The organism is Nocardioides sp. Root151, assembly GCF_001427925.1.
Classification (GTDB): domain Bacteria; phylum Actinomycetota; class Actinomycetes; order Propionibacteriales; family Nocardioidaceae; genus Nocardioides.
In genome coordinates this window covers 1-57038 of the sequence record NZ_LMGG01000007.1, presented here as the reverse complement: position 1 = coordinate 57038, position 57038 = coordinate 1, and the positions used below count along the sequence as shown (strand labels likewise).

Here is a 57038-nt window from a genome sequence, read left to right as displayed (position 1 = left end):
CTTGTCGTCTGCGGTCCGGAACTCGGCAGCGAGGACGTCGCCGGGCCGGGACAGCGCGTCGAGGCTCGACAGCAGGGCGTCCTGCGTCTCCTCCTCGAGGGAGTGCAGGAAGAACCGCAGGTAGAACATGACAGGTTCGTCGCCCGCCTCGGCGCGCGCCCTCCCCACGACGGATGCCAGCGCCTCGGTGTCGGCGACGTCGCACTCGTGGAAGCTCAGTCGGTCCTCGAGTCCGAGCTCGGCCGCCTTCGCCTCGGCACGACGGATGCCGCGCTGCGAGCGGTCGATCCCGAACACGCGACGACCGGCTTCGGCGTGCGCGACCGAGTCGCGCCCTTCACCACAGCCGAGGTCCACCACGATCCGGGGCACGTCGCCTCGTGCACTGACCGCCTCGAAGAAGGGCGACGGCGTCAAGAAGCCGGTGTGCTCGTAGAAGTCGGCCCAGTAGATCTGCTGGGTCCATGCGCGGGGCATGAGGGCGTCCGCGGCGCGGGTCCGGCGGTCCCGGTCCCAGTTGAAACCGGGCTGTGGTTCCCGCCAGCCCGTCCCGTAGAGCGCCTCGGCCACCCGCTCCGCACAGTTGGGCAAGAGGCCCGTGCTGCCGGCGAAGTCGATCTCGTGCACGCCCGTCCAGTCCGACGCGCGTACGTCGACCACACCCGAGACCCCGTAGGGAAAGCCGAGGACGTCGTGCTCGTCGAAGTAGGTGTGGAAGAGATCGACGTGGGCGTCCTTGTCACCTTCGATCTCGTTGGCGATCCGCAGGTGCGTGCCGTAGGCGAGCACCCGGAAGCCGGAGTCGATCAGGGCGAACGCGATGTCGTGGAGCTCGCGGGCAGCATCGGCGCCGTTCCGGTGCCCGGAGACGTAGGCGAGGTCGATGTCGGAGTCGTGGCCGATCACACCGTTCTCGCGGACCGCCCCGAGCAGGGTCCCGTAGATGAAGAAGGCGTCGAGCCCGAACCTCTCGGAGACGAAGTCGCGCACTCGCCCGGCCTGCGTCATGGTGCGTCGCTGCCAGGCCGTGTCGAGGTTCTTCGCGACCTGGAGTGCTCCGGAACGTGAGAAGACGTGGTCTCCCGCCAGCTTGTCCTTGAGCTCCTGCAGTCGGTGGGGCCCGTTGCTGCGCGGCCGGTAGACCGTGCCGTGAGCGGCGATGGGCAGCGGGCGGCCGTCCACGACGACGGCGAGCCGGTCGTGGGTGCCGATGTAGTCCCAGAGCTCCTTGACCCGGAAGCGGAACCGCCGCACCTCGGCCCCCGGGACGCGGCGCTTCGCCGGGTCGGCCACCAGCGTGGTGACGAGGTCGGTCCTGTTCACGCGCAGGGTCACGGTCACCGCCGGCGTGCCCGGGGACACGGCGATCCAGCCCTCGATCCAGCGCGGCTCGAAGGCCTCCACCATGCCGGTACGGACCACGGGCGCGGGTGGCGCCGGCTGCACGCGCTGGACGCGCTGGACGCCGAGGCGGCGGGCCGCACTCCCCAGCCGTCGACGGACCTGCCTGCGGATGCCGAGGTCACGCGAACGACGAGGTGATGCGGTCATGGATCTCCCAAGGACGGTGGTGGAGCGGACGCACGACAGGATAGGTGACGGCTCCGGTCCCTCGTTCGGCTCACGCGGGGCGCGCCGCGAACCTGGTGGCCACCGCGGCCACCCGCTCCCGCAGCTCGTCGGGCCCCTCGACCTCGAACGGAGCGTCGACCGAGGCGAGCACGGCCAGCGGCCAGAACAGGTCGTCGGCGTGCATGCGCATCAGGGTGGTCTCGCCGTCGTCGGACAGCTCGGCCCACCGACCCACGACCTGCTCGACCTCCTCGCGCGTGGCCGCGAACCGCACACGCACGTCGTACCTCCTGGGCACCTGCTTGAACCCGGCCTGCACGAACGCGAGCTCATCGGCGGCGGGGAGCTCGCGGGACAGGAAGCGGGCGCCGGTCAGCTCGACCGCGCCGATGCGGTCGACGCGGAAGCTGCGCCAGTCGTCACGGCCGCGGTCCCACGCGACGAGGTACCACCGCCGTCCGATCGAGACGAGGCGGCGCGGCTCGACGTGGCGCTGGGTCAGGTCGGCGTCCTTGGCGGTGTAGGCGAACCGCACCGTCTCGGAGTCTCGACACCCCTGCGCGAGCGAGGTGAGGGTCGTGGCATCGATGCTCGGGCCGTACGACGGGGCAGGCACGGTCTGGGTCTTGAGCGCATCCATGCGCCGACGCAGCCGTGGCGGCATCAGCGAGATGACCTTGGTCAGGGCCTGGAGGGACGTCTCCTCCAGCCCACCGACGGCACCGGCGGCCGCGGTGCGCAGCCCGACCGCGATGGCGACCGCCTCCTCGTCCTCGAGCAGGAGGGGCGGCAGCGTCGTCCCGACCTGGAGCTGGTAGCCGCCGGCCACCCCTCGGGACGCGTCGACCGGGTAGCCGAGCTCGCGCAGCCGGTCGATGTCGCGGCGCAGCGTCCTGGCGCTGACCTCGAGCCGGCCGGCCAGCTCGCCGCCGGGCCAGTAGCGGTGGGTCTGCAGGAGCGAGAGGAGGCGCAGCATCCGGGCACTGGTGTTCATGTCCTCCAGACTAATTCTGATAGCGGTCAGGAAGTGGCCTGAATGGTCGGAAGAGTGCTCCTCATGACGACAACAGACGCAGCACCCGTGATCGTGACCCGAGGCCTGACCCGGCACTTCACGGCACGCAAGCAGACGGTCGAGGCGGTTCGTGGCCTCGATCTGGAGATCGGCCAGGGCGAGCTGGTCGCCTTCCTCGGACCCAACGGCGCCGGCAAGTCCACGACCCTGCGCATGCTCACCACACTGATCCCGCCGACGTCGGGCACCGCCTCCGTCGCCGGGCACGACGTGGTCACCGAGCAGCGCGAGGTGCGCCGCGCGATCGGCTTCGTCGGCCAGGGCAACGGCGCCGGCCACGTCCAGCGCGGTCGTGACGAGCTGGTCAGCCAAGGACGCGCCCACGGCCTGTCGCGGGCGCAGGCCCGCTCCCGCGCCGACGAGCTGGTCGAGGACCTCGACCTCTCCGCCGTCGCGGACCGCAAGGTCTCCACGCTCTCCGGCGGGCAGCGGCGACGCCTCGACATCGCGATGGGCCTCGTGCACCTGCCCCGGGTGCTGTTCCTCGACGAGCCCTCGACCGGGCTCGACCCGCAGAACCGGGCGAACCTGCAGGGGCTGGTCGAGAGGCTGCACGCCTCGACCGGTTCGACGATCGTGCTGACCACGCACTACCTCGAGGAGGCCGACGCGCTGGCCGAGCGGGTGATCGTGATCGACCACGGCACCGTGATCGCCGACGACACGGCGCACTCGCTCAAGTCCGGGCTGGGTGACCTCGTGACCCTCGGCCTGGTCGACGAGATCGACGCGACGGTGGCCGCCGAGCACGCAGCGCTCCTCGACGGCGCGGTCGTCGAGCGCACCGGCCGCATGGTCACGGTGCGCGTGGCCGGCGGCCACGAGCTGGCGCCCGGGCTGCTCGCCTCGCTCGAACGGCGCGGCATGGCGCCGCGCAGCATCGAGGTCACCCGCCCCACCCTCGACGACGTCTTCCTGGACCTGACCGGGCGCAGCCTCCGCGAGGCCCAGGAGAACGCCGATGCATCGACCCCGACCGACCACTCGCACGAGAAGGTGGAAGCAGCATGAGCACCGCAGTCCTGAACCCCACCCGCGTCCGGCAGGCGACGCCGGACAGTCCCGCCAACGGGTTCCTCGCCGACACGTGGAACGTGATGACCCGCGAGCTGAAGCCGGTGCTGCGGGAGCCGGCGTCCGTGCTCTTCGCGATGGTGCAGCCGCTGGTCTTCCTCGGCCTCTTCGCCCCGTTGCTGCCCGACACGCCCGACGGCTCGGCGCTGCAGTGGTTCGTGCCCGGCATCGTGGCGATGACCTGCCTGATGGGCGCCTCGTTCACCGGCGCGAACCTGACCAACGAGATGCTCACCGGCTCGCACGAGCGACTGCTGGTCTCGCCGCTGAGCCGGTCGTCACTGCTGGTCGGGCGAGCCCTGAAGGAGGTCGTGCCGATGCTGATGCAGACCGCGATCATCCTGCTGGTCGTGACGCCGTTCAGCTTCGACCTGCACCTGGGCGGCGTACTCATCGGAGTGGCGATCCTGTCGCTGTTCAGCGTCGGGGTCGGCGCGTTGTCCTTCGCGCTGGCGCTGGCCTCGAAGGACAACGAGTGGATCTTCTGGACCGTGCAGCAGACGCTGATCTTCCCGGTGCTGCTGCTGGCCGGCATCCTGCTGCCCCTTGACGGCGCACCGCGCTGGCTGGAGATCGCCTCGAACCTCAACCCGCTGACGTACGTCGTGGAGGCGGTGCGGGAGCTGTTCGCCGGCAGCTACCCGGTCGACTCGATCGCCGCCGGGTTCGCCGGCTCCGCGTTGATGGCCGCCTTCGGAATCGCGATCGGCCTGAAGGCGATGGGCAACTCGTCCTGAGCCCGGGCCGGTCAGCGAGAGACGAACAGGAGCTCGCGCTGCTGCAGGGCCTGGTAGAGGAAGCTCGTCCGGCCCTGCTCAGCGGGAGTGACTGTCACCGTCACCACGGGGCCGTCGGCGTCGACGTCCTCGACGTCGAGGTAGTCGCTGTACGGCGTCCGTGACACCGAGCTGGTCCCCTCGCGGTAGGTCTTCTCCAGCACCTCGGCACCGTCTCGCGCGGCGTCGGTCGAGTCGAAGTGGTAGGCCACGTGCACCTCGGCCTCACCGTCGTCGACCGACCAGCCGATGCCGACCGCGTCGAACGGGTCCTCCGGCACGGAACCCTCGAGCTGCTCGTTCAGCGCCTCCAGCTGTTCCGGTGAGGCCTGCGACCCGAGGACGGCGGAAGCGGGGTCCGCCCCACCCTCGACGCGGGTCAGCACCGCCGAGATCGCGCCCTCGTCGTCGAGGGCGTCGGCGACCGCAGCAAGGGAGTCGTCGTCGGCCAGGCTGTCGCCGCCCTCGAGCCAGGACTCGACCGCAGGGGTCGACGGGCTGAGCGCGATGCGGTCTTCCTGCCTGGCCAGCCGGGTCGGGACGCCGAGCCGGTTCGCGGCGTTGACCGCATCGAGGTGGTTCTCGAAGTCCTCCCCCTCGACGTCGGTCACGACGCCGTCGCCGACCTCGGTCAGGTCGCTGGAGAGAGTGTCGTCGTCGAAGTCACCGGTGACCACGGCGAAGCGGCCGGGCGGCACGCTGAGCTCCACGAAGCTGTCGACGTCGAGCACCGACCACCCGAGCAGCTCGGCGAACTCCTCCGGCGCGGCCGCCTGGAGGTTGAACGACTCCCCGAACGGCACGAACACCGGCGTGGGCGACTCGGAGGAGGCATCGGTGAGCCCGCTCAGCCACGGCGACGTCGCCTCACGGCTGCCGTCGGTGGGGACGTCGAGCCCGGCCGCCTCGGTGGCAGCCCGCAGGTCCGCGGTCTGCACCAGGACGTCGTCGTCCACGGCAGAGGCAGGGATCTCGGCCAACGCACCGCGGACGCTGTAGCCCTCGCTGAGGGACTGCGGCGACCGGCGCTTCTCGTCGCCGTCGTTGCTGCCGTCATCGTCGGAGCAGCCAGCGACGAGCACCGTCGCGGCCACTGCCAGGACGGCCAGTCGCGCCGTCGTACGCCGGTTTCCCACGTGCTGCACCTCCGTGTCGGGTCCCGTTCGGGGTGTGCCCGGAACCGGACCGCTGGAAACCTCTCAGCCCAGGGCAGCAGGCAGGGTGGCGGCCCAGGCGGTGCGGATCTCGTCGACAGGCACCTCGAAACGTGCTTCCGGGTTCGGACCCTCGACCGAGAGCGTGGCGCCGCCGGTGCGACCGATCGGGGTCACCGGCACACCGTGCTTCTCGGCCAGGGCGACCAACGCGTCGGCGGACGCCTCGGGCACCGTGACGATCGCGCGGGCCGCGGACTCGGCGTACAGGTTGACGAACGCGTCACCCTGCACGGCGACCGCGGCTCCGATGCCGTTGCGCAGTGCCGACTCGGCCAACGCGATCGCGAGGCCGCCGTCGGAGAGGTCATGGGCACTGGTGACCACGCCCACTGCCTCGACCAGGAGCGCACCGAGCGCCTTCTCTGCGGCGAGGTCGACGACCGGCGGGCGACCGCCGAGGTGGTCGTGCACGACGTGGGCCCACTCGGAACCGGAGAGCTCCTCACGGGTGACGCCGAGCTGGAAGATGCGCTCGCCCTCGGCCACGAAGCCGGTCGGCGTACGACGGGTGACGTCCTCGATCACGCCGAGCACGGCGACCACCGGGGTCGGCAGGATCGCGGTCTCGCCGGTCTGGTTGTAGAGGCTGACGTTGCCGCCGGTGACCGGGATGCCGAGCTCGAGGCAGGCGTCCTTGAGGCCGCGGCAGGCCTCGGCGAACTGCCACATGACGTCGGGGTCCTCGGGCGAGCCGAAGTTGAGGCAGTCGCTGATCGCCATCGGCGTCGCGCCACCCGTGGACACGTTGCGGTAGGACTCGACCAGCGCCAGCTGCGCGCCGAAGTACGGGTCGAGCTTGGCGAAACGGCCGTTGCAGTCGGTGGAGACCGCGACGCCGAGGTTGGTCGCGTCGTCGACGCGGATCATGCCGGAGTCGGACGGCTGCGCGAGCACGGTGTTGCCCTGCACGTAGCGGTCGTACTGGTCGGTGACCCAGGACTTGTCGCACAGGTTCGGCGAGGCGATCAGCTGCAGCAGAGTCGCCCTGAGCTCGTCGCCGGTCGTCGGACGGGCCAGCTTCTCGGCGCCGTCGGCCTGGAGGGCGTCCTGCCACTCGGGGCGGGCGAACGGCCGGTTGTACGTCGGGCCGTCGTGCGCCACCGACCGCGGCGGCACGTCGACGACGCGCTCGCCGTGCCAGTCGATCTCGAGGCGACCGGTGTCGGTGACCTCGCCGATCGCCACGGCCTCGACGTCCCACTTCTCGCAGATCGCCATGAACGCCTCGACGTCGCCGGGCTCGACGACCGCCATCATGCGCTCCTGCGACTCGCTCATCAGGATCTCTTCGGGCGAGAGCGTGGAGTCGCGCAGCGGCACCCGGTCCAGCGAGCAGCGCATGCCGCCGTCACCGGCGGAGGCCAGCTCGGAGGTGGCGCACGAGAGTCCGGCGCCGCCGAGGTCCTGGATGCCGGCGACCACGCGGGCCTGGAACAGTTCGAGGGTGCACTCGATGAGCAGCTTCTCCATGAAGGGGTCGCCCACCTGGACGCTGGGCCGCTTGGCCGGGCCGGTCGACTCGAAGGTCTCGGAGGCCAGGATCGAGACGCCACCGATGCCGTCGCCCCCAGTGCGGGCGCCGTAGAGGATCACCTGGTTGCCGGCGCCCGAAGCCTTGGCGAGGTGGAGGTCCTCGTGGCGGAGCACGCCGATGGAGAGCGCGTTGACCAGCGGGTTGCCGGCGTACGTCGCGTCGAAGACGACCTCACCGCCGATGTTGGGCAGGCCCAGGCAGTTGCCGTAGCCGCCGACGCCGGCCACGATGCCGGGCAGCACCCGGTGGGTGTCATCGGCGTCGAGCGGGCCGAAGCGAAGCGGGTCCATCACGGCGACCGGACGGGCGCCCATGGCGAGGATGTCGCGGACGATGCCACCGACGCCGGTCGCGGCGCCCTGGTAGGGCTCGACGTACGACGGGTGGTTGTGCGACTCGACCTTGAAGGTCACCGCGTAGCCCTGGCCGATGTCGATGACGCCGGCGTTCTCCCCGATGCCGGCGAGCATCTTGCCGACCGGCGTCTCCTGGGGAATCTCGGAGAACTGCTTGAGGTGCACCTTGCTCGACTTGTAGGAGCAGTGCTCGGACCACATCACCGAGTACATCGCCAGCTCGGAGCTGGTCGGACGGCGGCCGAGGATCTCGCGGATCCGGGCGTACTCGTCGGCCTTCAGACCGAGATCGGCCCACGGCTGTTCGCGGGTGGGGTCGGCGGCGGCTACGTCGACGGTGTCGAGGACAGGGCGGGGAGTCTCAGGCACGAGGCACATCCTAGGGCGCGTGGTTCGCGCGTCACGCCCCGCACTCCGCGATGGTCGCCGCGACTCGCCCACACCCCGTCTGACCTGCATGAATTACAGATTTGTAGTTCAACCGAACCACTGTTACTGGTGTTACTTGTGTGGTTAGGGTGACGCAGTTCCTTCCCCATTGGAGACCAAGATGAGCCCCCTTTCCCAGCCTCGCAAGCGACTGCGGACCCTCTTCGTCAGTGGCCTCGTCGCGACCCTCGCCGGCTTCGGCCTGACCTCCGTCGCCGCGCCCGCACATGCCGACAACCGGGTCACCCCCGGCGACTTCACCGGCTACGGGTTCGACCAGTGCCTCACCCCGACGCAGTCCAAGATGGACGCCTGGATGGAGCACTCGCCCTTCTCGGCGGTCGGCATCTACATCTCTGGTGACTCACGCGCCTGCCGCTCCCAGCCCAACCTGACCCCGAGCTGGGTCACGCGCCAGCTGGCCAACCGATGGGTGCTGCTGCCGATCACACTCGGACCACAGGCCGACTGCCTCGACCGCTTCCCGCGGTACGGCGACGACGAGACCATCAAGCCGAGCAGCTACCGGAGCTACCAGGCGGCGCGTGGCCAGGGCCGCCGCGAGGCGGACAAGGCGGTCGCCGCGGCGAAGCGCCTGGGCATCGTGCCGGGCAGCACGCTCTGGTACGACCTCGAGGGCTTCAACCACAACATCACGTCGTGCCGCGAGTCGGCGATCTACTTCCTGCACGCCTGGACCGGACGCCTGCACACGCTCGGCTACGTCTCGGGCGTCTACTCCAGCGCCGGCTCGGGCATCAAGATGCTCGACGACGCGCGGGTGAACCGGCCCGGCCGCTTCACCCTCCCGGACCGCATCTGGATCGCCCGCTGGGACGGCGTGGCCAACACCTCGACCGACTACATCCGCGAGGACGGCTGGCAGCCGCACCGCCGCGTCAAGCAGTACCGCGGCGGCCACAACGAGACGTGGGGCGGCACGACCATCAACATCGACAGCAACTTCCTCGACGTGGGCAAGGGCTCCTGGGCCAGTCGCCAGGGCCTGAGCTGCGGGGGCAAGGCAAACATCAACCTGTCGTCGTTCCCGGCGCTCAACAAGCGCCTCGCACCGTCGAACGTGGCTGCGGTGAAGGCGCTGCAGTGCCAGCTGACGCACGTGAAGCTGTACGCCGGGGCGATCAACGGAAGGTATGACACGCCGACCATCAAGGCGATCAACGCCTTCCAGCGCCAGCGTGGACTTCGCGTCGCGGTGACCTGGACCAAGCGCAGCTGGGTGATGCTGAACAGCACCGGCGCCTACCGCACGGTCAAGCGCGGCCACACCGGCCCTCCGGTGCGGCTGGCCCAGCGCGCACTGACCGCGGCCACCGGTCGCTACGTGCCCGTCACCGGCGTCTTCGACGCCCGGACCGAGGCGGTCACCAAGCTGTGGCAGCGCAACCTGGGCGGCGCCGACACCGGCGTGATGAACCGGACGGCCTGGTCCCGGCTGCGCGACGGACGCTACTGAGCACCGCTCCGCTGAAGGACCGGGCACGCTCGGACGTCGGCTGCGGGCAGTCAGCGAACAACGTGTCGGCCACCCGGACCAGGACGCTCATTTCAACCTGCAGTTCGCTCGCCGCGACGCTCCGGTCACGCTCAACGGACGCACCCGAGGCGTGAACTGTAGGTCGAAATGAGCAGACGGCGCGTCACTCGGTGTCGTCCGGCGGCAATCACGGGATTGTTCGTCTCAGAGGTTCAGCTCGCGGGGGGTCCGACGGTGAGGGCCACGGCGGTGAGTACGCCGACGGCGGCGACACCGGCCACGGCCCCGGCGAGCGGGTTGCGCAGCAGCCAGGCGGTGGGCTTCTCGAGGACCCCCGAGGGTCGTTCGCCACGCAGGCGCCACGTCGAGTCGAGGGCACCGGCCTTCTCGGCGTGACGGTCGAACCACACCGTCATGAAGGGCGGCACCGCACTCAACAGGCCGAGCACCAGCCGACCGAACGACCACTTCTGGTCGATCCAGACGACGACGGTGGTCAGGCAGTACGCAACGAAGACGATGCCGTGGACCATGCCGAAGATGCGGACGCCGAGTTCGGTGGTCTCCGTGACGTACTTGAGGAACATCCCGGTGAGCAGCAGCGCCCAGGTGATCGCCTCGGCGATCGCGACCCGGCGGAACAGGGTCAACGGGCTCACGCGAAGGCCCTCTCGACCAGGCCGGTGAAGAAGCCGAGCCCCTCGGTGCCGGGTCCGCACAGGTCCTCGACAGCGTGCTCGGGGTGCGGCATCAGGCCGACCACGTTGCCCGCCTCGTTGGTGATGCCGGCGATGTCGCGCAGCGAGCCGTTCGGGTTGCCGTCGAGGTAGCGGGCGACGACGCGCCCCTCACCCTCGAGACGGTCGAGCGTCTCGGCGTCGGCGACGTAGGAGCCCTCGCCGTTCTTGAGCACGACGGTGACCTCCGCACCCTGGGCGTAGGACGAGGTCCAGGGGGTGCGGTTGTTCTCGATGCGCAGCCGCTGGTCCCTGCAGACGAACTTGCGGTGGTCGTTGCGGATCAGGGCGCCCGGCAGCAGGTGGGACTCGCACAGGATCTGGAAGCCGTTGCAGATGCCGAGCACGGGCAGGCCCTTGCCGGCAGCGGCGACGACCTCGGTCATCACCGGGGAGAAGCGTGAGATCGCGCCACAGCGCAGGTAGTCGCCGTACGAGAAGCCGCCGGGGAGCACGACCGCGTCGACGCCCTGGAGGTCGTGGTCGCGGTGCCACAGCGCGACGGCCTCATTGCCACCGAGGCGTACGGCGCGGCGCGCGTCGACGTCGTCGAGGGAACCGGGGAAGGTGACCACTCCGACCTTCATCAGGCGCGGCGCTTCCCGGGAGCGGCGTCACCCTCGATGTGGATGGCGTAGTCCTCGATCACGGGGTTGGAGAGCAGCGTCTCGGCGAGCTTGTGCACCTCGGCGAGCCTCTCCTCGGTGAGCTCACCCTCGAGCTCGAGCTCGAAGCGCTTGCCCTGGCGGACGTCGGCAACGCCGTCGAAGCCGAGACGGGGCAGGGCACCGTGCACGGCCTTGCCCTGGGGATCGAGGATTTCAGGCTTGAGCATGACGTCGACGACGACACGGGCCACGGGAGGCTCCTTGGTGCAAGGGTGCGGGGAACGCGCCCAGTCTAAGGCCGCCGCCTCGGGCTCCGGACAACGACCGCTGTCGTGATCACCGCCCGGGAATGTGCGGGGGTCCGGCGGCCTGAGGACGTCACATCGCGCCCTCGAGCAGCCGGACGAGTGCCGGACGGTCGACCGGTCGTGGATTGGCATAGGGGTTGGCGAGGACCTCGTCGACGACCGCGGCGAGGTCGGACTCCCGGACCCCGAGGTCTGACAGCCGCCGGGGAGCACCCACCTGGTCGGCCAGCGACCCGATGGCTCCGGCCGGGTCCTCGTCGCCGAGTGCGCGCGCCAGCGCGGACCGGGCGCCCGGCGCCTGCGCCAGGTTGAACGCAGCGACGTGGGGCAGCACCACCGAGTGGGTGTCGGCGTGCGGCAGGTCGAGCATTCCTCCCAGCACGTGGCAGAGCTTGTGGTGCAGGCCCATGGTGGTGGCGCCCAGGCAGGCGCCGCACAGCCAGGCACCTTCGAGCGCGTTCGCCCGCGCGGAGGCGTCGGCGGGGTCCTTCACGAGCACCGGCAGGGCGAGGGCGAGTGCGCGGACCCCTTGCTCGGCCATGGCGGCGACGACCGGCGACCCGTCCGGTGCGTAGAGCGCCTCCATGGCGTGTGCCATCGCGTTGAGCCCACTGGTCGCGGAGACAGCGGGCGGCAGCGACGTCGTGAGGTCCGGGTCGTAGACGACCGTGCGTGGCAGGACTGCCGGGTCACGGCCGGTCTGCTTGCGCGAGTTCTCCGTCAGCCCCCAGATCGGGGTCATCTCCGAGCCGGCGTACGTCGTGGGCACGGCAACCACGGGCAGGGCACGGCGCAATGCCAGGGCCTTGCCCAGTCCGATCGTGGAGCCTCCTCCGATCGACACGCAACCGTCGGCCTCGAGCTCGGCGACCACCCGAAGGGCACCGGCCACCGTCTCCACGGGGACATGCATGCGGGCCTGGTCGAAGATGCCCACCGCGGTGTCACCGAGTAGCTCCTCGACCTTCTCCGCCAGGGCTCGCTGGCCGGGTGTGGACAGCACGAGAACGCGACGCAGCCCGAGCCGGGCCACCTCGTCGGCGACTGCAGCCAGGCGGCCGCGACCGAAGACCACGCGCATCGGCAGGGCCTCGTACACGAAGCTGCGGACCGGTTCGGCCATGTCAGTCCTCTCCTCGGGCAAGGCGGATGTCGAAGTGTGCGTGACGGAAGGGCACAGGGACGTCGAAGCGCTCTGCCTGCTCCGGGTCGTCGACCTCGGCGAAGTCGATCACCAGGCTCTGCTTGACGGCGAACACCGCGTCGCTGTCGATGTAGGGACTGCCGGCGACGAAGGCGTGGGTCGTGACCTCGCGGAAGCCGGGTGCTTCGGCGATGAAATGGATGTGAGCCGGCCGGTAGGGGTGGCGGAGGGAGGCCTCGAGCATCCGGCCGACGGGGCCGTCCGTGGGGATCGGGTAGTGGCTCGGCACGACGGTGCGGAACCAGAACCGGCCGGCTTCGTCCGTCGTGAAGAGACCGCGTCCGTTGCCGGGTGGTTGGGTGTCCGGCTGCTGCACGTCGTAGAAGCCGTTCTCGTCGCACTGCCAGATGTCGACGGACGCCCCGGGGATCGGCGTGCCGTCCTCGGTGTTGACGCTTCCGGTCACCACGCACGGCGTACCGGTGCCGAGCAGGTCGACGGAGTCCCCCAGGGCGCGCTGCGGCGACTCGGTCATGTGGAAGGGTCCGAGCACGGTCCCCTCGGTGCCGTGCGGGTCGCCGTTGATCGTCTCGACGAGCATCGACACACCGAGGACGTCCGAGAGCAGGACGAACTCCTGCCGGGTCGCATCGGAGGTGTGGCCGACCTCGGTCAGGAAGGCGATCGCCTGCTCCCACTCGGCCATCGTGGGGCGGAGCTCCTCGACCAGGGCGTGCACGTGACGTGTGACGGCTTCGAGGACCTGGCGGGTCCTCGGGTCGGGCGTCTGGGCGAAGCTCGCCAGGACCTCACCCAGGACCGTGTCGTCGTGATCGCTCATCGTTGTCACCTCTCCAGTTCTGCGAAGCGGCCGACGAACCAGTCGGCGACGTAGGCCGACCGTTCCTCGGAGTGGTTGTAGATCGTGTGCTCCCCGTCCTCCCACACCTTCAACAACGTATCGGCGGTGCCGGAGTCGAGGAAGGGCTGCTGGTCGGGCAGGCTGGTGATCGGATCGGCACCTCCGTGCAGCACCAGCAGCGCACCCGAGATGCGGTCGGTCGGCTGCAGCGCGATGCGCTCGAAGTTGCGCTCGATGGTGGCCTGGTCCCGGGTGCCCAGCATCGCGGCGGCCTGGTCCTCGAAGGTGCGGAAGCCCAGGAGCCGAGGACGCGCCGGCGCGCCGTTCACACAGACGGCCGTGACCCGGGAGTCCGAGGCCGCGGTGGTCGCCGCGAAGAGGCCGCCGAGGCTGTTGCCCCACAGGCCGATCCCGGGACCGAGCTCGGGACGAGAGGCCACCGAGTCGACGAAACGGCTGTACGCCGCCCGGACGTCCACGTCGAGCAGGAGACCGCCCTCGAGCCGGGTCTCTCCCTGGCCCGGCCCCTCGGCCAGGAGGGCGGCGATCCCGCGACGGTTGAGGGCCTCGGCCTGGCGGAGGTACGCCGTGCCCCACCCGCTCTGCCCGCCGAACAGGACGACGGTGCCGAGCACCGGCGTCACCGGCGGGACCAGCCAGCCGAAGAGCCGTCCGCCCTCGAAGGGCAGTGCGATCCGTTCCCAGCGGGGGGCCCTCAGGTGGCCCGCCCTCTCGGCGGCGGAGGTCAGGCGCCGGTAGAGGCCGCGCTTGCGCTGGTTGTCGAAGTTGTGGGCCATCTGTGCGGTGAGGAAGCAGACCATGGCTGCGCGGTAGCCGTCGAGCGCGGTGGCGATGCGGTCCTCGGACTCGGCCGAGCCGGCGCGGGCCAGGTGGGCCTCGGCGAGCTCTTCGGCCGCGTCGTCCCACGGCTGGCCGAGCCCGGTGCGCTGCTCGAGGGCGAGCACGTCGGCGTACTGCATGCCGTAGTCCAGGAGGCGCGTCACGGACATCGCCCGCCACAGGGCATCGGCCGGCGGGATCTCCACGGACCCGAGGCTCATGCCGGCACCACGGCAGCGGCCTCGACCCACGAGAGCCGCGAGCGCAGGCCCTCCACCGCGGCCGGCAGGTCGGCCAGGACCCCGGCCCAGAAGAGGTGGAAGTCCGGACGGCCGATGAATGCCTCGACTCCGTGGGCCCCGAAGAACTCGCGGTACGTCCCGTCCACGTCCTCCACCGCGTGGGAGTTCCCGGGAGCAAGGGTTGCCGTCGAGACACCGAGATCGGCCAGGAAGGCCAGCTGCGCGTCGTCGAGCACGGCATCCGGGTCGGTCGAGCTCACCAGTGAGAATCCGCGTCCGACCACGTCGTCGAAGAGCCCCTCGACGCCATTCCTGCGGACCACGCCCTGTGGCGTCAACGTGCCGGCCAGTTCGGAGGGCACTCCCTCCGCGGTGTGATGCACGACCCCGTGGCGGATGGTCGGGAACGGCGGGGGCGGCGGCGCGGTGCCGTCGCGGAACGCCTGGTCCCGCGCGGCGGCGGCCGCCGGGTCGTGCGTGTTGGCGACCTTGCCGAGCGCAACGGAGATCTCCGTGATCGCGGTGGCATGCGGCCTGCGTTCGCTCTCGTAGGTGTCGAGGAGGGTCTCGTCGGCAAGACCCCTCAGGACCAGGTCGAGCTTCCAGCCCAGCGTGGCACCGTCGCGCATGCCGGAACAGGCGCCCTGCCCCATGTACGGCGGAGTGGTGTGCGCGGCATCGCCGGCGAGGAGGACCCGCCCGACCCGCCAGCTCTCGGCGATCCGGCCCTGGAACGTGTAGACCACCTGCCGGAGGATCTTCACGTCCTCCGGGCCCAGGTCGTGGGCCTCCCGGAGCCACTTCCATGCGAACTCCGGCTTCTCGAACTCCGCCTCGTCCTCGCCCGGGAGCACGGCCAGCTCGAAGCGCTGGCGGCTCCTGCCGATGGGCATGTACATCTGCCCGCGCACCGGGTCGCAGAACTGGGTGAGCCGGTTGAAGGTGTCCGGGAGGGGGCGCAGCTTCTCGCAGTCGATGTTGAGCCAACGATCATCGACGCCGCAGTCGCTGCGCTCGATCCCCAGGCTGGTCCTGACGAAGCTGTTGGCCCCGTCGGCGCCCACGACGTACCTCGCGGTGACGACGCGCTCCTCGTCGGCGTGGGACCACTGACCCGTGCGGGACTGGGTCCAGGGCCTGGCGGTCACCTCGACGCCGTCGGGGCCGGGGCTGACCTTGACCACGGAGTGCCCCTGGTTGACCTCGACGTTGCCGGTGGCGCGGACGTGCTTGTCGATCGCGTCCTCGATGTCGGGCTGGTACATCGAGATGTGGGCGGGGTGGCCGGCCGAGGTGCCCCGCCAGTCCAGCTCGATGAGCAGGTCGCCGGCACCGTTGAGGTAGCGGTAGTTCGGGATCGGCCAGGCATCACGCAGGGCGAGGTCGATGTCTCCGACGGCGGCGATGTTGCGCGCCGTCTCGCCGTCGATGTGGGTGAGCCGGGGCAGCCCGTAGAGCCCCTGCCAACGCTCGAAGACGACCACCTTGTGGCCGGCCTTGCCGAGCGTCGACGCCAGGACCAGCCCGGCGGGGCCGTAGCCGACGATCGCTACGTCGTAGTCGTGGTCCATCTCTTCTCCCATCGCGTGCGGAGCGGTCGTGCTCCTGGTGATGAGAGGACGCTAGGCACCAGACGGCGCCGTGCCGATCCGCTTCACGACAACCCGATCCACGGAGCGACGGGACTTGTGCCAACCGTCACAGGGAAGGCGCAGGCGGGACCTGGCGAAGGGTCACCGACGGCGGCACGCCGTACCGCTCCTGGTAGGCGCCCGCGAATCGGGGAACGTGACTGAAACCCCATCGCAGGGCGACGTCGGCCACGGTCGTGCCACTGCCCGGGCGGGTGGCGAGCAGGTCGTCGTGGACACGCGCCAGGCGCACCTGCTGGACGTACACACGCGGCGGCACGCCGACGTGGTCGCGGAAGTGTCGTTGCAGGGAGCGCGCGCTGACCCCCGCCTCGAACGCCAGGCGTTCGACGGAGAGGTCTGATTCGGGCTGCGACTCGATGAGATCGACGGCCGCCTTCACCGGTGCCGGGCGGTGTGCTCCCTGCCGGCGCGACTCGAGCCGGGAGGAGTAGTTGTGGGGCTGGGCCAGGAGCAGGCCCGTCATCAGGAAGGAGGCCCAGGAGCTGTCCCCACCGGCCTGGGTGACGAGTCCACCGCTGTCGAGGTCGCCGACCAGGAGCCGCACCGCCCGGGTCCATGAGGCGGCCGCCGGGGTGCGGAGGTCCATGGCCGTCCCGAAGAGGATGGGTGCGACGACGAGCTCGTCGAGCATGCCCTCGAGATGGCGTTCCAGGGCGTGGCGCTCGAAGCGCACGTGCAGCTGCCGGTAGTCGTTACTGAGCTGCATCCGGGCCTGCATGCGTGGGGAGATGATGCCCGCCGTCTGCTGGTCGACGACGACTTCGTCGGTGCCACAGGTGATTCGGTTGCGTCCACCCCACGACAGGTTGACGTCGTAGTAGTCGATCTGCTCGGTCAGCTGCACGTCGAGCTCGCAGCCACGATGGTGGCCGTAGACCAGGGACAGCGGACCGAGCGGCGCCACGGCGACGTCGGTGCGCAGCGCTGTCGCGGCCGCCCCACGCGGGGTGAGCCGGTGCGGCGTGAGGAACTGCGAGACCGAGGCACGGAAGGCGTCGATGTCAGAGGCGTGGAGCACAGAGAACCGCTCGAGTACGACTTCCTTGGTCACGGCGCCACGTCCCTTTGCTCACGGGTGCCCCCATGGTACGAGCGCGACCCGGTCGAGGCCTCCTTCTCGACATCCACGCATCGCCCGGAGTCCGGCGGTTGCCCGGATGCGGCACGATGGAGGCATGCCAGCACCCACCCCGGACCACGCGAACGCCATGGCTCTCGAGTTCCCGCAGTCACTCGCCGTCTACGACAAGTACGCCGACGCCCAGCGGGCCGTCGACTTCCTCTCCGACGAGGAGTTCCCGGTCCAGAACTGCATGATCGTGGGCACTGACCTCAAGCAGATGGAGCGCATCACCGGCCGGCTCACCACCGGCAAGGTCGCGCTGGCCGGCGCCCTGTCAGGGGCGTGGCTGGGCCTCTTCGTGGGGCTGATCTTCTCGTTGTTCGGCGACGGCAACATCCTCGCCATGATCGTGTCGACCGCCCTGATGGGTGCCGTGTTCGGCCTGGTCTGGAGCCTGGTGGGCTTCGCAGGCACCCGCGGCCGCCGTGACTTCTCCTCGGTCAGCGCGGTCGTCGCCACGAAGTACGAGGTCCTCGTCGAGCACAAGCACCTGCAGACCGCGCAGGAAATCCTCGCCCGCCTCCCCGGCGCCCTGCCCAATCCATTCGAATGATCCGGCCGTTCGAGTGACCTGACCGGCCGCCCGGGTCAGTCGTCCTCGAGGAACGGGTCGCCGTACCACGGTGTCTGGGACGTCGAGTCCGCGTCGTCGGCCCCAGCCGTCTCCGCCTGGGCGCCGAACACGGTCGCTGCTGCGATCACGCTGGCGCTGGCGGTGAGGCCGGCAGTCATCAGGACCGTACGCCGACGCTTGCGCGGCGGCGGACCAGTGGGCGGCGGCTGAGCGGGGGTCGGTTCAGTCATGCCAGAGAGAGTTGCTCGCATTCCTTGGCGGAACCTGAGCAACAGGTGAGCGGAGCGCATGAAAAGTCGCCGGCCCGGGCAGACTGCGCGCGTGAACACCCTCACCCGCTCTGCCACGGCACTCGCCCTGGTCGCCGTACTCCTCGGTTTCTCGTCTGCCTGTTCGGACCCCGAGACGGCTGCCGGCCGCAGCAGCGGGACGGGTGCGTCGGCGCCACCTGTCCCTGCGATCGGCGACACCGCCCGTTTCCTTGCCACCACCGCCGCTGAGGAGGCTGTGGTCGGAGTGCTCGCCTACGACCACCAGGACTTCGATGCCGCCTACACGGCAGCCGAGCACCTGCTGACCGAGCGGATGGCCACGGATATCGAGAAGACTCGGACGACCTTGCGGCCGATGGTCAGGAAGCAGCGAGCCAGCCAGGACGTCAGGGTCGTCGAGAGCGGCACGATCACCGGGCAGAACGACACCATCAAGGTGGTCCTGTTCATCGACCAGACGGTGCGCCGCGCCGGAGGCTCCACGAACCGCCAGTCGGCGACCGTGGTGGCCAGCATGGTTCACGACCACGGCGACACGTGGCTGGTCGACGAGCTGGACACGAACGCTTCTGATGCCTCCGGCATCCAGGACCCCGAACCCGGGCGGGCGGCCGCCGTCGACGCGGCCATCGAACTGGCGTCCGCGTTCACGAACCTGGACCACCGCACTCTCGACGCCGACACCCAGGCCGTGCTGGACCTGTCCACGGGCACCTTTCACGACCAGTTCAAGGGAAGTCTGCCCAGCATGAAGAAGACGGTCTCGACCGCCCGTTCCGTGTTCACGAGCGAGGTGACCGTTGCCGCTCTCGACAAGTTCACCGGCGAAGCACCCGGTGACACCGCGACGGTGCTGGTCGCCACCGAGGGAACCGTCACCAACACGAACGCGCCGCAAGGTGTCGACCGCGACCAGCGCCTCCTCATCTCGTTGGTCAACGAGGACGGCGAGTGGCTCGCCGACGACGTGACGTTCGTCAGCTGAGCTCGCGCTTGAGGATCTTGCCGGTCGCGGTCATCGGCAGCGCGTCGACGTACTCCACGATGCGGGGGTACTTGTAGGTCGCCATCTGCTCCTTGGCCCATGCGATCAGCTCGTCCTCGCTGGTCGTCGCGCCCTCGTTGCGGATCACGAACGCCTTGATCTCCTCGCCGTGGCTCTCGTGGGGCACGCCGATGACCGCCGCGAGCGAAACCGCGTCGTGGGTCATCAGCACCTCCTCGATCTCGCGCGGGTAGACGTTGAAGCCACCGCGGATGATCATGTCCTTCGAGCGGTCGACGATGTAGTAGTAGCCGTCGGCATCCTTGCGGCCCAGGTCGCCGGTGCGGAACCAGCCGTCGTGGATCGCCTCGGCGGTGGCCTCGGGCCGGGCGTAGTAGCCCTTCATGATGTTGGGCCCCTTGACCGCGATCTCGCCGATCACGTCGTCGCCCGACCCGAGGTCGTTCCACTCGGGGTCGATCAGCTTCATCTCGACACCGGGGATGGGTACGCCGATCGAGCCGACGCGCACCTCACGACCCCACGGCGAGAAGCTCGCCACCGGCGAGGTCTCCGAGAGCCCGTAGCCCTCGAGGATCGTGACGCCGAACTTCGCCGCGAAGTCCTTGTGCACCTCGACCGGGAGCGCGGAGCCACCCGACGCGGCGACGCGCAGGTTGGCGGCGACGGCCGAGACGTCGACGCCCTCCTGGAGTGCACCGAGCAGGCCCCAGTACATCGTCGGGACGCCGGCGAAGAAGGTCACCTTCTCCTTCAGCATGAGCCCGAGGGCTGCCTGTGCCTCGAAGCGCGGCAGCATCACGACGGTGCCGCCGAACGCGAAGGCGCCGTTCTGGATCACGGTCTGGCCGAAGGAGTGGAAGAGCGGCAGCACGCACAGGTAGGTGTCGGGGTTGCCCGCGTCTGCGTTGAAGAGGTCGGCCGAGGCCATCGCGTTGGAGTGCATGTTGCGGTGCATCAGCTCAGCGCCCTTGGGCTGGCCGGTGGTGCCGGAGGTGTAGAGGATCACGGCCGTGTCGTCGGCGTCGGTGGCATGCGTCTCGAAGGCCGGGGACTTGCCGGCGAGTGCCTGGCCCAGGGTCTCGGCGCCCTCGATCGGCGAGGCCGCGGCAGGGTCGGCGGTGATCACGAAGAACCGCGTGCATCCGGGCGTCTGCTCGAAGCCGACCGATCCTTCCTGCGCCATCGGCAGGTCGGGGGTGCCCTCGAAACAGAAGTAGGCGACGGCGTCGGAGTCGTCGAGGTGGTAGGCGATCTCGCGGCCCTTGAGCAGCACGTTGAGGGGAACGACGGTCGCGCCGGACTTGAGGATGCCGTAGTAGACGATCGAGAAGTAGGGCAGGTTCGGGCAGCTGAGCGCGACCTTGTCGCCGGGCTTCACCCCGCGCTCGACCAGCAGGTTGGCCACCTGGCTGGCCGCGCCGTTGACCTGCGCGTAGGTCAGGCGGGTGTCACCGAGGATGATCGCGTCGCGATCCGGGTAGTCGCGCGCGGAGTCGTCGAGGAGCGAGGCGAGGTTCATGCCGCAGAACCTACCCGCCGGTTGTGCGCCCCGTCACAGGGTCGTCCACATGGTGTGCGGGTCAGCCCGCGCGCACCAGGTCGACCCCCTTGTTGGCGAGCTCGTCGGCCCGCTCGTTCCCGGGATCGCCGGAGTGTCCCTTCACCCACACCCAGTGGATGGTGTGGCGGTTCACCTCGGCATCCAGGGCCTGCCACAGCTCGACGTTCTTGACCGGCTTCTTCGCCGACGTCTTCCAGCCGTTGCGCTTCCAGCCGTGGATCCACGACTTCATGCCGTTCATGACGTACGACGAGTCGACGTGCAGCGTCACCTCGCAGGGCTGGGTCAGCGCCTTGAGGCCCTCGATGACCGCCTGCAGCTCCATCTGGTTGTTCGTGGTCAGTGGCTCGCCGCCGAACAGCTCGCGCTCGTGGCGGCCCGAACGCATCCACGCGCCCCAGCCGCCGACGCCGGGGTTGCCCTTGCACGCGCCATCGGTCCACATCTCCACCACGGGCCGTGCTTGCGTCGAAGGGGCGTCAGTCATGACGCAAACCCTATCCAGCGGCCTCCCCGGTTGAACCGGAGCCCGAGTGGGTAGGCAGCCGTCGCACTGCACGAGGACTCGACGGGGGACCACACATGAACGACGCAACGGGCCGACTCTCGGCTCTCTACTCGGACCCGGCGCGGGAGCGCAGGCTCGGCATCCGCTTCCTGCTCGCGGCGATCGTCATGTTCGCGATCGCGGCGCTGGGTGTCTTCTCACTGGTCCAGGGCTCTTCCGTGGCGCGAGCCCTGGTCTGGGTCGTGATCGGCGGTCTGGTCGGAGCACTGTGCGCACTGCTGGCGCTCAACAACTTCATGCTCAGCCGCCGCACGGGCGAGGGCCTGCTGACCGTGGCGGTCGGGCAGGACGGCCTCGTCGGGCCCGAGCTGATCGGACTGCCGTGGTCCCAGATCACGCAGGTGACGGACACGGTGCACGGTGAGTCGAAGCGCGGCCGCACGCCCCGTTCCCTGACTGTCCATGTCCGTGACCACGACGCACTCCTGGCGACCGTGCCCGAGAAGGTGCGCTGGCTGGTCGACCGCGGGGAGAACGGGGCGGCCCACGTCACGACCGGCCTGGGCGCCGTCACCGATGACGAGTACCGGGGGTTCCTGGACGTGCTCCGGACCGAGCTCGACCGTCGACAGATCCCGCTCGTCGACGCCCGCGACTGAGCCGAGCCCTGCGGCCGACCCGAGACCAGCCACTCACAGTGAGGCGAGCAGGCACCTGAGGATGCCGAGGGCACCCAGCGAGAGGCGAGCGTTGGACCCGCGGTAGTACGTCCAGGCGCTGATCGCCGGCGCCAGGGCCTGGCCGCGGGACCGGCGGTACGCCGCTTCGTCCAGGCCGACCGCGTCCCGGTAGACCTCGGACACCGAGACCGGGACGTAGCCCCACATGGCGTTCAGCTCGATCGCCGGGTCGCCCCGCCCGGCCGCACCCCAGTCGATGACCGACGCGAGTCGACCGTCACGGACCAGCAGGTTGCCCTCGTGCAGGTCACCGTGGAACCACGTCGGCTCGCCGTCCCACGCCGGGGCGTCCAGCGCGTCGGCCCACAGCGCCAGCACCGCCGACGGGTCGATCTCGGAGGTGTCGGCACGCGCCGTCCATGTGCGCACCCACTCGTCGAGGGCCGACAGCGGACCACCACGGCCGAGGGTCTTCACCGGGCCACCCATCGCCGGCACGGCGCGGGTGGCCCGGGCGAAGGCGCCGAGGCTGGTGGCCCACTCCTCGGGGTCGAAGGAGTCCTCGGTCGGGGTCTCCCCCTCGATCCACGGGACCACGGTCCAGTGCCAGGCGAAGCCGTCGCCCGGCTCCCCGAGCGCCACCGGTGCCGGGATCGGCAATGGCAGGTGCTCCGCGAGCCGGGGCAGCCAGGTGTGCTCCCACTCGCCCGAGCCGGCCACCCAGTCGACCCGGGGCATCCGGACCAGCAGGTCGTCACCGAGGCGGAACAGCTGGTTGTTGGTGCCCACCGGGGGCATACGTCGGAGCGGAAGGGCCGACCATTCCGGGAACTGGTCGGCCACCAGGCCGCGCACCAGCTCGTCACTGATCGTGATCTCGTTGTCGTGCATCCGGCCGGCCATCGCGGCACGAGACTAGCCGCACACCTCGAGCCCGGCACTCACAGCGAGGCGATCAGCGACCGCACCGTCGCCAGGGACTCCTCCGAGATGCGTGGGCTGCTGTCGCGGTAGTACGTCCAGCCGCTGATCGACGGCGCCAGGGCATAGCCCCTGGCCCGGCGGTACGCCGCCTCGTCGAGGCCGACTTCTGCCCGGTACAGCTGCGCCACCGACGCGGGGAGGTAGCCCCACATGGCGTTCAGCTCGATCGCCGGGTCGCCTCGCCCGGCAGCGCCCCAGTCGATGACGGCGGCGAGTCGACCGTCACGGACCAGCAGGTTGCCCTCGTGCAGGTCGCCGTGGAACCAGGTCGGCTCGCCGTCCCACGCCGGGGCCTCCAGCGCGTCGGCCCACACCGCCAGCACCGCCGACGGATCGATCTCGGAGGTGTCGGCTCGCGCCGTCCAGGTGCGCACCCACTCGTCCAGCCCGGACAACGGAGCACCACGCCCCTCGGTCTTCACCGGCGCGCCCATCGCGGGCACCTCACGGGTGGCACGGACGAACCTGCCGAGGCTCACCGCCCATTCGTCGGGGTCGAAGGTCTCGGGGGTCGGAGTCTCCCCCTCGATCCACGGCACGACGGTCCAGTGCCACGGGTACCCCTCCCCAGGCCGTCCGAGCCCGACGGGTGCCGGGATCCGCAACGTCAGGTGCGGCGCCAGCCGGGGCAGCCACCTGTGCTCCCACTCGGCCGACTCGGCCGCCCAGTCGATCCGCGGCATCCGCACGAGCAGGTCGTCACCGAGCCGGAACAGCTGGTTGTCGGTGCCCTCCGGAGGGAGCCGACGCAGCGGGCGGCCCGCCCACTCGGGGAACTGGCCGGCGACCAGGCTCCGCACCAGGTCGTCGCCGATCCCGATCTCGTTCTCGTGCATGCGGCTCATGGCGGTCTACCCGAGCAGCCGCGCCGCCCGGCGCAGGTCGTCGCGCGCGGCCACCGGACCGAGCAGGCCCAGGCCCCAGCCGAGCGGACGACGCCAGCCCGGGGCGTACGTCGAGGCGGTCGCGCGCACCGTCGTACCGGCGCCGTTCGCGACGAAGTCGAGGGTGAGGTCGACGACGAGGCCGTGCCAGGTGCCACGCTCGGCCCAGCGCACGCCCGGCTCGAACACGGTGATCTCCATGCGCGGGCGCACTCCCGGCCAGGTGACGTCGTGCCAGGCCGTGCCCACTCCGGTCGGCCTGTCGGTGAGCAGCTCGACCGTGCGCAGGCTGGCCTGCCAGGCGGCCCGTCGTGCGGGGTCGCCGAGGTAGGCGAAGACGGCGTCCGGGGCCTGCGCGAAGTCGACCGAGACTGTGAACGTCACCAGGTCGTGCCGGTCAGCCGCTCGAAGGCCTCGACGTACTTCGAGCGGGTCAGCTCGACGACGTCGGCGGGCAGCACCGGGGGCTCCTCACCCGACGTACGGTCCCAGCCGGAGGCCGGGGAGGTCAGCCAGTTGCGGATGACGTCCTTGTCGAACGAGCGCTGCGCCTGCCCGGGCTGCCACTGGTCGGCCGGCCAGAAGCGCGACGAGTCGGGGGTGAGCACCTCGTCGGCGAGCACGATGGCGCCGTCGGCACGACGTCCGAACTCGAACTTAGTGTCGGCCAGGATGATGCCGCGGTCGCGGGCGATGGCCTCGGCGCGGCCGTAGATGTCGAGGGTCCTCTCGCGGAGCGCCGTCGCGTCGTCGGCGCCGATCGTGGCCACCACCGCGTCGAACGAGACGTTCTCGTCGTGGTCGCCGACCTCGGCCTTGGTGGCCGGCGTGAAGATCGCCTCGGGCAGACGGCTGCCGTCCTCGAGACCGGCAGGCAGCGCGATGCCGCACACCTCGCCGGAGCCGGCGTACTCCCGCAGGCCGGAGCCGGTCAGGTAGCCGCGCGCGACGCACTCGACCGGGAACATCTCGAGGGACTCGCAGATCACCGCGCGGCCCTTCACCTCGTCGGGCACGTCGGTCGAGACCACGTGGTGGTCGGCGCCGAGCTGGTCGAACCACCACAGCGACATGCGGGTCAGGATCTCGCCCTTGTCGGGGATGGTGGAGCTGAGCACGAAGTCGTAGGCACTGATCCGGTCGCTGGCCACCATCAGCAGGTTGCCGGCGAACTGGCCCTCGTCGATGCGGTAGAGGTCGCGGACCTTGCCGGAGTGGAGGTGCGTCGTTCCGGCGATGACGGGTGCGTCCGGGATGTTCAGCATGACCCGAGCCTATCCGCGCTCACCTGTGCAGCCACCACGACATCCGTCGGGTGATCCACGGCAGGAAGACGTAGGTCATCAGCGGCGTCATCACCACCACGGACGCGAGTACCCGCGGCACCAGCGGCCAGTCCGCGATCGAGTGGCCGACCACCCAGTTGGCGGCCAGGCTCAGCGGGAAGAAGACCAGGAAGATCGTCACCATCTGCTTCCAGCGAGGAGGCGCCGGCGGGGGCGGCTCCGAGTCTGCACCGTCGGAGACGTCGTACGTCGTGGGCTCGTCGAACCAGCCTTCGATACCGGTTCGGCGCTCGACGTGCGACTCACCGATCCGGCCCTGCGCGGCGGCGAGCCACCAACGGCGTTGCGCCGAGGCCTCCCACACCGCGAGGGCCGCCGCGTCCGCGAACCGGTAGAGCATGTGCCACTCGTCGGAGTCGATCGCCGGGCGGACCCAGCCGACCCCGAGGAATCCGTCGAACCGCTCGGCGAGCGAGGCGCCGGCCTCCACCCACGCGAGCATCTCCGCGTTGTGCTCGGGATCGATGTGGCGGGTGATGGAGACGGTGACGGCAGTCATGGCCCCCAGAATGTCAGTCGTCGACCATCGTGCCGTCGTTGCAGCCGTAGAGCCGCATGAGTCGGGTGGCGTCGCGACCCGCGGCCATCGCGTCGCCCTGCTCCCAGATCTGCTCCGGCCACGCGCCCGTCGTGGCCATCTCGTCGAGAATCGCCCATGAGTGGCTCGCCTTCATGGCGTTCGCGGCCCGGTCGACCAGGGTGTCGTCGCCGCGGGCCTGGCCGGCCGCGTACTTGTCGAGCCACACGCAGGCCACCGTGCCGGTGAGCTTCGCGCCGAGCTGGTAGCGGTTGGTGGCGCCGTCGATCCGCACGGTCGTGGGGTCGAACCCGACGGGCGTCTTGACGTCGGAGAGCATCTCCGTGACCACCTCGGCCTGCTCGCCGGGAGTCACCACCTCCGGCGGCAGGCCGGCCGCGAACGCCTTCACGTCGACCGGCTGAAGGTCGTCGAGGAGGGCGCGGAACGCCTGCTCGTCCATGCCCGAACCTCGGATCTCGAGGAAGCCGTCGCCGTCGACCCCACGGATCACGGTGTGGTCGGTGGTGCCGTACGCGAACATCAGGGCCGGCTCGCCCCACAGCCGGAGCTCATCGGGGTCACCGGCGTCGCCGCGGTCATCGACCCGGTCGTCGTGCTCGCTGGCCTTGCTCCATTGGACGTCCAGCTGCTGGCCGCCGTTCGCGAAGACGATCTCGCCGTCGGTGCCGTCGACCATGTTGATGACCCGCCAGCCCTCGAGGCCCAGCAGTGCCCGGTCGACCGGGCCCTGCACGGCGGCAGCGAACGCCGGGGCGTCACCGGAGGCGCCGTCGTCGTGAAGGAGGTACGCCGGCACGCCGGCGATCACCGCGATCGACGCGGCCGCTGCGGCCACCGTGATCCAGCGCGGACGGGGTCGCTTCAGGTGGCTCGGTGTGTCGATGACGTCCAGGACGGGCGTGGCCATGATTTCCTCCAGCAGCTCGGCCCGACCCTCGTGAAGCGGGAGCCCGCCGATCGTCTCGTCACTCAGCTTGTGGTTCATGCCCCCTCCTTCCGGGTGGGTTGTGGGTGTCTACTGGGGGAATGTCCGGGCGGCAGCGGATCGTTGCCGAGGATCTCGCGCAACCTCGACCTGGCCCGCGAGAGTCTCGGTCTGACCACCACCGTGGTGAGCCCCAGGACCTCCGCGATCTCGCGCGGTTCGAGCCCCTCCCAGAGATGGAGCTGGAGGACCTCCTGGTCGCGGCCGCTGAGCCGGGAGATGGCCGCGTTGACGTCGGTGCCCTGAACGACCCCGTCGGCGATGTCGGGCACCACCGTGGCCACCTGCTGACGGAGCCGCGTGCCGAGCTGGTGCCGCCGCCCCTCGCCGCGCCGGTGGTTGGCCAGCACCCGGCGTGCCACGCCGTACAACCAGGGGCGGGACTCGCCACCGGTCGGCATGTGGGAGAGCCGGCGCCAGGCGACCAGGAACGTCTCGGCGGTCACATCGGCGGCGTCCTCGGCTCGGTCCGCGCGACGCAGCGCGAACCCGAGCACGGCGTCGAAGTGCTCGGCGTACAACGCCCGGAACGTCTCGTCGCGGCCCTGCGAGAACTGGCTCATGACTCCCTCATGTCCGGGCAGGGCCACATCGTTGCACGCGCTCCGGGCCGCTAGTGTCTTGAGCATGCCCGTCGTGAAGATCAACGCAATCAACGTTCCCCCGCAGGCCCACGCCGAACTGGAGCGCCGGTTCGCCGCACGCGCCGGCACGGTCGAGAACTCCCCCGGCTTCCTGGGGTTCCAGCTCCTGCGGCCCACTGCCGGGGAGGAGCGCTACTTCGTGGTGACGCAGTGGACCGACGAGGAGTCCTTCGCTGCCTGGCGTGACGGCGACGCGCGCAGCGCGCACTCCGGCGAGCACGGCAAGCCCGTGGCGCAGGGCGCCGAGCTGCTGGAGTTCGACGTCGTGCTCGACGTCAAGCCCTCCACCTGACCCACACGCCCGGCCCGGATCACACGAGAAGGGGCCGCGACACACCGATCATCCGGTGAGTCGCGGCCCCTTCTGTGCCTGGACCAGGCCCTACTGGGTCTTGTCGGTCGGGGTCGTGTCGGCCGACTCCTCGTCCTCGGACTCCTCCGCCGGCTCGGTCTCCTCGATCGCGATCACGAAGTCGTCACCGTGCTCGGTGACACCCGCGACGACCGCGTCGTGGACCGCCTGGCGGGCGTACGCCGACCGCACGATCAGGGGATCCTGGGAGAGGTCCTTGACCAACGAGACGCACAGGCCGACCATCACGAACACGAACGGCACAGCCGCCACGATCGTGATGTTCTTCAACCCGTTCAAGGCCGTGTCGCCGCCGATCAGCAGCATCACCGCCGCGACCGCTCCGGTGGCCACACCCCAGAAGATGACCGGGGCCCGCTTCGGCTCGAGGGCGCCGTGCTGGGACAGCGAGCCCATCACGATCGACGCCGCATCGGCACCGGAGACGAAGAAGATGCCGACGAGGATGATCACCAGCACCGTGGCGATCGTCGAGAAGGGCAGCTGGTCGAGGGTGTTGAACAGCTGGGCCTCGGCCCCGCCCTCGAAGACCTTCTTGCCGTCCATCTGGAACTTGATCGCAGCACCGCCGAAGACCGCGAACCAGACCAGGCTGACCAGGCTCGGCACCAGCAGCACGCCGGTCACGAACTGGCGGATGGTGCGGCCCTTCGAGATGCGGGCGATGAACATGCCCACGAAGGGGGTCCACGAGATCCACCAGGCCCAGTAGAAGACCGTGTAGTAGGTCAGCCAGGACTCGGTGTAGGCGCCCTGGCCGTTGACCCGGCCGGTCATCTCGGGCATCAGCCCGACGTACTCGGCCATCGCGCTGGGCACGAAGTTCAGGATGAACATGGTCGGGCCGACCACGAAGACGAAGACCGCGAGTACCAGGGCCAGCACCATGTTGATGTTGGAGAGGTACTGGATGCCCTTGGAGACACCGGAGACGGCAGACAGGATGAAGCAGATGGTCAGGGAGACGATGATGCCGACCAGCACCGCGTTGCCGACGTTGTTGATGCCGCCGACGACCTTGACGCCCTCCTTGATCTGGAGGGCACCGAGACCGAGGGACGCGGCGGAGCCGAACAGCGTGGCGAAGATCGCCAGCATGTCGATGACCTTGCCGATCGGGCCGTGCACGCGCTTGCCGAGCAGCGGCTCGAAGGCCGAGCTGATCAGCTGGAGGCGGCCCTTGCGGAACACGCCGTACGAGATGGCCAGGCCGACCACCGCATAGATCGCCCACGGGTGGAGCGTCCAGTGGAACAGGGTCTGCGCCATCGCCTGACGGGCCAGCTCGACCTGGGTGTCGCCGTCGGTGCCGGGGATGCCGGCGGGTGCCGCCGGGTCGGTCGCGTCGCCCGCGAAGAAGGTGAGCGGCTCACTGACGCCGTAGAACATCAGGCCGATGCCCATGCCGGCGGAGAACATCATCGCGATCCACGACGAGGTGCGGAACTCGGGCTCCTCGTCGTCGCGGCCGAGCGGGATGTGGCCGTACTTCCCGAGCGCCAGCCAGATCGCGAAGATCACGAAGCCCGAGGCGGTCAGCACGAAGAACCAGCCGAGGGTCTCCATGGTCCAGCTGAGGGCGTTCGTGGAGGCGGAGCTCAACGAGGCGGTGCTGACGAAGCCCCAGACCAGGAACCCGATCGCGATCGCCGCGGTGACGCCGAAGACCACCTTGTCGAGCTTCGAGGTGTCCTGGGCTTCCTCCAGGACGGGCGGGAAGTCGAGCGCCGGGTGGGACTGACCGCCGGCCGGGCCGGTGTCGGTCAACGACCGGGCCCGGTCGGTTGTCTTCTTCTGTTCCGGTGGATCTTGCTTCGTGGTCACGAGTGGGGCGCCTCCTCGGCGGTCAGGGGTACAGCCCTACGACCGTTTCAGTTCACACCCGATGTCGCAAGCCGGGATGTGCCCCGGGTCACCCCGTCACAGGATGTCGCCGGGGGTGTACGCCGCCGCTTCGGGGTGCCGCTCCACGACCTCGGCCACACGTCGTACGACGGCCTCGGTCTGCGCCACTGCCGCACCCGTGAAGGTGATCGGCTCCGCCACCAGGGCGGCGATCTGGTCCTTCGTGAGGCCCAGGCGCGGGTCGGCCGCGAGCCGGTCGAAGAGGTCGTTGACGGCGAGTCCCTGGCGCATCTCGAGTGCCACGGAGACGGCGTTCTCCTTGATCGCTTCGTGAGCCGTTTCACGCCCGACGCCGTTGCGCACGGCGCTCATCAGCACCTTCGTGGTGGCCAGGAACGGCAGGTAGCGGTCGAGCTCGCGCTGGATCACGGCCGGGAACGCGCCGAACTCGTCCAGCACGGTGAGGAAGGTCTGGAACAGCCCGTCTGCGGCGAAGAACGCGTCGGGCAGCGCCACCCGGCGTACGACCGAGCAGGACACGTCGCCCTCGTTCCACTGGTCGCCGGCGAGCTCGCCGACCATGGAGAGGTGGCCGCGGAGGATGACCGCGAGGCCGTTGACCCGCTCGCAGGAGCGGGTGTTCATCTTGTGGGGCATCGCCGAGGAGCCGACCTGGCCCTCCTTGAAGCCCTCGGTGACCAGCTCGATGCCGGCCATCAGGCGAATCGTCGTGGCCAGGTTGGACGGGCCGGCGACCAGCTGCACCAGGGCCGAGACCGCCTCGAAGTCGAGGGAGCGCGGGTAGACCTGGCCGACCGAGGTCAGCACGTTGTCGAAGCCGAGGTGGGAGGCCACCCGGGACTCGAGGTCGGCCAGCTTGGCGGCGTCACCGTCGAGCAGGTCGAGCATGTCCTGGGCGGTGCCCATCGGGCCCTTGATGCCGCGCAGCGGATAGCGGGCCAGCAGCTCGTCGATGCGGGTGATCGCGACCAGCATCTCGTCGGCGATGGTCGCGAAGCGCTTGCCGAGCGTGGTGGCCTGGGCGGCGACGTTGTGGGAGCGGCCGGCCATCACGGTGGTCTCGTGCTCGGTGGCCAGGCGGGCCAGCCGGGCCACGGTGGCGACACCGCGGTCGCGCAACGTCTCGAGGGACTGGCGCACCTGGAGCTGCTCGACGTTTTCGGTCAGGTCGCGAGACGTCATTCCCTTGTGGATGTGCTCGTGGCCGGCCAGCGCGCAGAACTCCTCGATGCGGGCCTTCACGTCGTGCCGGGTGATCCGCTCGCGCTCCGCGATGGAGGCGAGATCGACCTGGTCCACGACCTTCTCGTAGGCCTCGACGACGCCGTCGGGGACGTCGATGCCGAGGTCCTTCTGGGCCTTGAGCACGGCGATCCAGAGCTGCCGCTCGAGCACGATCTTGTGCTCGGGCGACCAGATCGCGGCGAGGTCGGCGGCGGCGTAGCGGGTGGCGAGGACGTTGGGAACGGTCACGAGTCGACATTCTCCCACGTGAGCCGGGGCCTCCCGAATCACGTGCCTGCGGGAGAGACGGGCGTCGGGGCCGTTCCCTCAGTCGCGGGCGGAGGCGCCTTCGACGACACCGAGGGGCTCGGCGGCGATGTCCGAGCGCCGCTGCTGGCCGTCGAAAGTGATCAGGTCGGCAGCCGCGTAGGCGCGGGAGCGGGCGTCGTCGACGTCGTAGCCGAGAGCGCGTACGGCGAGCACCCGGCCGCCCGCCGTGACCAGCTGGTCGTCGACGATCGCGGTGCCGGCGTGGATCACGTCGACATCGTTGACCCCGTTGGCCGCTCCGACCCCGGTGATCACGTCGCCCTTGGACGACGACTCGGGGTAGCCGGCCGAGGCCAGGACCACGGTCACCGACGCCTGGTCGCTGAAGTGGGGCGCCTCCACCTCGGACAGTCGGCCCTCGGCGGCGGCCATCAGCAGGGTGCCCAGCGGCGACTCGAGGGTGGCCAGCACGGGCTGGATGTCGGGGTCGCCGAAGCGCACGTTGAACTCGATCACCCGGGGGCCGGAGTCGGTCAGCGCCAGGCCGACGTACAGGCAGCCACGGAACGGGTCGCCGCGTCGCGCCATCTCGTCGAGCGTCGGCTGCACCACCGTGTCGATGACGGTGGTGGCCAGGTCGGCGGGCGCCCAGGTCAGGGGTGTGTAGGAGCCCATGCCGCCGGTGTTGGCGCCGCGGCCACCGTCGAAGATCCGCTTGAAGTCCTGGGCCGGGCGCAGCGGGTGGGCCGTCGCGCCATCGCAGACCGCGAAGAGCGAGACCTCGGGGCCGTCGAGGAACTCCTCGACCACCACGGTGCCGCAGGTGGCCGCGTGGGCCAGGGCCTCGTCACGGTCACTGGTGACGACCACGCCCTTGCCGGCGGCCAACGCGTCGTCCTTCACGACGTACGGCGCACCGAAGGCGTCGAGCGCGGCGGCGACCTCGTCGGCGTCGGCGCAGGTGAAGGAGCGGGCGGTCGGTACCTCGGCGGCCGCCATCACCTCCTTGCTGAACGCCTTGGAACCCTCGAGCTGCGCGGCCGCGGCCGACGGGCCGAAGCAGGCGATGCCCCGACCGGTCACCGCGTCGGCGACCCCGGCGACCAACGGTGCCTCGGGCCCGACCACGACCAGGTCGGCGCCGAGGCGTTCGGCGAGGTCGGCCACGGCAGGCCCGTCCATCGGGTCGACCTCGTGCAGGGTGGCCGAGGCCGCCATGCCGGGATTGCCGGGAGCCGCGTGCACCTCGGTGACGGCGGGGTCCCGGTCGAGCGCGAGAACCAGGGCGTGTTCGCGGCCGCCGGTGCCGATGACGAGAGTCTTCACGGAGATCGATCCTAGGATGGCGCCACCATGTCGCTGCACTCACCCACACCCGGCACTCGCTTCGGGCGCTATTTGATCGAGGAGCGCATCGGCATGGGCGGCATGGGCGTGGTCTTCCGGGCCACCGACACCCGCCTGAACCGCACTGTCGCGCTGAAGGTGATGGCCGGCCGGCTGCAGGGGGCCGACGAGTTCACCCGGCGGTTCGAGCGTGAGGCCGACATCATGGCCCGCCTCGACTCGCCGCACGTCATCACGATCCACGACCACGGCGTCGAGGACGGCACCCCGTGGATCTCCACCCAGTTCGTGCGGGGCGGCGACCTCAGCGACCTGCTGCGCGCCACCGGGAGGCTGCCGCTCGACCGGGCCGCACAGATCTGCGCGCAGGTCGCCGGCGCCCTCGACGACGCGCACTCGGTCGGTGTCGTGCACCGTGACGTGAAGCCGAGCAACGTGCTGCTGCGCGACCGCGGCACCGAGCCGTTCGCCTATCTCTGCGACTTCGGCATCGCCCACGCCGGCACCACGGGCCTGACCCAGACCGGAGGCGTGGCCGGCAGCTGGGCCTGGCTGGCTCCGGAGCGGACGAAGGGCGACCCTGGCGCGCCGGCCTCCGACATCTACTCCCTCGGGTGCGTCCTGTGGGCCACGCTCACCGGGCACGCGCCGTACGGCGGCTCGGACGTCGAGGTCGCACTGGCCCAGGTGCAGCAGCCGGTGCCGCAGTTCGTCGGCGACGATCCGGCGACCCGGCGGGTCAACGCCGTCCTGTCGCGGGCGCTGGCCAAGGACCCGGCCCGCCGCTACGCGTCGGCCGCCGACTTCCGCACCGACCTGCTGTCGCTCACCCGGTTCGGCGACCGCACCTTCGTGGAGCCCACACCGTCGACACCGCACCGCGAGGACACCGGCACCGCCGTACGCTCCGGCACCGCAGGGGCTCCCCCGCGTCGACACGGCCGGCGACGGTGGATCCCGGTCGCGGTCGCCGTGGCCGTGCTGGCCGGCACGGGTACGGCGTACGCCGTGTGGCGCGACGACGCCCCACAGGACGACGAGAATGACCCCGCCGCGATCCTCGGCGACGTCGACGGAGACGGCAAGGGCGACCTCCTCGTCCGTTGGTACAACTACGGCGACTCCTACAAGGAGGGTCGCAACTTCCTGGTGCGCTCGACCGGTACGGGATTCACCGACCCCGAGCGGCAGCTGCAGCCGGAGGGCTATCTCGTGCGCGGCGACGTCGACGGGGACGGCCTCGACGACGTCCTGGGCATCAACGACAACCTGGAGACCAAGGGGCTCGACGTCGAGGTCATCACCGGCACCGACGACCGGTTCGACGCCGGGTTCCCCAGGCGGGGCAGACGCGACGACGCCTTCCCGCTGCTGGCCGACATCGACGGCGATGGCTTGGACGACCTCGTGCTCACCTGGGCACGAGACTCCTCATCGAGGGACTCCGTGCTGGAGATCGAGGTGGCGCTGAGCAGCGGCGACGACTTCGCCGACCCGGAGCCGGTGGCCACCCTGGAGAACTGGACCTCCTACGGCGAGCAGATCGTCGCCGGCGATGTCGACGGCGACGATCGAGACGACCTCGTGGTGCGCCGGGACGGGGTTCGGCCGGGGACCGACGCCGCGCCTCAGCTGCAGGTGTTGCTCTCCGACGGGTCCGGCTTCCAGACACCGTCGAATCCACGCAACACCCCGAAGAACGGCGTCGTCGCGACCCCTCTCGACGTGGCTGACGTGGACGGTGACGGTGCCGACGAGATCGTCACCCACCTGCGCGGCGCCCCCGGCACGATCCGGGTCCACGAGTTCGAGGACGACACCATCTCGGCCGGCGAGGACTGGGTGGTCGACCTCGTCGACGACCCCGACGACCCCTTGGACATCGCCATGATCGATGTGAACGGGGACGGCAGGGCAGACGTCGTGGTCCAACGTGCCATGACCGACACCGGCGTCCCCTTCGATGTCGCCCTCTCCACTGGGCAGTCCTTCGACTCACCCCTCCGCTGGGGCGAGATCGCCTGTCTCAACAAGGGCTGCGACGAGACCTTCTCGATGCTGACGAACAACATCACATGATCGCGTCGCTGCGGACCGCGAGCTCGGCGGCCGTATGGTTCAGTCCTGTGACCAGGACAATGGTTCTGGCGCCGTCGGCCGGGCATAGTGTCCCCGTGCTCGACGACACGTCTGGAAGACCGCGATGACCTCCGTGCCCCGCGTCGGGCAGAACTTCGGCCGCTACCGCCTCGAGCGCCTGCTCGGGCAGGGCGGCATGGGCATGGTGTTCCTGGCCACCGACACCCTCCTCCAGCGCCAGGTCGCCCTGAAGGTGATGTCGGGCAACAGCGCCGGCCAGGAGGAGTTCCTCCAGCGATTCCATCGCGAGGCCAACGTGCTGGCACGGCTGAACTCGCCGCACATCACCCAGATCTTCGACCACGGGGAGCACGACGGCGTCCCGTTCATCGCCACCCAGTACCTGCCCGGGGGCGACCTCGGCGAGCTGGTCCGGAAGCGCGGGCCGATGCCGGTCGCGATCGCCGTCGACCTCTGCGCCCAGGTCGCCGCGGCGCTCCACGACGCGCACCGCGCCGGCGTCGTGCACCGCGACGTCAAGCCGGCCAACGTGCTGGTCCGCGACCCCGACACGAACCAGCCCCGGGCCTACCTCTGCGACTTCGGCATCGCCCAGACCGAGCAGGAGGGGCTCACCGTCGCGGGTGGGGTGGCCGGCACGTGGGCCTACCTCGCACCCGAACGCTCCCTCGGCGCTCCGGCCACCCCGGCCAGTGACATCTATGCCCTCGGCTGCCTGTTCTGGGCAGCCTTGACGGGGCGCCCGCCGTACGGCGGCACGGACGTGCAGATCGCCCTCGCGCATCGCAACGCCCCGGTGCCGCGGTTCAACGGCACCGACGAGACCGCGGCAGCGGTCAACCGGTTCCTCGACCGGGCGATGGCCAAGGACCCGGCCCAGCGGTTTCCCACCGCGGAGGCGATGGGTCGGGCAATGACCGCGCTCGGCGGCTCCGCACGCACCGGGTTCGATCCTGCCGACGTCGACGAGTACGTCGCCAGGGTCGAGGCTCCCCGGCGCACCCGGCGTCGTCGTACGCCGCTGGTGGTCGGCGCGCTCGCGCTCGCCGTACTGGCCGGCGGCGGCATCTGGTGGGCGCAGGCCGGCCCCGGAACCGACGGGGGCGGCGACGAGCCGACGGCCGAACCGGAACCGACGGTGGAGCCGGAACCCGCGCCGGTCGTGGGCGACCTCGACGGTGACGGCTACGGCGACCTCGAGCTCGAGAACGACGACTCCGCGGACATCCTCGGCCTCCGGTTCTCCGGCACCGCAGACGCCACGAAGATGCGCAGCGCGAAGGTCAGCCCGATCGACTCCCGGCAGATCCTGGCCGACTTCGACGGCAACGGCCTGCCCGACATCGGCAAGCAGGCTTCGGAGACCCTGACCGTCACCTTCGACTCCGGTCGCACGGCGGCGTTCCGGCTCACGACCGGTGAGGGCGACGACAGCGCGAGCCTTGTCGTGGCCGGCGACTACGACGGCGACGGCACCGACGACCTGGCCCTGGTCTTCGACGACCTCGACGACGGCCCTGCCCGCATCACGGTGCTGCTCAACCGCGACAACCGCTTCGCCAAGGGCACGGTGTGGGCGGAGGTGCCGATCTCGACCTTCGACACGGACTTCGCAGTGGGCGACTTCGACGGGGACGGTGACGACGACCTGGCCGCGACCGTCGAGTCCGGGGTCCGCTTCCTCGGCACGACCTCCGACTACGACGCGCGCCTCACCCTGCTGCGCGCCGAGGGCACCCGCTTCGTGCCGGCCGCACGTGCACCCGAGTCGCCCGACCCGTACGACGTCACCCTCGGCGCCGCCGACGTCGACGGCGACGGCTCGTCCGAGCTGCTCGTCTACACCTCGGGGTTCGACGCCGATCGACTGCGCACCTGGCAGGCCGGGGACGAAGGCTTCACACCCGGCAGCATCACCCTCGACGCGGGCACGCAGTCGCAGTCCGTCCTGCTGGCCACCTCCGACGTCGACGGCAACGGGCACCCCGACGTGCTCCTCGTCCCGAAGGGCATGGGACGCCGCAAGGAGATCAGCGTGGCACTGTCCGACGGCACGACGTTCGGCTCCTTCTCCCGTTGGGCAGCGTGCACGCAGTGCGGTTACAGTCCATCACCCCTCGACTCCATCCGATGACGCGCGAAAGGGAGACCCGTGCCCCTGCCTCGCACCGGTGACCTCTTCGGCCGGTACCGGATCGACGCCCAGCTCGGAACCGGCGGCATGGGCGTGGTGCACCGGGCCCACGACACCGAGCTCGGCCGCACCGTCGCGCTGAAGGTGATGTGGCCGCACCTGGCCACCGACGAGGGCTTCCGCACCCGGTTCCTGAACGAGGCCACCACCCTGGCCAAGGTCGACTCGACCCACATCGTCGCGATCTACGACCACGGTGTGCACGACGACGTCCTCTACATCACCACCCAGTACGTCGAGGGCGGCGACCTCGGCGCCCTGCTCGAGCAACGCGGTTCGCTCCCGCGTGCCCTGGCCGCGAGGGTCTGCGCCCAGATCGCCGGGGCCCTGCACGACGCCCACCGGGCCGGCGTCGTGCACCGGGACGTGAAGCCGGCGAACGTGCTCCTCCGCTCCGCCGACTCGTCCGACACCACCGAACCGCAGGCCTACCTCTGCGACTTCGGGGTGGCGCAGACCCAGTGGAGCCGGGGACTGACCATGACCGGGACGGTCGCCGGCACGTGGTCATGGCTGGCTCCCGAACGCGCCCAAGGCTCCCCGGGCACACCGGCCAGCGACATCTACTCCCTCGGCTGCGTGTTGTGGGCCTGCCTGAACGCCGGCGCAGCGCCGTACACCGGGCCCGACGTCGAGGTGGCCGCCGCCCACCTGACCGAGCCGATCCCGCAGCTGCCCGGCGACGACCCGCTCACCCGGCGCTTCAACGACCTCCTGGACCGCTCACTGGCCAAGCACCCGAAGGACCGGTTCCGGACCGCGGCGGCGTTCCGCGACCAGTTGCTGGCGGTGGCACGTGCCGCAGACCAGTCCGGCGCCGCGACCACCACGACCGCACCGCGGAGACGGCGTGGCCGTCTGGTCGCCGCCGTGACCGCTGGCGCGCTGGTGCTGGGCGGCGCAGGGTTCGGCGTCCAGAGGCTGCTGGCGGCCGAGGACGAGCCGACCGCCGACCCCGGCCGCAGCTCCGCGGGCGGTGCCGACCGCCGACCCCTGGTCACGGGCGACGTCGACGGCGACCGGCTGGGCGACCTGATGTTCGACCGGGACCGGCCGGGCAGGACCTCGCTCGAGACCACCATGACCAGCACCGCCGACGGGTTCTCCCGGCCCCGGGGCAGGAAGGCCTCCAAGGGGTCGGTCTACCTGGGCGACGTCGACGGCGACCAGCGCCTCGACCTCGTCGACATCACCCGACTCGGCAAGGTCCAGGACCGCACGAACGTGCCGCTCTCGATCAAGGTCCGGCATGGGGGCAGTGAGACCACCACCCACAAGGTCACCGTGCCGAACACCGGGAAGTACGTCTGGGAGATGCTCGGCGACTTCGACGGTGACGGGCGCGACGACATCGGCCTCTCCACCGACCGATCCCCGGGAGTGATCGAGCTCTGGGTCGTCCCGGCCACCGACGACGGCTTCGGCGAGCCCGTGTCCTGGGCCCGGATCCGGGGGCTGGGCAAGTCGGTCAGCAACGCGATGCTGCCCGGAGACTTCGACGGCGACGGAAAGTCGGACCTGGCCGTGGAGAGGTCCTACGGTTCGAAGGTCGCCAAGAGCGGCCTGCTGCTGATCCGGTCGAGCGGCACCGCCTTCGGCCAGCCCGGTCCGGCGCGGGTCACCCCCGAGAACACCTTCACCACCGGCAGCGTCGCGCCCGGCGACTTCGACGGCGACGGCACCGACGAGCTGTCCCTCCTGGTGGACACGCAGGGCGACCAGGAGGTCCGCGTCTTCCGTGCGTCGGGCGACCGCTTCGACGCCGGCGAGTCATGGGTCGTCACGCCGCCCGGGATCGTCAACGGATCCTTCACCGACACCGTCGCCTCCGACGTGGACGGCAACGGTCGCGACGACCTGGTCCGGTTGGACCGGTGGAACACCGAGCCCTGGCAGATCGACGTGCTCATCTCCGAGGGCACCAACTTCGCGCAGCCGTCACACGCCACGGCGTTCGACTGCGCGAAGACCTGCGAGTGGTACAACGGCTCGATCATCGGGCCGTTCGCCCTGCAGTGACCCGGCCCGCCGGAGCCCGGGTCGTGGTCAGCTGTCGTGGACGACGATCGTCTGCTCGCGGCCCGGACCGACCCCGACGCCCCAGAACGGTGCGCCGCTGAGCTCCTCGAGCGCCTTCACGTAGGCCTGCGCGTTCTTCGGCAGCTCCTCGAAGGTGCGGCAGCCGGAGATGTCGCTCTTCCAGCCGTCGAAGTACTCGAAGACCGGCTTGGCGTGGTGGAACTCGGTCTGCGTCATCGGCATCTCGTCGACCCGCTGGCCGTCGATCTCGTAGGCCACGCAGACCGGGATCTGCTCCCAGTCACCGAGGATGTCGAGCTTGGTCAGGAAGAACTCGGTCAGCCCGTTGACCCGGGTCGCGTAGCGCGCGATCACCGCGTCGTACCAGCCGCAGCGACGGGTGCGGCCGGTGCTCACGCCGATCTCGCCGCCGAGGCGCTGGAGCCGCTCGCCGTTCTCGTCGAACAGCTCGGTCGGGAACGGGCCCGAGCCGACCCGCGTCGTGTAGGCCTTGATCACACCGATCACCCGGTCGATGCGGGTCGGGCCGACACCGGCTCCGACGCACACGCCGCCGGCGACCGGGTTGCTGCTGGTGACGAACGGGTAGGTGCCGTGGTCGACGTCGAGCATCGTGGCCTGGGCGCCCTCGAAGAGCACGGTCTTGCCGTCGTCGAGCGCGTCGTTGAGGAGCAGTGTCGTGTCGGCCACCATCGGACGCAGCCGGTCGACGTACGACAGCAGCTCCTCGACGACGGCCTCCGCCTCGATGGCGCGGCGGTTGTAGACCTTGGTCAGCAGGTGGTTGCGCACGTCGAGCGCGGCTTCGACCTTCTGGGCGAGGATGCCTTCGTCGAACAGGTCGGCGACCCGGATGCCGCAGCGGTTGACCTTGTCGGAGTAGGCCGGCCCGATGCCGCGCCCCGTCGTACCGATCAGGTTCTTGCCGAGGAAGCGCTCGGAGACCTTGTCGATCGTCGAGTGGTACGACGCGATGACGTGGGCGTTCGCGCTGACCTTGAGGTCGGCGACCTCGACGCCGCGCTCGATCAGGCCGTCGAGCTCGCGGAAGAGCGCCTCGGGCGAGACCACGACCCCGTTGGCGATCACGCTGGTGGCGCCGGGGGTCAGGATGCCGCTGGGCAGCAGGTGGGTGGCGAACTTCTCGCCGTTGACCACGATGGTGTGGCCGGCGTTGTGTCCGCCGCTGGTGCGGACCACGAAGTCGATGCTCGTGTCCTGCGCCAACAGGTCGGTCGCCTTGCCCTTGCCTTCGTCGCCCCACTGGGCTCCGAGCACGATGATCGCGGGCACTTGGTTCTCCTTCGGTCGTTCGGACCTTGCGTCCCCGGCGCCGGGGTCCGGATCGCCAGGGAATGCAAAAGGCCCCGGCAACAGCGCACCGGGGCTCTTGCGCACACACGTTACCAAAGGCCGGAGGGGACCACGGGTAGTGTCGCCGACCGTGGACCCACTCCTTGTCATCACCAACGCCGACGCCGGATCCGGCGACCAGGACGCGCTCGAGACCGCCCTGGAGGTGCTGCGCGCCCGGGCGAGCGTCGAAGTTGCGGCCACCTCGAACCCCGGCGAGCTCGACGGGGTCCTCCACCGGGCCGGCTCCCGGCGCATCGTGGTGGCCGGCGGCGACGGCAGCATGCACGCCGTGGTCGCCGCACTGCACCGCCGCAACGAGCTGGCCGGCACGGTGATCGGCCTGATCCCGCTGGGCACCGGCAACGACTTCGCCCGCGGCAACGGCCTTCCCGTCGAGCCGGACGAGGCCGCACGCGTCGTGCTCACCGGCACACCCACGCCCACCGACCTGCTGGTCGACGAGTTCGGCGACATCGTCGTCAACAACGTCCACGTCGGGGCGTCCGCACAGGCCGGGCGACTCGGCGCCGGCGTGAAGTCCGTGCTCGGCAAGGTGCGGATCGGTCCGATCGGCCTGGGCAAGCTGGGCTATCCGATCGGCGCCCTGATGGCCGCCGTACGACCCCACGTGCTGCACCTCAAGGTCGAGGTGGACGGCGTCGTGGTCAACGACCTCGACCAGCAGGTGCTGATGGTCGCGCTGGGCAACGGGTCCGACGTGGGCGGCGGCACGTCACTCAACCCCGACGCCGACCCGGCCGACGGCAAGGTCGACGTGATGGTCTCGCGGGCGGTCGGCCGCCTCGACCGGATCGCGTACGTCGCCCACCTCAGCCGCGGCGAGCACGAGGGACGCGACGACGTGGTCAGCCTGCGCGGCAGCCAGGTGACCGTGGCCGGCGACGAGTTCTGGGCCAGCGCCGACGGCGAGATCCACGGCCCCGAACGCCGCCGCACCTGGCGCGTGGTGCCCGGCGCCTACTCGTTGCTGCGGCCCGCGAAGTCGCTGGACTAGATCCAGCCGCGGCGTACCGCCTCGACGCCGGCCTGGAAGCGGGTGTCAACCCCGAGCTCGGTCATCAGGTCCGCCACCCGTCGGCGCGTGGTGCGAAGGCTGATGCCGAGGTTCCGGGAGATCTGCTCGTCCTTCGCGCCCAGCGCCAGCTGCTCGAGGAGGAAGCGCCGCAGGTCCGGTCGCGCGTGGCCCAGGTCGAGCTCCGGCACCGGACTGGCCTGCTCCCACAACGACTGGAACCACAGTCCGAGCGCGGCGACCAGTGCCGACTGCCTGACCAGCAGCCGGGGCTCGTCGGCCACCCCGAGGGGCTCGGGCAGCACCGCGTGGGTCGTGCCGATCACGATCATCCGGGTCGGCAGGTCGGAGATCAGCCGCACCTGTTCTCCGGCCCGGGCCCGGGCGAGGAGGGCGTCGGGCGCCTCCTGCAGCGCGCGGGCGGGATAGATCGCACGTGACCGCCTGCCGGCCGCGACCGCGGACGCGATCACCCGCGCCATCGAGGACTCCCGAGGCAGCTGCCAGGCATCGGGGCGTAGCCACATCAGGTCGCCGCGACTGTTCGCGACCAGCGCCGAGAGCAGTGCCAGGGGGTTGCCCCCGGAGCTGACCTCGCCGTCGATGCGGTCGATGTCGGCGACCTCGTCGTCGGCGGGCCTGCTGGCGGCCGCGGCCAGGAAGGGGACGGCCGCCAGGAGTCCGTCGAGGCTCTCGCCCACTGCGGTCACGGTCGCGGCCTGTCGCTCGAGCACCTTGACGACGGCCTCGGCAGGACGGCGGACCAGCACCACGCCGCCGTCGAGGGCGACCAGCTCCGCGGCGATCAGGGGCTCGAGGCGCCGCCGCAGTTCCTCACCCGACAGGGCGAGTGCCGGACCCACCTCGTCGAGTGGCCGCCGGGAGAAGGGCTGCACCAGCCGGTACAGACGCTCCTCCTGACGGGTCAGGCCCAGCGCAGAGGGAACCGAAGTGGCGAGCGGTCGCGGCATGGTGGCAGTTTAGTGACAGCGGCATGCGTTAGCCACGTGGCAGGGACCGGCCACTGTCATCCTTGCTCTGGAATCTCTGTGTGGGGTCCCGACGTCGGCACCATCCAGGGTCACATCGCGGGGGATGTGATCATGGATGGCACCGCTGTGCCTGCGGACCCGCTCCGGTAGCGTTGGCGGCTCAGTCCAGCGCAGGAACCAGGAGCACACGCAGATGGCACGAGGCGGACCACAGAACCCGAGCGACTGGGTGACCCGCGCTGCCGACGACGCCGTGCGCCACGCCGGACCGGACGCCGAACTGATCACGGTGGCCTCCGGCATCAGCCCGTCGGGGCCCATCCACCTGGGCAACCTGCGCGAGTTCCTGACCGTCCACTTCGTCGCCGAGGAGCTGCGCGGCCGGGGCCTGGCCGTGCGCCACCTGCACAGCTGGGACGACTACGACCGGTTCCGCAAGGTTCCGGCAGGCGTCGACGAGGCCTGGAACGAGCACATCGGCCGCCCCCTGTCCGCCGTACCCGACCCCTGGGACTGCCACCCCAGCTGGGCCGAGCACTTCAAGGAGCCGCTCCGGGAGGCGCTCGCGGCGATGGGCTGCGAGATGGACGAGGTCAGCCAGACCGAGATGTACAACGCCGGCACCTACCGCGAGCAGATCCAGCTGGCTGCCCGCCGTCGTGGCGACATCGAGGCCGTGCTCGCGCGCTACCGCACCAAGGCCGCACCGGTCGCCGAGTCCGAGCAGGAGGCCGCCGCCCTGGCCGACTCCGTGACCGCCGACGACTCCGATGAGGCAGACGGCGCCACCGGCACCGCCGACGACCTGGCCCGCTTCCCGTTCAAGCCCTACTGCCGCGACTGTGGCCGCGACACCACCACCGTCACGTCGTACGACGACGACACCGCCGACCTCGCGTACACGTGCAGCGTGTGCTCGTTCTCGGGCGTCACCAACCTGGCCACCCAGGACGAGGGCAAGCTGGTCTGGAAGGTCGACTGGCCGATGCGCTGGGCCTACGAAGGCGTGAACTTCGAGCCCGCCGGGGTCGACCATGCCTCCCCCGGTTCCTCACACACCGTCGGCAAGGAGCTGGTGAAGACCATCTTCGGCGGGCGCGCCCCGTCGTTCTTCGGCTACTCGTTCGTCGGCGTGGCCGGCATGGCCAAGATGTCGTCGTCCAGGGGCGGCGTGCCCACCGCGGCCGACGCGCTCAAGGTGCTCGAGGCGCCGATCCTGCGTTGGCTCTACGTGCGCCGCCAGCCCAAGCAGGCCTTCAACGTCGAGTTCGGCGACGAGGTCCTGCGGCTGTACGACGAGTGGGACGCGCTGGGACGCAAGGCTGCCGACCCGGCCAAGCGGGACGCCCAGGTGCTCGCCTTCGAGCGCGCCTCGGCCACGACCACCGCCGGACGCCTGCCCACACCGCCCGTTGTCGTGCCGTTCCGCACACTGGCCTCCGTGGCCGACGTGACTGCCGGGTCGGCCGACCTGATCAGCGACATCATCAGCAACGTCGGCCACGCGCACGACTCGGTCGACGACCTGCAGCCCCGTCTCGACCGGGCCATGGCCTGGACCGCCGGACGCGACCCCGAGGACCGCACCACGGTGCGCACCGCACCCGACACCGACCGCCTGGCCGCACTGACCGCCGACGAGGCGCAGTGGATCTCGTTGCTCCTCGAGAACCTGCCGGCCTCACTCGACCTCGACGAGGTGACCTCGGTGGTCTACGGCGTGCCCAAGCTGGCCCACGGGCTGGCGGTCGACGACGCCCCGACCGACGAGGTCAAGGCCGACCAGAAGGCGTTCTTCAAGCTGCTCTACAACCTGCTGGTCGACAAGGACCGCGGCCCGCGGCTGCCCACGCTGATCGTGGCGCTGGGCCTCGACAAGGTGCGCACGCTCCTCGCCCCCTGACCCCGACCTGCACGTGTAACGCGGGGTTATGGTCGCTCCGCCCGCGTCGTACGACGTGCGAAGCGTCAACACCACCGCTCAAGAGCCGCCGCGAGGGCACGGTCAGCTCACCAGGAACACGGCCGGCAGCGCGATCAGCGCGACCAGCACGGAGGCCCCGGTGGCCATGGCGACCTCGCGGCCGCGGAGCGCCGAGAGGCACTTGCGGTCCAGGGCGTGGCCGAGCGCGAACATCGCGGCGGCCAGGGCGAGGGACTGCACCACGCCGGCGACGTCGAGCAGCTGGTCGGGCAGCGGCAGCCAGGTGCGGGCCACGGTGCCGAGGATGAAGACGGCCACGAAGGCGGGCATCAGCGGTGGGCGGACGGCGCCCTCGACCTCGGCGCCCCGTCGGCGGTCGGCCCACGTCAGCGCGGTGAGGACGGGTGCGAGCATCAGGACCCGGCCGAGCTTGACCACCACGGCCACCTGCAGCGCGGCCCCACCCAGCAGGCCACCGGCGACGACGACCTGGCCGACCTCGTGGATCGAGCCACCGGCCCAGGCTCCGGCTCCCACGACGTTCATCCCCAGCGCGGTGGCGATCGCCGGGAGCACCAGCATCGCCGCACTCCCGAACGCCACCACCAGGGCGACCGCCGAGGCGACGTCCTTCTCCTCCGAGCGGCGCACGCCGGCCACGGCGGCGACCGCGGCCGCACCGCAGATCGAGAAGCCGCAGGCGATCAGCAGCCGACGCCCGGGCGGTACGCCGAGCGCCCGCCCCAGGCACAGGCTGCCGGCGATGCCGCCGACCACCACGGCGACGATGACCAGCACCATCGCCCACCCGAGGGCGAACACGTCGGAGAGCACGAGCTGCAGGCCGAGCAGCGCGACGCCGATCCGCAGCACCCGGCGCGAGGCCACGGCGAGCCCGGGGGCCGTGGCCGCCGAGGGCTGACGGAGGTTGCCGACCACGACACCGAGCACGATCGCGACCAGCACGGGGCTCAGCTGCGGGACGAGTCGGTGACCGAGCAGCCCGGCCGCGCCACCCGCCGCCGCCAGCAGCAGACCGGGCCAGGTCGTCGCGGGCCGCTGCGCGGTCGTCGACGGCGGGCTGGTCACGGTGGCGTCGTTGAGGGAGGTCACCCTTCGAGGGTCGCGCCGGACGGTCGTTCCCGGTAGCCGTCATTTCGACATGAACTCATGCGCTGTTGATATGGCTCTGGGGCAGGTCATATCCTTCCTGCATGCCCACGGACCGTCCCGACCTCACCGCGCTCGAGCTGTTGGTGCGCGTCGGTGAGCTCGGGTCACTCGGTGGGGCGGCCCGAGCCCTCGACATGGCCCAACCCAACGCCAGCCGCGCCATCGCCCGACTGGAGCGCCAGCTGCGCGTGGTGCTGGTGCACCGTTCGGCCACGGGATCCCGGCTCACCACCGAGGGGAGTGTGGTGGCCGAGTGGGCCCGCGAGGCCCTGGCCGGGGTCGATCGGGTCGTGGTCGGAGCCCGATCGCTCGCCGACGACCACAAGCCGCACCTGACCGTCGCGGCCAGCCTGACCATCGCGGAGTACCTCGCTCCCAACTGGCTGGCCAGGCTGCGCCGGCACCACTCCGAGCTCCAGGTGAGCCTCGACGTCGGCAACTCCCACGACGTGCTCGACGCGGTGCTCGCCGCCCGGGTGCCCCTGGGTTTCGTCGAGTCGCCGTACGTGCCACGCACCGTCGGGTCGACGATCATCCGGCACGACCGACTGGTGGTGATCGTGGCGCCCGACCACCCGTGGGCGCGGCGGCGCCGGCCGGTCACCGCGGCCGAGCTGTCCGCGACCCACCTGATCCTGCGCGAGGCCGGGTCCGGCACCCGCGACACCCTCGAGGCGGCACTGGCCCGGGCAGGTCACCGGGTCAGCGAACTGGAGATGGAGCTGGCCAGCACCGCCGCGGTGAAGGCCAGCGTCGCTGCCGGCACGGCCCCGGCGGTGCTCAGTGAGCTCGCGGTCGCCTCGGAGGTGTCCAGCGGGTCCCTGGTCTCGGTGCCCCTCGACGAGGAGCTCGACCTCGGACGCCCCTTGCGGGCGGTGTGGCCGCGGTCGAGCCGGCCGACCGGCGTGGCCGCGGACGTCGTACGCATCGCCCGCAGCCGGCGCTGAAGGTCAGCCCAGCAGCTCGTCGTACGCCGTCGGGCTCGAGTCGCGCAGGAACTCCGAGCAGCGGTCCCACTCGGCCTGCTCGCCGATCGCCCGGGCGCTCTTGGCGAGGAGCGCCAGCGAGCGCAGGAAGCCGCGGTTCGGCTCGTGCTCCCACGGCACCGGGCCGTGACCCTTCCAGCCGTTGCGGCGCAGCATGTCGAGGCTGCGGTGGTAGCCGACCCGCGAGTAGGCGTAGACGGTGACGTCGTCGGCGCCCTGCTCGACGGCCTGCTCGGCCATCGCGGCCCAGGCGAACGGCGACTCCGGGTGGGCGCGCACGACGGTCGCGGGCGGCGTGCCACCGACGAGGTCTGCGGCGGCGGGGTCTTCGGGGAGGTGGGTGGGCGGGGGTCCCGCCATCAGGTCCATGTGGCTCATGCGGCCAGCCTGTCACGCCCGCTCCCGGGACTCTGCCTCAGGACTGGAGGTCGAGGCTCTCGGTCAGGCGACGCAGCTCTGCCACGTGGGCGGCGAAGGCGCGCCGGCCCTCCTTGGTGATGCCGGCCCAGGTGCGCACCCGCCCACCACCCGTGGGCTTGTCGAGCTTCACGTAGCCGGCATCGGCGAGCACCTTGAGGTGCTTGCTGACCACGGAGTCGGCCACGCCGAGGCTGTCGCGAATCGTGGCGAACTCGGCCTTCTCCACGTTGACCAGCAGCGCGCAGATCTGCAGCCGGTTGGGCGCATGGATGACCTCGTTGAACTCAGGCCCCCCTGTCATCGCGCAACCTTCTCCGTGCGCAGGTCGGCGCGCAGCGCGGCGTCGTACGACCGGCCGGCGACGACGGTGAAGACGAAGACGAACCCGGCCACGCCGAGGACCACGCCCTGGGCCGGCTCGGCGATGATCAGCCACAGCAAAGAGCCGACGAGGCCGACGCCGAGAATCGTCAGCATCAGCTTGCTGCGCGGACCGACCGGACTGCTGATCGAGATGCCGGTCATGTGCGCGTAGAGCCTGGCCAGGCCGAGGCTGGCGGCGATCACGACCAGTGCGAACGGCACCCGGAACCACGAGTCGCGGAACTGCTCGAGGCCGTGGACCAGCACCATTCCGGTCATCAGCACCGCGAGCACCGGGTGGTGGAACCACGGCGTGACGAGCCGGTCGGCGAGGTCGGCGCGAGTGTCGCCGATGGCGTCCAGGGCTTCCGAGGCCTGCATCCGCTCATTGTTTTCCATGTTGGAAAGCCAATCACTTTCCGCAACGGAAAGCAATGGAGCAATATTCAAGGAATGGTTTGTGGGTGCAAGGGTGTTGAATCGAGTCGTGACCGACACCAACACCACTCCGGCCCAGGTCTCCGACGACGTCAGCCCGTGGCCGGCGCTCTTCGCCCTCTGCCTCGGCTTCTTCATGATCCTGGTCGACATGACGATCGTGAGCGTCGCGACGCCCGACATCATGAGCGACCTCGACGCCGAGGTGAACTCGGTGGTCTGGGTGACCAGTGCCTACCTGCTGGCCTACGCCGTACCCGTGCTGATCACCGGCCGGCTCGGCGACCGGTTCGGCCCCAAGCGGCTCTACCTGGCCGGGCTCACGGTGTTCACGATCGCATCGCTGTGGTGCGGGTTGACCGGCACCGTCGAGATGCTGATCGGGGCCCGCGTCCTCCAGGGCTTCGGCGCCGCGATGATGGCCCCGCAGACGATGGCGATCATCACCCGCATCTTCCCGGCCGCCCGTCGCGGCCAGGCGATGTCGCTGTGGGGAGCCACGGCCGGTGTCGCCACCCTGGTCGGCCCACTGCTCGGCGGTGTCCTGGTCGGCTCGCTCGGCTGGGAGTGGGTGTTCTTCGTCAACATCCCGGTCGGCATCGTCGCCTTCGTCCTCGCCCAGCGCCTCGTGCCCAATCTCGACACCCACCAGCACTCCTTCGACTGGCTGGGCGTCGCGCTCTCCGGCGTCGGCATGTTCTGCCTGGTCTTCGGCATCCAGGAGGGCCACCAGTACGACTGGTCCGGGATCACCGGCGTGATCACCGTGTGGCGGCTGATCATCACCGGCCTCGTCGTGCTGGCCGTCTTCGTGTTCTGGCAGTCGCGCAACCGGCGCGAGCCGCTGGTGCCGCTGCGCCTCTTCCGCGACCGCAACTTCTCGGTCTCCAACCTGGCCATCTCGACGATGTCGTTCGCGATCACCTCGATCGGCTTCCCGTTCATGCTCTACGCCCAGCTGGTGCGCGACCTCTCGCCCACCCGGTCCGCGCTCCTGCTGGTGCCGATGGCGCTGGTCAGCATCGTGCTCGCCCCCGGGGTCGGCAAGCTCATCGACCGGATCCACCCGCGCACCATCACCGCCCTCGGCTTCATCGGCGCCTCGGCCTCGCTGTTCTGGCTCTCCCGCGTGATGACGCCCGACTCCTCGACGTGGGAGTTCATCGCACCGATGGCCCTCCTCGGCGCCGGCAGCGCCTGCGTCTGGGCCCCGCTGACCGCCACCGCCACGCGCAACCTGCCGATGAACCTGGCCGGTGCCGGTGCCGGCGTCTACAACGCCACGCGCCAGGTCGGCGCCGTGCTGGGCTCGGCGGCGATCGCCGTACTCATGGATGCCCGGCTCGCCTCTCACCTGCCCGGCGTCGACGCCGGCCCGGAGGCTTCCCTGTCGGGGTCACTGCCCGAGCAGGTGCACGCGCCGTTCAGCCAGGCGATGGCCGACGCGATGCTGTTGCCCCCGGCCGTCCTGCTCGTCGGCTTCGCCGCCGTCCTGTTCTTCGCCAAGCCCAGCCACGAACGCTGACCCCGCCCTTCCCCGTGTAACGCGGTGTTACCGTCGCTCCACACGCGTTCTGACACGGGCGAACCGTCAAGAGCACCGCCCAAGTGCCAGCGTGACGGATCAGCCCGCCGTACGTTCCAGCCGCTTTCTGTCCACACGCAGGACTGTGCAGCGTTCATCCACAGGTCGCGCGTTCTCCTCAGCACGCACGGCGAGACACGTGGACGCTCACTGCATGCGCCCTGACCTCGCCATCCATGCAAACCTGCAACACGGACTCGTGACTCGCATCCAGGCAATGGCGGCCGGCTACACAGAACGCGAGCTGCGCACACTCACCGGTCACGGCGGCGCGTGGGTGACGGTTCGGCGCGGTGTCTATGTCGCCCGGAACACCTGGGAGTCGCTCGATGATCGTGAAGGGAAGCCCCGACTTCGAGTGCTCGCGGCGCACCTGACCATGAACCGACCGCACGCCGTCAGTCACAGGTCGGCCGGCTTGCTCCACGGGCTGCCGATGCTCGAGGTCGACGACACGTTGGTGCACGTCACTCGCCCGGGTGTCACCGGGTCCCGCACCGAACACGGCGTCAAGCATCACCTCGCCCACTTCGCCCCCGACCAGGTCGTCGACCTCAACGGCGTCCACGTGCTCGATCTCGCGCGCACGGCCGTCGACATCGGGCGAGAGCACGGCTATCGCCACGGCCTGGTCGCCTGTGACTCAGCCATGCAGCTGGGTGCCACCAAGAACGAACTCTGGACGGCAGTGGACGCGATGGAGCACTGGCCCCACGTCGTGCGATCCCGCAGCGCCGTCCAGGACTCCGACTCCGGAGCCGAGTCGGTCGGCGAAACGCTGGCTCGCGAACTCGTCCAGAGTCTTGGTCTCGGCCCCGTCCAGACCCAGTTCTCGGTGGTCACGAACGGGCACGTGTATTGGGTGGACATGCGAGTGGGTCGTCACCTGATCGAGTTCGACGGCAGAGTCAAGTACCGAGGCCGAGCGGAGGGCGGGGTGGCCAACCTGCCCGCGGGTGAGGTGGTGTGGGCCGAGAAGAAGCGCCAGGAATCGGTCTGCGCGGAGGGCTACGGCATGTCGCGCCTCATCTGGGCCGATTTCTGGGGAGATCAGCGCGCATCGGCCGCGGCGCGGGTGCGTCGCGAATTCGCGATCACGACGACCCGGTTCGGCACCGATCTGCCTCCCGGGTACGTGCCGATCCCTCGCCACCCCGTTCAGCGGTCTGCCTGAATTCGACCGGCGTCCGATGGAATGCGCCGTACACCGGCACTTGCGCGGTGCTGTCGACGGTTCGCCCGTGGCACAACGCGTGTGGAGCGACCGTAACCCCGCGTTACTTGCGGGGAGCGGGGGTCAGGAGAGGGAGGTGCCGGCGGAGCGCAGGTTCTCGCAGGCCTCGACCACGCGGGCGGCCATGCCGGCCTCGGCGGCCTTGCCCCAGGCGCGGGGGTCGTAGGCCTTCTTGTTGCCGACCTCGCCGTCGACCTTCAGCACGCCGTCGTAGTGCGCGAACATGTGCGCGGCGGCCGGGCGGGTGAAGGCGTACTGGGTGTCGGTGTCGACGTTCATCTTGATGACACCGAAGTCGACCGCGGCCGCGATCTCCTCGGGCGACGAACCGGACCCACCGTGGAAGACCAGGTCGAACGGCTTGGCACCGGGCTCGAGGCCGAGCTCGTCGACGACCGCCTTCTGGGCGATGTCGAGGATCTCCGGGCGCAGCTTGACGTTGCCGGGCTTGTAGACGCCGTGCACGTTGCCGAAGGTCAGCGCGGTCAGGTAGCGGCCCTTCTCGCCGATGCCGAGCGCCTTCACGGTGGCCAGCGCGTCGGAGGGCGTCGTGTAGAGCTTGTCGTCGATGGCGCCGACCACGCCGTCCTCCTCGCCGCCGACCACGCCGACCTCGATCTCGAGGATGATGCGCGCGGCGACACAGGCCTCGAGCAGTTCCTCGGCGATGACGAGGTTCTCGTCGAGGTCGATCGCCGAGCCGTCCCACATGTGCGACTGGAACAGCGGCTGCTCGCCGCGCGCCACCCGCTCCGCGGAGAGCGCGACCAGCGGCCGGACGAAGCCGTCGAGCTTGTCCTTGGGGCAGTGGTCGGTGTGCAGCGCGACGTTGACCGGGTAGTTCTTGGCCACCTCGGCGGCGTACACCGCGAAGGCGACGGAGCCGGTGACCATGTTCTTCACCGACGGGCCGGAGAGATATTCCGCGCCACCGGTCGAGACCTGGATGATGCCGTCGGAGCCCGCGTCGGCGAAGCCCTGGAGTGCAGCGTTCAGCGTCTGCGACGACGAGACGTTGATGGCCGGGTAGGCGAAGCCGTCGGCCTTGGCCCGGTCGATCATCTCGGCGTAGACCTCGGGGGTGGCGATGGGCATCTCTGAGCTCCTCGATTGCGCTGCGGCGGTCGGCCGCCAGCCTAGCCTGCGACGAACGTGCGGTGACCTAAACCCCGAGCGGGGTGCCATGCGTCCTAGGAAGTGACAGGGTCGAAGAAACGAGAGGACCACCTCATGCGCAAGGCCGAACGCGACGCGGCGTTCAGTGAGTACGTCGCCGCACGCCAGGGCTACCTGCGCAGGTTCGCCTACACCCTGACCAGTGACTGGGGTCGAGCCGAGGACCTGCTGCAGACCGCGCTCACCAAGATGTACGTCGCGTGGCCGCGGCTGCGCGACGACCGGGCCCACGACGCCTACGCGCGTCGGGTGATCCTCAACGCCCACATCGACGACCACCGAAGACCCGCGCGACAACGCGAGTCGCCGGGCCTCGACGGCCTCGATGCACCCGCCCCGCCAGGCAGTGACCCCGACGACCGGTCCAGCCTGCTGGCCGCGCTCGACACCCTGCCGCCGATGCAGCGCAAGGTGGTCGTGCTGCGCCACTGGCTCGACTTCTCCGTCGAGCAGACCGCCCACGAGCTCTCGATCGCGCCCGGCACGGTCAAGGCCCACACCCACCATGCCCTGAACAGCCTGCGCGCCGCCCTGGGTGAAGAACTCCCCGAGATGACGAGGAACTGACATGCCTGACCTCCACGACCGCTTCGACACGCTCTTCGACGACGAGCCGCAGCACCGGCCCCTCGACGTACACCTCGCCAACGGCCACAGGGCGCTGCGCCGGCGGCGCCTCTCGACGGGCGCGGCCGCCCTGGCCGTGATGACCGTGATCGGCGGCGGCGCGTACGCCGTCCAGGGTGACCCGGACAAGGGAAACGACCGCGACACCACCACCGTGGCGAGCCAGACCCCCGACACCACACCGTCCGACCCGAACCAGCAGATCGTCGAGACCTGCCACGAGGCCGACGGCCGCAACGGCGGCACCAAGTACCTCTGGCGCGGAGGGGCCCCCGAGGTGATGGCCTCGATCGTCACGTACGACGGCAACACACGCGCCTACCTGCGCTCGGGCAACCAGAAGTTCTGGGGCGAGTGCTACATCGACAGGGGCAGCTCCGAGGCCTTCGTGATGCCCGCCTACCGGATCGCCCCCGACCCGCAGATCTCGAACCTCGGCTACGGATACGGCGTCGGCCAGGCCTGCGACCCGGACCGTGACGTGGTGCCCGGCTGCGGCAAGTTCGTCGCCACCCATGAGGGTCGACGCGACCCGGCCGTGGCGCGGGTCGAAGTGCGGTTCTTCGACGGCAAGTGGGAGAAGGTCGACGCCAACGAGGGCTACTACTACGTCGAGCACGTCGGCACCCTGCCCGACGACATCACCTGGGCCAAGGACGGCATGCCCCTGCGCAACGGCCAGAACATCGACGACGTGATCAACCGGATCAAGCTGTTCGACGCGGACGGCACGCTGATCGCCTACTGGGACGCCAGCCAGAACCGCAACGGCATCAACGCACCCAACGACGCGGGCGTCGGTGAGCTCGAGGACTACCCGATGATCCAGTCCAAGCTGGCCGGCCCCGACGGCGACCGCAACTTCCCTGGTTGATCCGGAGATTTCCCAACGCTCGTTGACAACCGTCGCCGACATCGCGCCGTACTCCTTGATGAACCACAAGGACCACGGACGGGGAGAGCACCATGGACGACCACCACGACATCTTGGACCGGCTCGAGGACGCCATCGGCGACGGCCCGGCCCATCGCCCGATCGACGCACGACTCTCCGCGGGGCGCGCGGCGCTGCGACGCCGGCGTGCTGCGGTCGGCGTGGGCGCCCTGGCCATGGCCGCGGTGCTCGGCGGCACGGCCTGGCTGGCCCTGCCCGGCAGTGACCCCCAGGTGACCAACCGCGACGACGCACCCGCGTTCGCCGGTGACCCGGAGGCCGACGCCGACGCCGACACCGCCAAGCCGGTCCTCACTCCCGACCGGGTGATCTACCGGACCCCGGCACCGACGCCCCAGCAACGCGCGGAACTCCTCGGCGGGGGCAGCTTCCTGGCCTTCGCCTGGGAAGGCACGGACCTGCTGGTGAGGCCCGGCTGGACCTTCGTGCGCCGCCTCGACGGCTTCGCGAAGGGACAGGTGTCCGTCGCAGCGACCATGAGGTCGCCGCAGGGCGAGCTCAGCAACATCTTGATGCTCGCGCCCGGCAACGGCATCTGGTCACCCGCCAGGTCGGCCGACCGCCTCGAACCCTGGGCGAGACACCAGCTCAAGCGGCTGCGCGACGACGCCGCCGCGAACACCGACGACTCCGACATGCCCGGCACGGTCGACGGCTCGGGATTCGTCAAGATCACCGGAGAATCCCTTGCCCCGGTTGGGGAAACCACGATCCTCGACCAGGTGATCCAGCCCGACCTCCCCGACAACTTCGCGAAGGCGGACGACCCGAGCTGGGTGGCCCACGTCCGCGACGACAGCGGCGCGGAGTGGTTCGTTCTGGTCCGCACTGTCGACGGTTCCGACGACTACATGGCGGTCCCGGCCGCCGACGCCGGCAACCCCTCGACCCTCGACGCCTTCCTCGACTGGGCCCGACCCCGCTACGAGTCCGAGGTCGGCGTGCGATGAGCCTGCTCACCGGGCTGACCGCTCGGCGTACCCGCCGCGAGGCGGAGTACGTCGAGTACGTCGTCGCACGTCAGGGCCAGCTGCGCCGCATCGCCTATGCGATCTGCGGCGACTGGCACCAGGCCGACGACCTGCTGCAGGTCGCGCTCACCAAGCTGTACGTCGTGTGGCCGCAGGTGCGCATGAACGAGAACCCGGACGCCTACGTGCGACAGATCCTGGTGCGCACCAACATCGACGAGCACCGGACCCGACTGAGGCGGCCACAGACCGTCGAGCTGGACGAGGGCATGGACGCCACGGCCCCGACGGGCATCGGGCCCGAGGAACGCTCGGAGCTGTTCGACGCCTTGCAAGGCATGCCGGAGATGCAGCGCAAGGTCGTCGTCCTGCGGCACTGGCTGGGCCTCGACGTGCAGGAGACCGCCGACGAGCTGGGCATCTCGACGGGCACGGTCAAGAGCCACACGTCGCGCGGGCTCGAGGCGCTGCGCGCCCTGTTGGAGCAGACGACCTAGCCGCGCCAGGCGGCGTCGCCGGAGAGGTCGGCGTACTCCCGGACCCAGGTATGCATGGCGATCGCCGCCGCGGCCGAGGCGTTGATCGACCGGGTGGAACCGAACTGCGCGATCGAGAAGGTGCCGTCGACCACCTCGCGCGCGCTCTCGGAGAGGCCGGGCCCCTCCTGGCCGAAGAGGAAGCACACCTCACGCGGCAGCTCCATCGTCTCGAGGTGTGCGGAACCCGGCAGGTTGTCGATGCCCAGGAGCCGCACCGACCTCTCGTGCAGGTAGGCCGCCAGGTCAGCGGGCGTCGCGTGGTGCCTGACGTGTTGGTAGCGGTCGGTCACCATCGCGCCGCGACGGTTCCACCGCTTCCGGCCGACGATGTGCACCTCGGCGGCCAGGAACGCGTTGGCGGTGCGCACGATCGTGCCGATGTTGAAGTCGTGCTGCCAGTTCTCGATCGCGACGTGGAAGCCGTGCCGCCGGGTGTCGAGGTCGGCGACGATCGCCTCCATCGTCCAGTAGCGATAGCGGTCGACGACGTTGCGCCGGTCGCCGTGCTCGAGCAGCTCGGGGTCGAGACGGTCGTCGTCGGGCCACTCCCCCTGCCACGGCCCGAGCCCCACTTCCTCGGGCCCGTGCGGCATCGGGTCGTACGGCGCCCGCGCCGGGTCCTCTTCAGCCTCGGGCTGCGCACTGTGATCGGCGTGTTCCACAGCCGAACGGTAGCCGCCCGCGCCGTGCGACGGACCTGGCACCACTGGACGATTCACGCACCACTGGCCGCCTCACGCCCCAAAACTCCAAAAGTTACGCCCACGGACGGGTGTTCGTCCCGCGCAACCGGGTGGTTCGTACATGGTCCATTCGAGCCATCTTGACCCGGATCACGGAGATTGCACCTTCAACTGTCTGAGGGGTCCCCTACGGTTGCGGCCAGTGACATCGCCGGGATCGGGAAATCCGGGTGATGTCCGGCGACTTACATCACGACAGTGACGCGCCGGCGCAGCCGGGGGGACCGCAGATCAGTCTGAGCACGAGACACGTCCGGGGCACCTGCCACGGACACACTTGACCGTTGCGCACCCAGTGGGGGACCGCGCTGCGTGTCGGTCTCTTCGCGACCAGCACACTCGGGGCTCGACCGGACGACCACACGGCACCGCATACGTTCTTCAGTGACGCGTGCACACGGAACTGATCCTGGGGGGATCCCGTGGCAAGCTCTTCGGCGCTCCATCGCGCCCACATCGTTCGACGACTCCTGGCCCATCTGGCCGTCGTCCTCCTGATCACGCTGGCCGCCGTGGCCGGCCTGACCGCTCCGGCCTCCGCCGACGACGAGGGCGGTGCGGGCACCGGCGCAGACGGCACCGCCGCTGTCGACGCCGCCGCCGGCGAGACCGCTGCCGACACGTCCACCGAGACGCCTGCCACCGAGGCCTCCGCGCCCGAAGAGGCTGTTGCGGAAGAGGCCGCGCCGGAGCCCGCCAAGGCCGACGCAGAAGACTCCGGCCAGGCCGAGCCACAGCAGACCGAGCCCGCCACCACTCCCAAGAAGTCCGCGCCGACCGCCCGCACCACCACGACGGTGTCGGCGCCCACGACGATCGAGACCACCGACTCCAAGGTCTGGGTGTGCAAGTACTCCCGCACACCCAGCGACAACGAGAAGGCGCAGACCGTCAACTCGGTGGCCTACAACGAGAACCGCGAGCCCGGCACCTGGGGCTTCGAGGACGCCCAGGGGTCCAGCTACGTCTACGGCTTCGACACCGGTGCGGCCTCGAAACCGACCACGAACGACTGCCCGATCCTGATCGTCCCGCCGGCCGCTCCCACGTGGGGTGAGCCGACCTGTGCCAGCCCGCTCGGAACCTACGTCCTGGCGACGTACCCCTCGACGCGGGCCACCGTCTCGACGTCGGGCAGCCTGTCCCCGGGCGGCACCTTCACCGTCACCTACACCGTGATCCCGCCGTACCGCTTCCTGGTCACCGGCTCGACGCCCGAGACGACGGTGACCTTCAGTCACACGTTCACCACGCCGAAGAACTGTCCCGTGGTGATCGACGACCTTCCGACCGTCGACCCTGCCGACCCCTGCGGTACGGCGAACGACACCGTGACGCTCTCGACGTCGCCGAAGTACACCGGCATCGACAACGGAGACGGCACCGCGACCTTCACAGCCGTCGCGCCGAACGTGTTCCCCGGCAACGCCGCGACCTACACGGTCCACTACACAGAGAACACGGACGTCCCGTGCGTCACCGTGATCCACCCGGCCGCCCCGGTGGCCCAGCCGAGCACCTCGTGTGACGTGCCCTGGTCGATCTCGGTGGCCGACACCGACCACGTCGGCTACGTGATCTCGCCCGCCTCCAGCGGCACCGAGGCCACGACCGTCACGATCACCGCCACACCCGATGCGACGTACGGCTTCGGCCCGACAGCGGGCTGGACGGTGAACCAGGACGGCACGGCGACCTACCAGCACACGTTCGCCGCAGCAACGTCCTGCCTCGAGGTTCCGGCCGCACCCGTGCCGACCGCCCCGACCTGCTTCGACGACGGCTCCCTCAGCGTGACCGTCCCCGCCCACACCGCGGTGACGGTCAACGGGGAGCAGATCACGGACACGACCGTCTACGGCCCCGGCTCGTACGACGTGGTGTACACCGCCGACGACGGCTACGTCTTCTCGGCCTCGTTCGTCGAGCTGCCGTCCAAGACGTACGACGACGTCACGGTGCTCCCGCAGACCGGTGACTGTGTCATCGACGTCCCGGCCCAGCCGGCCTCCCTCGATGCCTGCAACCCGGCCGGCACCACCACCAACGTCGCCTGGGACACCTTCCCGAC

52 protein-coding genes and 1 pseudogene (1 of these 53 running past the window's edge) are annotated in these 57038 nt (G+C 70.3%); 20 read left to right on the top strand and 33 right to left on the bottom strand.

Annotation, left to right across the window (positions count from 1 at the left end):
- Positions 1-1551 carry the 5' portion of a class I SAM-dependent methyltransferase gene (locus ASD66_RS17835; protein ID WP_156388782.1) on the bottom strand. Its footprint begins 195 nt before the window's first position, so the window shows 1551 of its 1746 coding nt (coding positions 1-1551); its start codon is at positions 1549-1551; the stop codon falls past the left edge of the window.
- Positions 1552-1621: 70 nt separating this feature from the next.
- Positions 1622-2566 carry a helix-turn-helix transcriptional regulator gene (locus tag ASD66_RS17830; protein WP_200950120.1) on the bottom strand — a complete coding sequence of 315 codons (945 nt, stop codon included), beginning with the start codon at positions 2564-2566 and terminating at the stop codon, positions 1622-1624.
- 63 nt (positions 2567-2629) lie between these two features.
- On the opposite strand from ASD66_RS17830, the gene ASD66_RS17825 reads away from it, so the two are divergent.
- Entirely contained in the window at positions 2630-3658 is a 1029-nt protein-coding gene (locus ASD66_RS17825; protein WP_056891786.1) for an ATP-binding cassette domain-containing protein, read from the top strand.
- On the top strand, positions 3655-4458 hold the full coding sequence (locus tag ASD66_RS17820; RefSeq protein WP_082599598.1) for an ABC transporter permease: 804 nt from the start codon (positions 3655-3657) through the stop codon (positions 4456-4458). The genes ASD66_RS17825 and ASD66_RS17820 overlap by 4 nt, the downstream gene beginning before the upstream one ends.
- Positions 4459-4469: 11 nt before the next feature.
- Here the strand turns inward: ASD66_RS17820 and ASD66_RS17815 are convergent, their stop codons facing one another.
- Positions 4470-5633 carry a hypothetical protein gene (locus ASD66_RS17815; RefSeq protein WP_156388781.1) on the bottom strand — a complete coding sequence of 388 codons (1164 nt, stop codon included), beginning with the start codon at positions 5631-5633 and terminating at the stop codon, positions 4470-4472.
- Between the two features lie 63 nt (positions 5634-5696).
- A complete protein-coding gene (purL, locus tag ASD66_RS17810) occupies positions 5697-7973 on the bottom strand; it encodes a phosphoribosylformylglycinamidine synthase subunit PurL (RefSeq protein WP_235530156.1) in 2277 nt (758 codons plus the stop codon).
- A gap of 181 nt (positions 7974-8154) precedes the next feature.
- On the opposite strand from purL, the gene ASD66_RS17805 reads away from it, so the two are divergent.
- Positions 8155-9510: a glycoside hydrolase domain-containing protein gene (locus tag ASD66_RS17805; RefSeq protein WP_056891783.1), complete on the top strand. Its 1356-nt coding sequence runs from the start codon at positions 8155-8157 to the stop codon at positions 9508-9510.
- 233 nt (positions 9511-9743) lie between these two features.
- Here ASD66_RS17805 and ASD66_RS17800 read toward each other — a convergent pair whose 3' ends face one another.
- From ASD66_RS17800 to ASD66_RS17765, 8 genes are all read right to left on the bottom strand, one after another.
- The gene (locus ASD66_RS17800) at positions 9744-10190 is read right to left on the bottom strand and encodes a DUF3817 domain-containing protein (protein ID WP_056682897.1); all 447 of its coding nucleotides are present in this window, start codon (positions 10188-10190) and stop codon (positions 9744-9746) included.
- Positions 10187-10855 carry a phosphoribosylformylglycinamidine synthase subunit PurQ gene (gene purQ, locus ASD66_RS17795; RefSeq protein ID WP_056891782.1) on the bottom strand — a complete coding sequence of 223 codons (669 nt, stop codon included), beginning with the start codon at positions 10853-10855 and terminating at the stop codon, positions 10187-10189. Before purQ ends, ASD66_RS17800 begins: the two co-directional genes overlap by 4 nt.
- Entirely contained in the window at positions 10855-11127 is a 273-nt protein-coding gene (gene purS, locus ASD66_RS17790; RefSeq protein ID WP_056682903.1) for a phosphoribosylformylglycinamidine synthase subunit PurS, read from the bottom strand. Before purS ends, purQ begins: the two co-directional genes overlap by 1 nt.
- Positions 11128-11254: 127 nt before the next feature.
- Positions 11255-12307, bottom strand: coding sequence for a maleylacetate reductase (locus ASD66_RS17785; protein ID WP_056891781.1), 1053 nt, complete (start codon positions 12305-12307; stop codon positions 11255-11257).
- Between the two features lies 1 nt (position 12308).
- Positions 12309-13169, bottom strand: coding sequence for a dioxygenase (locus tag ASD66_RS17780; protein WP_056891780.1), 861 nt, complete (start codon positions 13167-13169; stop codon positions 12309-12311).
- Between the two features lie 5 nt (positions 13170-13174).
- Positions 13175-14251 (bottom strand): alpha/beta hydrolase, encoded by a 1077-nt coding sequence (locus ASD66_RS17775; protein WP_056892324.1) that lies wholly within the window; start codon positions 14249-14251, stop codon positions 13175-13177.
- Positions 14248-15843, bottom strand: a complete 1596-nt coding sequence (locus ASD66_RS17770) for a bifunctional 3-(3-hydroxy-phenyl)propionate/3-hydroxycinnamic acid hydroxylase (protein WP_056891779.1) — start codon at positions 15841-15843, stop codon at positions 14248-14250. The genes ASD66_RS17775 and ASD66_RS17770 overlap by 4 nt, the downstream gene beginning before the upstream one ends.
- A gap of 127 nt (positions 15844-15970) precedes the next feature.
- A complete protein-coding gene (locus ASD66_RS17765; protein WP_056891778.1) occupies positions 15971-16978 on the bottom strand; it encodes an AraC family transcriptional regulator in 1008 nt (335 codons plus the stop codon).
- 124 nt (positions 16979-17102) lie between these two features.
- On the opposite strand from ASD66_RS17765, the gene ASD66_RS17760 reads away from it, so the two are divergent.
- Positions 17103-17603: a general stress protein gene (locus ASD66_RS17760; protein ID WP_082599597.1), complete on the top strand. Its 501-nt coding sequence runs from the start codon at positions 17103-17105 to the stop codon at positions 17601-17603.
- 35 nt (positions 17604-17638) lie between these two features.
- Here the strand turns inward: ASD66_RS17760 and ASD66_RS24535 are convergent, their stop codons facing one another.
- Positions 17639-17854, bottom strand: coding sequence for a hypothetical protein (locus ASD66_RS24535; protein ID WP_156388780.1), 216 nt, complete (start codon positions 17852-17854; stop codon positions 17639-17641).
- Between the two features lie 91 nt (positions 17855-17945).
- On the opposite strand from ASD66_RS24535, the gene ASD66_RS17755 reads away from it, so the two are divergent.
- Positions 17946-18881: a hypothetical protein gene (locus ASD66_RS17755; RefSeq protein ID WP_056891776.1), complete on the top strand. Its 936-nt coding sequence runs from the start codon at positions 17946-17948 to the stop codon at positions 18879-18881.
- Here ASD66_RS17755 and ASD66_RS17750 read toward each other — a convergent pair.
- Together ASD66_RS17750 and rnhA are read right to left on the bottom strand one after the other, a co-directional pair.
- A complete protein-coding gene (locus ASD66_RS17750; protein ID WP_056682913.1) occupies positions 18874-20424 on the bottom strand; it encodes a long-chain-fatty-acid--CoA ligase in 1551 nt (516 codons plus the stop codon). The genes ASD66_RS17755 and ASD66_RS17750 overlap by 8 nt on opposite strands.
- A 61-nt stretch (positions 20425-20485) precedes the next feature.
- On the bottom strand, positions 20486-20953 hold the full coding sequence (rnhA, locus tag ASD66_RS17745) for a ribonuclease HI (RefSeq protein WP_056891775.1): 468 nt from the start codon (positions 20951-20953) through the stop codon (positions 20486-20488).
- Between the two features lie 95 nt (positions 20954-21048).
- Between rnhA and ASD66_RS17740 the strand changes: the two genes are divergently transcribed.
- The gene (locus ASD66_RS17740) at positions 21049-21633 is read left to right on the top strand and encodes a hypothetical protein (RefSeq protein WP_056891774.1); all 585 of its coding nucleotides are present in this window, start codon (positions 21049-21051) and stop codon (positions 21631-21633) included.
- A 33-nt stretch (positions 21634-21666) separates the two neighbouring features.
- On the opposite strand, the gene ASD66_RS17735 is transcribed toward ASD66_RS17740, so the two are convergent.
- The 7 genes from ASD66_RS17735 to ASD66_RS17705 are packed head-to-tail and all read right to left on the bottom strand — an operon-like array spanning position 21667 to position 26957.
- A complete protein-coding gene (locus ASD66_RS17735) occupies positions 21667-22557 on the bottom strand; it encodes an aminoglycoside phosphotransferase family protein (protein ID WP_056891773.1) in 891 nt (296 codons plus the stop codon).
- A 38-nt stretch (positions 22558-22595) separates the two neighbouring features.
- Positions 22596-23483: an aminoglycoside phosphotransferase family protein gene (locus tag ASD66_RS17730; RefSeq protein WP_082599596.1), complete on the bottom strand. Its 888-nt coding sequence runs from the start codon at positions 23481-23483 to the stop codon at positions 22596-22598.
- A 6-nt stretch (positions 23484-23489) separates the two neighbouring features.
- Positions 23490-23906 (bottom strand): SRPBCC family protein, encoded by a 417-nt coding sequence (locus tag ASD66_RS17725; protein WP_200950119.1) that lies wholly within the window; start codon positions 23904-23906, stop codon positions 23490-23492.
- Positions 23903-24787: a phosphoribosylaminoimidazolesuccinocarboxamide synthase gene (locus ASD66_RS17720; protein WP_056891770.1), complete on the bottom strand. Its 885-nt coding sequence runs from the start codon at positions 24785-24787 to the stop codon at positions 23903-23905. The genes ASD66_RS17725 and ASD66_RS17720 overlap by 4 nt, the downstream gene beginning before the upstream one ends.
- 19 nt (positions 24788-24806) lie before the next feature.
- On the bottom strand, positions 24807-25367 hold the full coding sequence (locus ASD66_RS17715; RefSeq protein WP_056891769.1) for an antibiotic biosynthesis monooxygenase: 561 nt from the start codon (positions 25365-25367) through the stop codon (positions 24807-24809).
- A 13-nt stretch (positions 25368-25380) separates the two neighbouring features.
- Complete coding sequence (locus ASD66_RS17710; protein WP_056891768.1) at positions 25381-26394, bottom strand: hypothetical protein; 1014 nt, start codon at positions 26392-26394, stop codon at positions 25381-25383.
- A complete protein-coding gene (locus tag ASD66_RS17705; RefSeq protein WP_056682941.1) occupies positions 26391-26957 on the bottom strand; it encodes an RNA polymerase sigma factor in 567 nt (188 codons plus the stop codon). Before ASD66_RS17705 ends, ASD66_RS17710 begins: the two co-directional genes overlap by 4 nt.
- Positions 26958-27021: 64 nt before the next feature.
- On the opposite strand from ASD66_RS17705, the gene ASD66_RS17700 reads away from it, so the two are divergent.
- On the top strand, positions 27022-27330 hold the full coding sequence (locus ASD66_RS17700; protein ID WP_056682944.1) for an antibiotic biosynthesis monooxygenase family protein: 309 nt from the start codon (positions 27022-27024) through the stop codon (positions 27328-27330).
- 90 nt (positions 27331-27420) lie between these two features.
- On the opposite strand, the gene ASD66_RS17695 is transcribed toward ASD66_RS17700, so the two are convergent.
- From ASD66_RS17695 to purD, 3 genes are all read right to left on the bottom strand, one after another.
- Positions 27421-29235 (bottom strand): BCCT family transporter, encoded by a 1815-nt coding sequence (locus tag ASD66_RS17695; RefSeq protein ID WP_235530155.1) that lies wholly within the window; start codon positions 29233-29235, stop codon positions 27421-27423.
- Positions 29236-29331: 96 nt separating this feature from the next.
- Complete coding sequence (purB, locus tag ASD66_RS17690) at positions 29332-30750, bottom strand: adenylosuccinate lyase (protein WP_056891767.1); 1419 nt, start codon at positions 30748-30750, stop codon at positions 29332-29334.
- A gap of 78 nt (positions 30751-30828) precedes the next feature.
- Positions 30829-32097, bottom strand: coding sequence for a phosphoribosylamine--glycine ligase (purD, locus tag ASD66_RS17685; protein WP_056891766.1), 1269 nt, complete (start codon positions 32095-32097; stop codon positions 30829-30831).
- Positions 32098-32124: 27 nt separating this feature from the next.
- On the opposite strand from purD, the gene ASD66_RS17680 reads away from it, so the two are divergent.
- From ASD66_RS17680 to ASD66_RS17670, 3 genes are all read left to right on the top strand, one after another.
- Positions 32125-34197 (top strand): serine/threonine-protein kinase, encoded by a 2073-nt coding sequence (locus ASD66_RS17680; RefSeq protein ID WP_056891765.1) that lies wholly within the window; start codon positions 32125-32127, stop codon positions 34195-34197.
- 124 nt (positions 34198-34321) lie between these two features.
- On the top strand, positions 34322-36352 hold the full coding sequence (locus tag ASD66_RS17675; RefSeq protein ID WP_056891764.1) for a serine/threonine-protein kinase: 2031 nt from the start codon (positions 34322-34324) through the stop codon (positions 36350-36352).
- Between the two features lie 18 nt (positions 36353-36370).
- Positions 36371-38431, top strand: coding sequence for a serine/threonine-protein kinase (locus tag ASD66_RS17670; protein ID WP_056891763.1), 2061 nt, complete (start codon positions 36371-36373; stop codon positions 38429-38431).
- Between the two features lie 27 nt (positions 38432-38458).
- Here the strand turns inward: ASD66_RS17670 and ASD66_RS17665 are convergent, their stop codons facing one another.
- Complete coding sequence (locus tag ASD66_RS17665) at positions 38459-39745, bottom strand: adenylosuccinate synthase (RefSeq protein ID WP_056682963.1); 1287 nt, start codon at positions 39743-39745, stop codon at positions 38459-38461.
- A gap of 151 nt (positions 39746-39896) precedes the next feature.
- Here ASD66_RS17665 and ASD66_RS17660 point away from each other — a divergent pair, with 151 nt between their 5' ends.
- Positions 39897-40823: a diacylglycerol/lipid kinase family protein gene (locus tag ASD66_RS17660; RefSeq protein WP_056685068.1), complete on the top strand. Its 927-nt coding sequence runs from the start codon at positions 39897-39899 to the stop codon at positions 40821-40823.
- Here ASD66_RS17660 and ASD66_RS17655 read toward each other — a convergent pair.
- A complete protein-coding gene (locus tag ASD66_RS17655) occupies positions 40820-41812 on the bottom strand; it encodes a hypothetical protein (RefSeq protein WP_056682967.1) in 993 nt (330 codons plus the stop codon). The genes ASD66_RS17660 and ASD66_RS17655 overlap by 4 nt on opposite strands.
- Positions 41813-42026: 214 nt before the next feature.
- Between ASD66_RS17655 and lysS the strand changes: the two genes are divergently transcribed.
- Positions 42027-43736 carry a lysine--tRNA ligase gene (gene lysS, locus ASD66_RS17650; protein WP_056891762.1) on the top strand — a complete coding sequence of 570 codons (1710 nt, stop codon included), beginning with the start codon at positions 42027-42029 and terminating at the stop codon, positions 43734-43736.
- Positions 43737-43838: 102 nt separating this feature from the next.
- Here lysS and ASD66_RS17645 read toward each other — a convergent pair whose 3' ends face one another.
- A complete protein-coding gene (locus ASD66_RS17645) occupies positions 43839-44870 on the bottom strand; it encodes a YeiH family protein (protein WP_056891761.1) in 1032 nt (343 codons plus the stop codon).
- 101 nt (positions 44871-44971) lie between these two features.
- Between ASD66_RS17645 and ASD66_RS17640 the strand changes: the two genes are divergently transcribed.
- Positions 44972-45877 (top strand): LysR family transcriptional regulator, encoded by a 906-nt coding sequence (locus tag ASD66_RS17640; RefSeq protein ID WP_056682976.1) that lies wholly within the window; start codon positions 44972-44974, stop codon positions 45875-45877.
- 3 nt (positions 45878-45880) lie between these two features.
- On the opposite strand, the gene ASD66_RS17635 is transcribed toward ASD66_RS17640, so the two are convergent.
- From ASD66_RS17635 to ASD66_RS17625, 3 genes are read right to left on the bottom strand one after another with little or no spacing between them, the layout of a single operon-like run.
- Positions 45881-46294 carry a DUF3151 domain-containing protein gene (locus tag ASD66_RS17635; protein WP_056682979.1) on the bottom strand — a complete coding sequence of 138 codons (414 nt, stop codon included), beginning with the start codon at positions 46292-46294 and terminating at the stop codon, positions 45881-45883.
- A gap of 37 nt (positions 46295-46331) precedes the next feature.
- Positions 46332-46637 (bottom strand): transcriptional regulator, encoded by a 306-nt coding sequence (locus tag ASD66_RS17630; RefSeq protein ID WP_056891760.1) that lies wholly within the window; start codon positions 46635-46637, stop codon positions 46332-46334.
- Entirely contained in the window at positions 46634-47080 is a 447-nt protein-coding gene (locus ASD66_RS17625) for a hypothetical protein (protein ID WP_056891759.1), read from the bottom strand. Before ASD66_RS17625 ends, ASD66_RS17630 begins: the two co-directional genes overlap by 4 nt.
- Before the next feature lie 106 nt (positions 47081-47186).
- Here ASD66_RS17625 and ASD66_RS17620 point away from each other — a divergent pair, with 106 nt between their 5' ends.
- Together ASD66_RS17620 and ASD66_RS17615 are read left to right on the top strand one after the other, a co-directional pair.
- Positions 47187-48662, top strand: a complete 1476-nt coding sequence (locus ASD66_RS17620; RefSeq protein ID WP_056891758.1) for a DHA2 family efflux MFS transporter permease subunit — start codon at positions 47187-47189, stop codon at positions 48660-48662.
- 214 nt (positions 48663-48876) lie between these two features.
- Positions 48877-49896 carry a type IV toxin-antitoxin system AbiEi family antitoxin domain-containing protein gene (locus ASD66_RS17615; RefSeq protein ID WP_056891757.1) on the top strand — a complete coding sequence of 340 codons (1020 nt, stop codon included), beginning with the start codon at positions 48877-48879 and terminating at the stop codon, positions 49894-49896.
- A 123-nt stretch (positions 49897-50019) separates the two neighbouring features.
- Here ASD66_RS17615 and fbaA read toward each other — a convergent pair whose 3' ends face one another.
- Positions 50020-51051 (bottom strand): class II fructose-bisphosphate aldolase, encoded by a 1032-nt coding sequence (fbaA, locus tag ASD66_RS17610; RefSeq protein WP_056682994.1) that lies wholly within the window; start codon positions 51049-51051, stop codon positions 50020-50022.
- A 135-nt stretch (positions 51052-51186) separates the two neighbouring features.
- Here fbaA and ASD66_RS17605 point away from each other — a divergent pair, with 135 nt between their 5' ends.
- From ASD66_RS17605 to ASD66_RS17590, 4 genes are all read left to right on the top strand, one after another.
- Positions 51187-51699, top strand: coding sequence for a SigE family RNA polymerase sigma factor (locus ASD66_RS17605; RefSeq protein WP_056682997.1), 513 nt, complete (start codon positions 51187-51189; stop codon positions 51697-51699).
- 1 nt (position 51700) lies between these two features.
- Complete coding sequence (locus ASD66_RS17600; protein WP_056891756.1) at positions 51701-52633, top strand: hypothetical protein; 933 nt, start codon at positions 51701-51703, stop codon at positions 52631-52633.
- Positions 52634-52725: 92 nt separating this feature from the next.
- A complete protein-coding gene (locus tag ASD66_RS17595; protein ID WP_056891755.1) occupies positions 52726-53664 on the top strand; it encodes a hypothetical protein in 939 nt (312 codons plus the stop codon).
- Entirely contained in the window at positions 53661-54182 is a 522-nt protein-coding gene (locus ASD66_RS17590) for a SigE family RNA polymerase sigma factor (RefSeq protein ID WP_056891754.1), read from the top strand. Before ASD66_RS17595 ends, ASD66_RS17590 begins: the two co-directional genes overlap by 4 nt.
- On the opposite strand, the gene ASD66_RS17585 is transcribed toward ASD66_RS17590, so the two are convergent.
- Entirely contained in the window at positions 54179-54817 is a 639-nt protein-coding gene (locus ASD66_RS17585; protein ID WP_056683009.1) for a TrmH family RNA methyltransferase, read from the bottom strand. The two genes, ASD66_RS17590 and ASD66_RS17585, sit on opposite strands and share 4 nt — an antisense overlap.
- A gap of 572 nt (positions 54818-55389) precedes the next feature.
- On the opposite strand from ASD66_RS17585, the pseudogene ASD66_RS17580 reads away from it, so the two are divergent.
- Positions 55390-57038, top strand: a pseudogene (locus tag ASD66_RS17580) (hypothetical protein); the annotation flags it as partial.

Excerpts from the sequence above, each read along its gene's own strand:
- ASD66_RS17630 (WP_056891760.1), bottom strand. The coding sequence starts at position 46,637 with ATGACAGGGGGGCCTGAGTTCAACGAGGTCATCCATGCGCCCAACCGG.
- ASD66_RS17675 (WP_056891764.1), top strand. The coding sequence starts at position 34,322 with ATGACCTCCGTGCCCCGCGTCGGGCAGAACTTCGGCCGCTACCGCCTC.
- ASD66_RS17705 (WP_056682941.1), bottom strand. The coding sequence starts at position 26,957 with ATGAGCCAGTTCTCGCAGGGCCGCGACGAGACGTTCCGGGCGTTGTAC.
- rnhA (WP_056891775.1), bottom strand. The coding sequence starts at position 20,953 with ATGACTGACGCCCCTTCGACGCAAGCACGGCCCGTGGTGGAGATGTGG.
- ASD66_RS17775 (WP_056892324.1), bottom strand. The coding sequence starts at position 14,251 with ATGAGCCTCGGGTCCGTGGAGATCCCGCCGGCCGATGCCCTGTGGCGG.
- purQ (WP_056891782.1), bottom strand. The coding sequence starts at position 10,855 with ATGAAGGTCGGAGTGGTCACCTTCCCCGGTTCCCTCGACGACGTCGAC.
- ASD66_RS17600 (WP_056891756.1), top strand. The coding sequence starts at position 51,701 with ATGCCTGACCTCCACGACCGCTTCGACACGCTCTTCGACGACGAGCCG.
- ASD66_RS17605 (WP_056682997.1), top strand. The coding sequence starts at position 51,187 with ATGCGCAAGGCCGAACGCGACGCGGCGTTCAGTGAGTACGTCGCCGCA.
- ASD66_RS17770 (WP_056891779.1), bottom strand. The coding sequence starts at position 15,843 with ATGGACCACGACTACGACGTAGCGATCGTCGGCTACGGCCCCGCCGGG.
- ASD66_RS17750 (WP_056682913.1), bottom strand. The coding sequence starts at position 20,424 with ATGAACCTCGCCTCGCTCCTCGACGACTCCGCGCGCGACTACCCGGAT.
- ASD66_RS17700 (WP_056682944.1), top strand. The coding sequence starts at position 27,022 with ATGCCCGTCGTGAAGATCAACGCAATCAACGTTCCCCCGCAGGCCCAC.
- ASD66_RS17785 (WP_056891781.1), bottom strand. The coding sequence starts at position 12,307 with ATGGCCGAACCGGTCCGCAGCTTCGTGTACGAGGCCCTGCCGATGCGC.
- ASD66_RS17715 (WP_056891769.1), bottom strand. The coding sequence starts at position 25,367 with ATGACTGCCGTCACCGTCTCCATCACCCGCCACATCGATCCCGAGCAC.
- lysS (WP_056891762.1), top strand. The coding sequence starts at position 42,027 with ATGGCACGAGGCGGACCACAGAACCCGAGCGACTGGGTGACCCGCGCT.
- ASD66_RS17740 (WP_056891774.1), top strand. The coding sequence starts at position 21,049 with ATGAACGACGCAACGGGCCGACTCTCGGCTCTCTACTCGGACCCGGCG.
- ASD66_RS17640 (WP_056682976.1), top strand. The coding sequence starts at position 44,972 with ATGCCCACGGACCGTCCCGACCTCACCGCGCTCGAGCTGTTGGTGCGC.
- ASD66_RS17680 (WP_056891765.1), top strand. The coding sequence starts at position 32,125 with ATGTCGCTGCACTCACCCACACCCGGCACTCGCTTCGGGCGCTATTTG.
- ASD66_RS17585 (WP_056683009.1), bottom strand. The coding sequence starts at position 54,817 with ATGCCGCACGGGCCCGAGGAAGTGGGGCTCGGGCCGTGGCAGGGGGAG.
- ASD66_RS17625 (WP_056891759.1), bottom strand. The coding sequence starts at position 47,080 with ATGCAGGCCTCGGAAGCCCTGGACGCCATCGGCGACACTCGCGCCGAC.
- ASD66_RS17615 (WP_056891757.1), top strand. The coding sequence starts at position 48,877 with ATGCGCCCTGACCTCGCCATCCATGCAAACCTGCAACACGGACTCGTG.
- ASD66_RS17595 (WP_056891755.1), top strand. The coding sequence starts at position 52,726 with ATGGACGACCACCACGACATCTTGGACCGGCTCGAGGACGCCATCGGC.
- ASD66_RS17825 (WP_056891786.1), top strand. The coding sequence starts at position 2,630 with ATGACGACAACAGACGCAGCACCCGTGATCGTGACCCGAGGCCTGACC.
- ASD66_RS17760 (WP_082599597.1), top strand. The coding sequence starts at position 17,103 with ATGCCAGCACCCACCCCGGACCACGCGAACGCCATGGCTCTCGAGTTC.
- fbaA (WP_056682994.1), bottom strand. The coding sequence starts at position 51,051 with ATGCCCATCGCCACCCCCGAGGTCTACGCCGAGATGATCGACCGGGCC.
- ASD66_RS17710 (WP_056891768.1), bottom strand. The coding sequence starts at position 26,394 with ATGAACCACAAGCTGAGTGACGAGACGATCGGCGGGCTCCCGCTTCAC.
- ASD66_RS24535 (WP_156388780.1), bottom strand. The coding sequence starts at position 17,854 with ATGACTGAACCGACCCCCGCTCAGCCGCCGCCCACTGGTCCGCCGCCG.
- ASD66_RS17655 (WP_056682967.1), bottom strand. The coding sequence starts at position 41,812 with ATGCCGCGACCGCTCGCCACTTCGGTTCCCTCTGCGCTGGGCCTGACC.
- ASD66_RS17590 (WP_056891754.1), top strand. The coding sequence starts at position 53,661 with ATGAGCCTGCTCACCGGGCTGACCGCTCGGCGTACCCGCCGCGAGGCG.
- ASD66_RS17805 (WP_056891783.1), top strand. The coding sequence starts at position 8,155 with ATGAGCCCCCTTTCCCAGCCTCGCAAGCGACTGCGGACCCTCTTCGTC.
- ASD66_RS17720 (WP_056891770.1), bottom strand. The coding sequence starts at position 24,787 with ATGCTGAACATCCCGGACGCACCCGTCATCGCCGGAACGACGCACCTC.
- ASD66_RS17730 (WP_082599596.1), bottom strand. The coding sequence starts at position 23,483 with ATGAGCCGCATGCACGAGAACGAGATCGGGATCGGCGACGACCTGGTG.
- ASD66_RS17820 (WP_082599598.1), top strand. The coding sequence starts at position 3,655 with ATGAGCACCGCAGTCCTGAACCCCACCCGCGTCCGGCAGGCGACGCCG.
- ASD66_RS17830 (WP_200950120.1), bottom strand. The coding sequence starts at position 2,566 with ATGAACACCAGTGCCCGGATGCTGCGCCTCCTCTCGCTCCTGCAGACC.
- ASD66_RS17780 (WP_056891780.1), bottom strand. The coding sequence starts at position 13,169 with ATGAGCGATCACGACGACACGGTCCTGGGTGAGGTCCTGGCGAGCTTC.
- ASD66_RS17735 (WP_056891773.1), bottom strand. The coding sequence starts at position 22,557 with ATGGCCGGCCGGATGCACGACAACGAGATCACGATCAGTGACGAGCTG.
- ASD66_RS17635 (WP_056682979.1), bottom strand. The coding sequence starts at position 46,294 with ATGAGCCACATGGACCTGATGGCGGGACCCCCGCCCACCCACCTCCCC.